50 protein-coding genes, 1 pseudogene and 2 riboswitches (1 of these 53 running past the window's edge) are annotated in these 56,450 nt (G+C 72.9%); of the genes and pseudogenes, 20 read left to right on the top strand and 31 right to left on the bottom strand.

The annotated features are described in order from the left end of the window. Positions 1-163: 163 nt before the first annotated feature. Positions 164-1,111: a 2-hydroxyacid dehydrogenase gene (locus ACIPK4_RS05775; protein ID WP_402309514.1), complete on the bottom strand. Its 948-nt coding sequence runs from the start codon at positions 1,109-1,111 to the stop codon at positions 164-166. Between the two features lie 78 nt (positions 1,112-1,189). Between ACIPK4_RS05775 and ACIPK4_RS05770 the strand changes: the two genes are divergently transcribed. The 3 genes from ACIPK4_RS05770 (at position 1,190) to ACIPK4_RS05760 (ending at position 3,795) form a co-directional block, all read left to right on the top strand. Next, complete coding sequence (locus tag ACIPK4_RS05770; protein ID WP_402309512.1) at positions 1,190-2,197, top strand: aldo/keto reductase; 1,008 nt, start codon at positions 1,190-1,192, stop codon at positions 2,195-2,197. Positions 2,198-2,350: 153 nt separating this feature from the next. Next, entirely contained in the window at positions 2,351-3,577 is a 1,227-nt protein-coding gene (locus ACIPK4_RS05765; RefSeq protein WP_402309510.1) for a PQQ-dependent sugar dehydrogenase, read from the top strand. A gap of 50 nt (positions 3,578-3,627) precedes the next feature. Continuing rightward, a complete protein-coding gene (locus ACIPK4_RS05760) occupies positions 3,628-3,795 on the top strand; it encodes a DUF6191 domain-containing protein (protein WP_402309738.1) in 168 nt (55 codons plus the stop codon). On the opposite strand, the gene ACIPK4_RS05755 is transcribed toward ACIPK4_RS05760, so the two are convergent. The 6 genes from ACIPK4_RS05755 to ACIPK4_RS05730 all read right to left on the bottom strand — a co-directional run bounded on the left by ACIPK4_RS05755 (position 3,761) and on the right by ACIPK4_RS05730 (position 11,402). Next, positions 3,761-6,868, bottom strand: coding sequence for an AAA family ATPase (locus tag ACIPK4_RS05755; protein ID WP_402309508.1), 3,108 nt, complete (start codon positions 6,866-6,868; stop codon positions 3,761-3,763). The two genes, ACIPK4_RS05760 and ACIPK4_RS05755, sit on opposite strands and share 35 nt — an antisense overlap. Positions 6,869-6,900: 32 nt before the next feature. Beyond that, the gene (locus ACIPK4_RS05750; protein ID WP_402309506.1) at positions 6,901-7,068 is read right to left on the bottom strand and encodes a hypothetical protein; all 168 of its coding nucleotides are present in this window, start codon (positions 7,066-7,068) and stop codon (positions 6,901-6,903) included. A gap of 190 nt (positions 7,069-7,258) precedes the next feature. Further along, a complete protein-coding gene (locus tag ACIPK4_RS05745; RefSeq protein ID WP_402309505.1) occupies positions 7,259-7,861 on the bottom strand; it encodes a hypothetical protein in 603 nt (200 codons plus the stop codon). Positions 7,862-7,964: 103 nt separating this feature from the next. Next, the gene (locus ACIPK4_RS05740; RefSeq protein ID WP_054223593.1) at positions 7,965-8,519 is read right to left on the bottom strand and encodes a GNAT family N-acetyltransferase; all 555 of its coding nucleotides are present in this window, start codon (positions 8,517-8,519) and stop codon (positions 7,965-7,967) included. A gap of 39 nt (positions 8,520-8,558) precedes the next feature. Beyond that, positions 8,559-10,808 (bottom strand): MMPL family transporter, encoded by a 2,250-nt coding sequence (locus ACIPK4_RS05735; protein WP_402309504.1) that lies wholly within the window; start codon positions 10,806-10,808, stop codon positions 8,559-8,561. A 204-nt stretch (positions 10,809-11,012) separates the two neighbouring features. Continuing rightward, positions 11,013-11,402, bottom strand: coding sequence for a signal peptidase I (locus tag ACIPK4_RS05730; protein WP_402309502.1), 390 nt, complete (start codon positions 11,400-11,402; stop codon positions 11,013-11,015). Positions 11,403-11,456: 54 nt separating this feature from the next. Here ACIPK4_RS05730 and ACIPK4_RS05725 point away from each other — a divergent pair, with 54 nt between their 5' ends. Continuing rightward, positions 11,457-12,260 (top strand): GNAT family N-acetyltransferase, encoded by an 804-nt coding sequence (locus ACIPK4_RS05725; protein WP_402309500.1) that lies wholly within the window; start codon positions 11,457-11,459, stop codon positions 12,258-12,260. Positions 12,261-12,432: 172 nt separating this feature from the next. Further along, complete coding sequence (locus ACIPK4_RS05720; RefSeq protein WP_402309498.1) at positions 12,433-12,933, top strand: DinB family protein; 501 nt, start codon at positions 12,433-12,435, stop codon at positions 12,931-12,933. A gap of 2 nt (positions 12,934-12,935) precedes the next feature. Here the strand turns inward: ACIPK4_RS05720 and ACIPK4_RS05715 are convergent. After that, a pseudogene (locus ACIPK4_RS05715) lies at positions 12,936-13,335 on the bottom strand (SIP domain-containing protein); the annotation flags it as partial. 68 nt (positions 13,336-13,403) lie between these two features. Here ACIPK4_RS05715 and ACIPK4_RS05710 point away from each other — a divergent pair. From ACIPK4_RS05710 to ACIPK4_RS05700, 3 genes are all read left to right on the top strand, one after another. Then, positions 13,404-15,536: a penicillin acylase family protein gene (locus tag ACIPK4_RS05710; protein WP_402309496.1), complete on the top strand. Its 2,133-nt coding sequence runs from the start codon at positions 13,404-13,406 to the stop codon at positions 15,534-15,536. Next, positions 15,533-16,132: a GNAT family N-acetyltransferase gene (locus tag ACIPK4_RS05705; protein ID WP_402309495.1), complete on the top strand. Its 600-nt coding sequence runs from the start codon at positions 15,533-15,535 to the stop codon at positions 16,130-16,132. The genes ACIPK4_RS05710 and ACIPK4_RS05705 overlap by 4 nt, the downstream gene beginning before the upstream one ends. A gap of 73 nt (positions 16,133-16,205) precedes the next feature. Further along, on the top strand, positions 16,206-18,041 hold the full coding sequence (locus ACIPK4_RS05700) for a protein kinase (RefSeq protein ID WP_402309493.1): 1,836 nt from the start codon (positions 16,206-16,208) through the stop codon (positions 18,039-18,041). Between the two features lie 129 nt (positions 18,042-18,170). Here the strand turns inward: ACIPK4_RS05700 and gatB are convergent, their stop codons facing one another. The 10 genes from gatB to ACIPK4_RS05650 form a co-directional block, all read right to left on the bottom strand. Further along, positions 18,171-19,682: an Asp-tRNA(Asn)/Glu-tRNA(Gln) amidotransferase subunit GatB gene (gene gatB, locus ACIPK4_RS05695; protein WP_385190014.1), complete on the bottom strand. Its 1,512-nt coding sequence runs from the start codon at positions 19,680-19,682 to the stop codon at positions 18,171-18,173. Positions 19,683-19,698: 16 nt separating this feature from the next. Next, positions 19,699-19,878 (bottom strand): hypothetical protein, encoded by a 180-nt coding sequence (locus ACIPK4_RS05690; RefSeq protein ID WP_229345000.1) that lies wholly within the window; start codon positions 19,876-19,878, stop codon positions 19,699-19,701. Between the two features lie 62 nt (positions 19,879-19,940). Next, the gene (gene gatA, locus ACIPK4_RS05685) at positions 19,941-21,437 is read right to left on the bottom strand and encodes an Asp-tRNA(Asn)/Glu-tRNA(Gln) amidotransferase subunit GatA (protein ID WP_402309490.1); all 1,497 of its coding nucleotides are present in this window, start codon (positions 21,435-21,437) and stop codon (positions 19,941-19,943) included. Between the two features lie 5 nt (positions 21,438-21,442). Then, a complete protein-coding gene (gatC, locus tag ACIPK4_RS05680; protein WP_007266718.1) occupies positions 21,443-21,739 on the bottom strand; it encodes an Asp-tRNA(Asn)/Glu-tRNA(Gln) amidotransferase subunit GatC in 297 nt (98 codons plus the stop codon). Between the two features lie 112 nt (positions 21,740-21,851). Beyond that, on the bottom strand, positions 21,852-24,050 hold the full coding sequence (locus tag ACIPK4_RS05675) for a putative bifunctional diguanylate cyclase/phosphodiesterase (protein WP_402309488.1): 2,199 nt from the start codon (positions 24,048-24,050) through the stop codon (positions 21,852-21,854). 356 nt (positions 24,051-24,406) lie between these two features. Next, positions 24,407-26,620 (bottom strand): NAD-dependent DNA ligase LigA, encoded by a 2,214-nt coding sequence (ligA, locus tag ACIPK4_RS05670; RefSeq protein ID WP_402309486.1) that lies wholly within the window; start codon positions 26,618-26,620, stop codon positions 24,407-24,409. A 31-nt stretch (positions 26,621-26,651) separates the two neighbouring features. Further along, entirely contained in the window at positions 26,652-27,635 is a 984-nt protein-coding gene (locus ACIPK4_RS05665; RefSeq protein ID WP_402309484.1) for a methionine synthase, read from the bottom strand. After that, positions 27,632-28,321, bottom strand: a complete 690-nt coding sequence (locus ACIPK4_RS05660; protein ID WP_402309482.1) for an SDR family oxidoreductase — start codon at positions 28,319-28,321, stop codon at positions 27,632-27,634. Before ACIPK4_RS05660 ends, ACIPK4_RS05665 begins: the two co-directional genes overlap by 4 nt. 229 nt (positions 28,322-28,550) lie before the next feature. Next, positions 28,551-28,895 carry a DUF1330 domain-containing protein gene (locus tag ACIPK4_RS05655; RefSeq protein WP_402309481.1) on the bottom strand — a complete coding sequence of 115 codons (345 nt, stop codon included), beginning with the start codon at positions 28,893-28,895 and terminating at the stop codon, positions 28,551-28,553. Between the two features lie 94 nt (positions 28,896-28,989). Next, entirely contained in the window at positions 28,990-29,979 is a 990-nt protein-coding gene (locus ACIPK4_RS05650) for a GlxA family transcriptional regulator (RefSeq protein ID WP_402309480.1), read from the bottom strand. A gap of 114 nt (positions 29,980-30,093) precedes the next feature. On the opposite strand from ACIPK4_RS05650, the gene ACIPK4_RS05645 reads away from it, so the two are divergent. Continuing rightward, positions 30,094-31,017: an NADP-dependent oxidoreductase gene (locus tag ACIPK4_RS05645; RefSeq protein ID WP_402309478.1), complete on the top strand. Its 924-nt coding sequence runs from the start codon at positions 30,094-30,096 to the stop codon at positions 31,015-31,017. An 87-nt stretch (positions 31,018-31,104) separates the two neighbouring features. On the opposite strand, the gene mnmA is transcribed toward ACIPK4_RS05645, so the two are convergent. Beyond that, a complete protein-coding gene (gene mnmA / locus ACIPK4_RS05640) occupies positions 31,105-32,241 on the bottom strand; it encodes a tRNA 2-thiouridine(34) synthase MnmA (protein WP_402309477.1) in 1,137 nt (378 codons plus the stop codon). 69 nt (positions 32,242-32,310) lie between these two features. Between mnmA and ACIPK4_RS05635 the strand changes: the two genes are divergently transcribed. After that, entirely contained in the window at positions 32,311-32,982 is a 672-nt protein-coding gene (locus tag ACIPK4_RS05635) for an N-acetylmuramoyl-L-alanine amidase (RefSeq protein ID WP_402309475.1), read from the top strand. Positions 32,983-33,025: 43 nt separating this feature from the next. Here the strand turns inward: ACIPK4_RS05635 and ACIPK4_RS05630 are convergent, their stop codons facing one another. From ACIPK4_RS05630 to ACIPK4_RS05580, 11 genes are all read right to left on the bottom strand, one after another. Then, positions 33,026-34,189: a cysteine desulfurase family protein gene (locus tag ACIPK4_RS05630; RefSeq protein WP_402309473.1), complete on the bottom strand. Its 1,164-nt coding sequence runs from the start codon at positions 34,187-34,189 to the stop codon at positions 33,026-33,028. A 230-nt stretch (positions 34,190-34,419) separates the two neighbouring features. Further along, complete coding sequence (locus ACIPK4_RS05625; RefSeq protein WP_402309471.1) at positions 34,420-35,271, bottom strand: thioesterase family protein; 852 nt, start codon at positions 35,269-35,271, stop codon at positions 34,420-34,422. A gap of 58 nt (positions 35,272-35,329) precedes the next feature. Continuing rightward, positions 35,330-35,986 (bottom strand): trimeric intracellular cation channel family protein, encoded by a 657-nt coding sequence (locus ACIPK4_RS05620; protein ID WP_402309469.1) that lies wholly within the window; start codon positions 35,984-35,986, stop codon positions 35,330-35,332. 1,073 nt (positions 35,987-37,059) lie between these two features. After that, positions 37,060-38,139 (bottom strand): ABC transporter ATP-binding protein, encoded by a 1,080-nt coding sequence (locus tag ACIPK4_RS05615; protein WP_402309736.1) that lies wholly within the window; start codon positions 38,137-38,139, stop codon positions 37,060-37,062. Positions 38,140-38,180: 41 nt separating this feature from the next. Next, complete coding sequence (locus ACIPK4_RS05610; protein ID WP_402309734.1) at positions 38,181-39,242, bottom strand: ABC transporter ATP-binding protein; 1,062 nt, start codon at positions 39,240-39,242, stop codon at positions 38,181-38,183. A 35-nt stretch (positions 39,243-39,277) separates the two neighbouring features. Next, a complete protein-coding gene (locus ACIPK4_RS05605; protein ID WP_402309468.1) occupies positions 39,278-40,279 on the bottom strand; it encodes an ABC transporter permease in 1,002 nt (333 codons plus the stop codon). A gap of 141 nt (positions 40,280-40,420) precedes the next feature. Further along, the gene (locus tag ACIPK4_RS05600) at positions 40,421-42,187 is read right to left on the bottom strand and encodes an ABC transporter substrate-binding protein (protein ID WP_054224595.1); all 1,767 of its coding nucleotides are present in this window, start codon (positions 42,185-42,187) and stop codon (positions 40,421-40,423) included. A gap of 41 nt (positions 42,188-42,228) precedes the next feature. Further along, entirely contained in the window at positions 42,229-43,221 is a 993-nt protein-coding gene (locus tag ACIPK4_RS05595; RefSeq protein ID WP_054224594.1) for an ABC transporter permease, read from the bottom strand. A gap of 499 nt (positions 43,222-43,720) precedes the next feature. After that, positions 43,721-44,461, bottom strand: coding sequence for an enhanced serine sensitivity protein SseB C-terminal domain-containing protein (locus ACIPK4_RS05590; RefSeq protein WP_054224593.1), 741 nt, complete (start codon positions 44,459-44,461; stop codon positions 43,721-43,723). Positions 44,462-44,524: 63 nt separating this feature from the next. Next, positions 44,525-45,259 (bottom strand): enhanced serine sensitivity protein SseB, encoded by a 735-nt coding sequence (locus ACIPK4_RS05585; protein WP_402309732.1) that lies wholly within the window; start codon positions 45,257-45,259, stop codon positions 44,525-44,527. 74 nt (positions 45,260-45,333) lie between these two features. Further along, positions 45,334-45,996: an AAA family ATPase gene (locus tag ACIPK4_RS05580; protein WP_402309730.1), complete on the bottom strand. Its 663-nt coding sequence runs from the start codon at positions 45,994-45,996 to the stop codon at positions 45,334-45,336. A 205-nt stretch (positions 45,997-46,201) separates the two neighbouring features. Then, a riboswitch (glycine riboswitch) is annotated at positions 46,202-46,305 on the top strand. 184 nt (positions 46,306-46,489) lie between these two features. On the opposite strand from ACIPK4_RS05580, the gene gcvT reads away from it, so the two are divergent. The 9 genes from gcvT to ACIPK4_RS05535 all read left to right on the top strand — a co-directional run bounded on the left by gcvT (position 46,490) and on the right by ACIPK4_RS05535 (position 54,924). Then, entirely contained in the window at positions 46,490-47,605 is a 1,116-nt protein-coding gene (gene gcvT / locus ACIPK4_RS05575; RefSeq protein ID WP_402309466.1) for a glycine cleavage system aminomethyltransferase GcvT, read from the top strand. Positions 47,606-47,695: 90 nt separating this feature from the next. Then, a complete protein-coding gene (gcvH, locus tag ACIPK4_RS05570) occupies positions 47,696-48,079 on the top strand; it encodes a glycine cleavage system protein GcvH (protein ID WP_030236063.1) in 384 nt (127 codons plus the stop codon). Positions 48,080-48,096: 17 nt separating this feature from the next. Next, positions 48,097-49,353, top strand: coding sequence for a serine hydroxymethyltransferase (gene glyA / locus ACIPK4_RS05565; protein WP_376192522.1), 1,257 nt, complete (start codon positions 48,097-48,099; stop codon positions 49,351-49,353). A 367-nt stretch (positions 49,354-49,720) separates the two neighbouring features. Continuing rightward, positions 49,721-51,103: an L-serine ammonia-lyase gene (locus ACIPK4_RS05560; protein WP_054224588.1), complete on the top strand. Its 1,383-nt coding sequence runs from the start codon at positions 49,721-49,723 to the stop codon at positions 51,101-51,103. 273 nt (positions 51,104-51,376) lie between these two features. Next, complete coding sequence (locus tag ACIPK4_RS05555) at positions 51,377-51,790, top strand: SsgA family sporulation/cell division regulator (protein WP_402309464.1); 414 nt, start codon at positions 51,377-51,379, stop codon at positions 51,788-51,790. A 215-nt stretch (positions 51,791-52,005) separates the two neighbouring features. Further along, positions 52,006-52,232, top strand: a riboswitch (cobalamin riboswitch). A 27-nt stretch (positions 52,233-52,259) separates the two neighbouring features. Next, complete coding sequence (locus ACIPK4_RS05550) at positions 52,260-52,955, top strand: energy-coupling factor ABC transporter permease (RefSeq protein ID WP_402309462.1); 696 nt, start codon at positions 52,260-52,262, stop codon at positions 52,953-52,955. Positions 52,956-52,960: 5 nt separating this feature from the next. Beyond that, complete coding sequence (locus ACIPK4_RS05545; RefSeq protein ID WP_402309728.1) at positions 52,961-53,323, top strand: energy-coupling factor ABC transporter substrate-binding protein; 363 nt, start codon at positions 52,961-52,963, stop codon at positions 53,321-53,323. Between the two features lie 3 nt (positions 53,324-53,326). Next, a complete protein-coding gene (cbiQ, locus tag ACIPK4_RS05540; RefSeq protein WP_402309460.1) occupies positions 53,327-54,076 on the top strand; it encodes a cobalt ECF transporter T component CbiQ in 750 nt (249 codons plus the stop codon). Next, positions 54,073-54,924, top strand: a complete 852-nt coding sequence (locus tag ACIPK4_RS05535) for an energy-coupling factor ABC transporter ATP-binding protein (protein ID WP_402309458.1) — start codon at positions 54,073-54,075, stop codon at positions 54,922-54,924. The genes cbiQ and ACIPK4_RS05535 overlap by 4 nt, the downstream gene beginning before the upstream one ends. A 33-nt stretch (positions 54,925-54,957) precedes the next feature. Here ACIPK4_RS05535 and ACIPK4_RS05530 read toward each other — a convergent pair whose 3' ends face one another. Then, positions 54,958-55,689 carry a hypothetical protein gene (locus ACIPK4_RS05530; RefSeq protein ID WP_402309456.1) on the bottom strand — a complete coding sequence of 244 codons (732 nt, stop codon included), beginning with the start codon at positions 55,687-55,689 and terminating at the stop codon, positions 54,958-54,960. Positions 55,690-55,992: 303 nt separating this feature from the next. Here ACIPK4_RS05530 and ACIPK4_RS05525 point away from each other — a divergent pair, with 303 nt between their 5' ends. Beyond that, positions 55,993-56,450, top strand: partial view of a PadR family transcriptional regulator gene (locus ACIPK4_RS05525; protein ID WP_402309454.1) — the 5' portion only. It continues 115 nt past the right edge of the window; 458 of the gene's 573 nt are visible here — the first part of the coding sequence; the start codon lies at positions 55,993-55,995; the stop codon falls past the right edge of the window.

Raw genomic sequence — 56,450 nt, 5'->3', positions numbered from 1 at the left:
TCCGATCACTCACCAGCGCCAGACGAATGCGCTGCAGCCCCTTGTTCCGGACGATACACCACTTTCGTCACTCAGGGACATAGATGGTCTACTCTCCGTTACCGGCTGGGGAGTTGTGGCCACTGTGTGCGTCCGGACGGATGCGGAGCGTGCGCAGTGCGTGTCAGTCGGTGACCAGGACCGTGTTCTCCACGGGCTCCCCGGCGGCGAAACGCTGGAGCTGACGGGCCACCAGACGCTTGGCCCGCGGCTCGAACGCCGTGCTGCTGCCGCCCACGTGAGGCGTGATCAGGACGTTCGGAGCATGCCAGAGGGGGTGGCCGGCGGGCAGCGGTTCCGGGTCGGTGACGTCGAGCGCCGCGCGCAGCCGGCCCGACTCCAGCTCCGCCAGCAGCGCGGCGGTGTCGGCGACGGGGCCGCGCGCCACGTTCACCAGCAGGGCGCCGTCCTTCATCCGTGCGAGGAACGCGGCGTCGGCCAGGCCCCGCGTCGCATCGGTCAGCGGCGTGGAGAGGATCACCACGTCCGCCCCGGGGAGGAGCCGGGGCAGTTCGGCGTGCGCGTGCACGGGCCCGCGCGTGGTGGTGCGCGCCGAGCGTGCGACCCGTGTGACCCGCGCGCACTCGAAGGGCGCGAGCCGGTCCTCGATGGCCGCGCCGATCGATCCGTAGCCGACGATCAGTACGGACTTGTCGGCGAGGGCGTCGTAGAACCCGCCGTGCCACTCCTCGCGGTCCTGGCCGCGCACCATGCCGGGGATGCCGCGCAGCGAGGCGAGGGTGAGGGTGAGCGCCAGTTCGGCGGTGCTCGCCTCGTGGACCCCGCGCGCATTGCACAGCCGGACGCCGGGGCGCAGGAGGCCGAGGCCGCCCAGGACGTGGTCGATGCCCGCGGTCAGCGTCTGCACGACTTCGAGGCCGGGCATGTCCGCCAGCGGGCGCAGGGTGACCTCGGAGGACTTCATGTAGGGCGTGACGTAGAAGACGCAGCCGGCCGGATCGGCCGGGAAGGAGTCCTCGCCGTCCCAGTGGCGGTAGCGGTAGGTGTCGGGGAGGCCCTCGATCTCGTCGGCCGGGAACGGAAGCCAGACGTCCGCTGTCTTTGCAGTCATGATCACGAGGCTATGCCAAGGCCAAAGGATCCTGGTCAAGCCGTTAGTTTGTTTGCCGGAGCGGGAGGGGACGCACGGGTGGAGCGCAGGTCGATCGGGGCGGGGGCGCTGACGGTGGGCGCCGTGGGCCTCGGGTGCATGCCGATGAGCTGGGCGTACGCGCCCTCGCGGCGCCACGGCGGGGAGTCGCTGGCCACGGTGCACACGGCGCTGGACCTCGGGGCGAACCTGCTGGACACCGCCGACCTGTACGGGCCGTTCACGAACGAGCTTCTGCTGGGGCGGGTGCTGCGCGAACGCCGGGCGGAGGCGTTCGTGTCCGCCAAGGTGGGCCTGCGGGCGGGCGAGCAGCATGTGGTGGCGGACGGCAGGCCCGGATACATGCGCCGGGCCTGCGACGCCTCGCTGCGGCGGCTGCGGACGGACGTCATTGACCTCTACCAGCTGCACCGGGTGGATCCGGACGTCCCCGTGGAGGAGACCTGGGGGGCGATGGCGGAGCTGGTGGCCGCCGGAAAGGTGCGGGCGCTGGGGTTCTGCGCGCTGGGAGCGGGTGCCGGACCCGGGGCGGGGCGGGGCGGTGACCGGGCGTACCGGGTGACGCTGGGGCACCTGGAGCGGGTCCAGCAGGTGTTCCCGGTGAGCGCGGTGCAGGCGGAGCTGTCGGTGTGGTCGCCGGAGGCGGCGCGGCAGCTGCTGCCCTGGTGTGCGGCGCGCGGGGTGGGTTTCCTGGCGGCGATGCCGCTGGGCAGCGGGTTCCTGACGGGGACGCTCCGGCCGGGCGAGGGCTTCGAGTGGGAGGACGTGCGGGCCCGGCATCCGCGGTTCACGGCGGAGTCGATGGCGGCGAACCAGGTGCTGGTGGCGGGGCTGCGGCGGGTGGCGCGGCGGCACGGGCCTCAGGTGACGGCGGCGCAGGTGGCGCTGGCGTGGGTGCTGGCGCAGGGGCCGCAGGTGGTGCCGGTGCCGGGGGCCGACCGGGCGCACTGGGCGGCGGAGAACGCGGGCGCGGCGGAGCTCGCGCTGACGGCCGCGGACCTGGCCGAGATCGCGGCGTTGCCGGCGGCGGTGCGAGCCTGGGACTGAGCCCGGGAGCGAACCGTGACCGGACCGCGCGACGCGCCGGGCCCGGCCAGCGAACCACTCGATCGGGTGTACGACCGGTGGAACTTCGGGAACCGCCGCAGCGGTTGGAACGGATGAAAGGCACGATCGCAGGCAGCGGAGGGGAGCAGGACGATGCGCCACGGACAGGCTCACACGGCGTACGAGGGTCCGGGCAGCGGGACCCGTGGAGTGCTGGCGGCGTTCGCCCTGGCCGGATGCGGGGCTCTGCTCGCGGCGGGCTGCGCACCGGCGGGCGCGCCGGGGGCCGGGCCGGGCGCGTCACCACCGCGCGCGGCACCCACCGCATCGGCGGGCGGCCCCTCGGGCTCCCCGTCCGGCTCCCCGGCGGCCGCCCCGCCGCCGGCCAAGGGGTCAGTGACGGTGACGGGCGAGGTCGCCAAGGGCCTGGAATCCCCGTGGGGGGTGGCGCCGCTGCCGGGCGGCGACCTGCTGGTCGCCTCGCGGGACAAGGGGACGATCAGCAGGGTCTCGCCGGCCACCGGCGCCGTGACGCCGATCGGCGAGGTGCCCGGGGTGGCCCCGGGCGGTGAGGGCGGGCTGCTGGGGCTCGCGCTGTCACCCTCGTTCGCCTCGGACAAGATGGTGTACGCGTACTTCACGACGGAGTCCGACAACCGCATCGCCCGGATGCGGTACGACGAGCACCGGGATCCAGGCCAGCAACTGGGCGCGCCGGACACGGTGTTCCGGGGCATTCCCAAAGGCCTGATCCACAACGGCGGGCGGATCGCGTTCGGTCCGGACCGGATGCTCTACGCGGGGACGGGCGAGACGGGTGACACCGGACTCGCGCAGGACAGGAGGTCGCTGGGCGGCAAGATCCTGCGGATGACCCCGGACGGGCAGCCGGTGCACGGCAATCCGGAGGCCGATTCGGTCGTCTACTCCTACGGGCACCGCAATGTTCAGGGCCTGGCCTGGGACAAGGACAAACGGCTGTGGGCGTCGGAGTTCGGCCAGAACACGTGGGACGAGCTGAACCTGATCGAGCCGGGTGCGAACTACGGCTGGCCGGAGGCCGAGGGGAAGGCGGGCAAGCCGGGCCTGCGCGATCCGGTGGCCGTGTGGAAGACCGACGAGGCCTCGCCGAGCGGGATCGCCTGGGCACAGGGCTCGGTGTGGATGGCCGGGCTGAAGGGCGAGCGGCTGTGGCGGATCCCGCTGGCCGGGCCGGCTCCGGTGGCCGAGCCGGAGGCGTTCCTGACGGGTGAGTACGGCCGGCTGCGCACGGTGGTGGCGCTCGGCGGCGACAGATTGCTGCTGGTCACGAGCGAGACGGACGGGCGCGGGTCGCCGGAGGCGGGCGACGACAGGATCCTGACACTGACGGTGCGGTAACCAACACGGCCCTGCTGGGGGCGGAAGGCACGGTGGGCGCGGTGTTCAACATGATCGAGGAGCTCTTCAACCCGGGACGCAAGCACACGGACGAGGAGAGGAAGAGGCTGGAACTGTCCCGGACCGACGTGAACGACGGCGATCCGGGACGCGGACCGATAGACCTGGAGTCCGGCAAGGTGCTCATACGCCCGGCGGAGCAGCCCCCGCAGGAGTGAGCGGCGCGAACAGCCTCAGCCGGTGGGCGAGGGCCGCCGCCTCTCCGCGGCCGGCGACGCCGAGTTTGGCCAGGATGTTCGAGACGTGCACGCTGGCCGTCTTCGGGGAGATGAACAGCTCCTCGGCGATCTGGCGGTTGCTGTTGCCCGCCGCGACCAGGCGCAGTACGTCCCGTTCACGGCTGGTCAGACCCAGGGCCTCGGCGGGGTCGGTTTCCGGTGTCGCCGGGGCCGGGGGTGTCTCGGCCCCGGTGAGCGGGAGCCTGGCGCGCCGGGCGAGCAGGGCCAGGTCCTCGCGGAGCCTGCGGGCGCCGAGCCGGTCCGCGGTGGCGTAGGCCTCCCGCAGCAGCAGGGCGGCGGGCTCACGGTCGCCGCCTGAGGCCAGCAGGGTCTCGGCCAGCCGGTGGCGGGCGCGGGCCAGCAGGTACGGGCGCTCCAGGGGGCGGACGGCCTGCTCGACGGCAGCCCAGTCGGCGGCGGAGTCCCGGTCCTCGGCGCGCAGCAGCTCGGCGCGCAGGAACTCGGCGTGGGCGGTCCACACGGGCACCGGGGCGGCCAGGGCGCGGGCGGCGCCGCGGATCACGTCCAGGGCGGCTGCGCGGCCGGCCTCGGCGGCCGGCAGTCCCCGGGCGTCGGCCTCGGCGGACGCGGAGGCGAGCAGCAGGGGCCAGGCGTAGCGGTGGTGGCCGAGCGGGAAGCCGTAGGCGATCGCCTCGGCGGTCTCCGTGCGGACGTCGGCTATCCGGCCCTCCCCCGCGGCCACGCCGACCGCGAGGCGGAAGAGCGGCAGGCGGTGCTGGGGCTGGCTGTCGTGGGTGCCGAAGTGGGTGTGGGCGGCGGCGAGCCGGCCGGTCGCCTCGGTCAGTTCGCCGCGTGCCAGGGCCAGGTAGGACAGCCGTGCGGAGGCGGAGCCGCGCGGGGCCGCGCTCTGGCCGACCTGCAGGGCGCGCCGGGCGGCTTCGGCGGCCTCCTCCCAGCGGCCGAGGCTGTACAGGCTCTCCGCCATGTTCCCGCTGATCCAGGCCTCGCTGTCCAGCAGCCGTGACTTCTTGAGGAGTTCGACCCCTTGTTCGGCCAGTTCCACGGCTTCGCGGGACCGGCCCATGCCTTCCAGCTGAGAGGTGAGGTTGATATGTGCGCGTCCCGCCTGCATGACGAGTCCCAGTGCGGTGGCCCGCTCCCGGACGGCGAACAGCTCGGCGAGCCCGCGCTCCGGGTCGCCGGAGTCGGTGAGCAGGCAGCCCACCGTGATGCGGGCGTTCAGCTCGATGTCCTCGGCCCCGAGCATGCGGGCGTAGGACACGGCGCGTTCCGCGGCGTCGAGGTTGCCGGGGCCCGGGTTGTGGAGCATGCCCCAGCCCGCGGCCCGGACCAGGACCTGGGCGTGCACCTGGGACGGGGGCAGCCCCTTGACGAGTTCCTGGGCCTTGCCGAGCTCCGCCCAGCCGTCGCCGCGGGCCAGGCTGGCCACGAGCCCGGAGCGCTCGGTCCAGAACCATGCGGCCCGCAGCGGGTCGCCGTCGCCGTCCTCCTCCAGCAGCCGCAGTGCCGTCTTGGTGATCTTCAGGGCGCGTTCGCGTTCGCCGCCGAAGCGGGCGGCGACGGTCGCCTCGGCCAGCAGGTCGAGCCGCTTGAGCGGGGTGGTCGCCGGATCGCAGCCGCACGGCGGGTACACGTCGGTGTAGTCCACGGGGCGCAGCGCCTCGCGGACCTCCTGCGGCGCGCTCTCCCACAGGTCCAGCGCCCGTTCCAGCAGGCGCAGCTGCTCGGAGTAGGCGTGCCGGCGGCGGGCGGCGACGGAGGCGGCGAGGACGGCGGGCAGCGCCTTGGCCGGGTCGTTGGCGTGGTACCAGTAGGCGGCCAGCCGGATGACGCGCTCCGCGGTGCGGATCAGCGAGTCGTCGCCCTCCAGGGCCTGTGCGTAGCGGCGGTTGACGCGGGCGCGTTCGCCGGGCAGCAGGTCGTCGCTGACGGCCTCGCGGACCAGCGAGTGGCGGAAGCGGAAGCCGTCTCCGTCGGGGGTGGCGAGGAGGATGTTGGCCCCGACGGCGGCGCGCAGGGCCTCGATCAGCTCGTCCTCGGTCAGCCCGGCGACGGCGCGCAGCAGCGGGTACTCCACGGTGGATCCGCCCTCGGCGACGATGCGCACGACGCGCTGGGCGGCCTCCGGCAGCACCTCGACGCGGACGAGCAGCAGGTCGCGCAGGGACTCGGGGAGTCCGGTGCGGCAGCTGCTCTCCTTGCAGGCGGCGAGTTCCTCGACGAAGAAGGCGTTGCCGTCGGAGCGGTCGAACACCGAGTCCACGTAGGCCTCGTCGGGCTGCGAGGCGAGGATGCCGGCGAGCTGGCGGCGCACCTCGGCCCGGTTGAAGCGGGGCAGTTCGATGCGCTGGACGGTGCGGAGCCGGTCCAGTTCGGCGAGCAGCGGGCGCAGGGGGTGTCGGCGGTGCACGTCGTCGGCCCGGTAGGTGGCGACGATGACGAGCCGGCCGCCGGCGAGGGTGCGGAAGAGGTAGGAGAGCAGGTGCCGGGTGGAGGTGTCCGCCCAGTGCAGGTCCTCCAGGACGAGGACGACGGTGCGGTCGGCGGCGAGGCGTTCCAGCATCCGGGCCGTGAGTTCGAAGAGCCGGGCGGTGCTCTCCTCGTCGTGCGGGCCGCGGGGGGTGTCGCCGAGTTCGGGCAGGATCCGGGCGAGTTCGTCCTCCTGGCCGCCGGCCGCGGCGGCCAGCTCCCCGGGGAGCCTGCGGTGCAGGGTGCGCAGTGCCGTCGAGAACGGGGCGAAGGGAAGACCCTCCGCCCCGATCTCCACACAGCCTCCGACGGCCACGACCGCACCGCGGCGGGCCGCTTCAACGATGAACTCCTCGGTGAGGCGGGTCTTGCCGACCCCGGCCTCGCCTCCGATGAGCATGGCCTGCGGCTCCCCGCCCGCTGCGCGGGCCAGTGCGTCGGTGAGTACGGCCAGTTCGTCGGCTCGGCCGACGAACACCGGGCTGACAGATCTGGTCTCCACGTCGCCGAGCATCGCACAGGAGTCCTGGCCGGCGGCACTCGTTATCGGTGCGCTTCTCATCACGCGTCAGTCCGCACGCTGCGTGCCGCGGGTCACGCGGCGCGGGTGAACCGGCTCCGATGCCCGCTCACCGGCCCTTCGGGTTCCTGGCTGCGCGAGGAGGCGCGGCGCGCCTTCCTGGCCTCCAGGACGAGGCGGTACTCCTTGGCCTCGCGGATGAGTTCGGCATTGCGGGCGGCGGCGATCTCGTACTCGAACATCTCGACTCCTGGGTTCGCGTTTCTCGGGCACCTCGTTCGGTGTGATCCAAGATTCGCGGCCCAGGGGGTGCCGGCACATCGGGCGCATGCCGCATCCGTGCGGGGCGGGGGTCCTTAGGCCGGGGCCGGGTGCGGCCCGGGCGGGGCCGGGAGTGCCTAGGAGGGGGTCCTAGGCGGTCGGGCGGAGGTCCTAGGCGGCCTTCGGGAGGGGAGCCAGGATGTCGAAGTACATGAGGCCGAAGAGCAGTACGCCCAGGGCGCCGAGTGCGACGGCGGCCCAGGAGACGGCGCGGACCCAGGTCGGGAGCGTGCGGCCGGGGGCACCGAAGGCGGGGCGGGCCAGCACGAAGACGGCGAGGAGCAGGGCGAGGGTCGACAGGACGCCGTTGACGAGGGCGGTGAGGTGCCAGGCGTCGCCGTACAGGGCCTCGATCTTGTCCTCGGTGGTGGCGGCGTTGACCGATTCGATCTGGCCCACGAGGGTCTGGCGCTCCGCGAAGACGCGCGAGACCCAGCTGCCGCTGAGGGCGACGAGCCCGAGACCGGCAGCGACGACGGCGGAGGCCGCGGAGCCGACGCCGTCGGACTGCCTCCCGGTGTCGTCGAGCTCGTCGAGGAGGGCGTCCTCGTCCGGGTCCTCGTCGGAGAGGTCGGACTCGGGGGCCTCGGGGGCCTGGGCGGTCCCGGGGGCGGTGTCCTTGCGGTCGGCCGGGGCCTCGGTGGCGTCGGCGGCCTGGGGCTCGGCGGTTTCCGTCTCGGGAGCGGTCGGGTCGGCGGTCTTCGTGGTGTCCATGCGGGGCACCGTAGGCGGCTTGTCTGAGAGGTTCCTGAGAAGGCGCCGGGGTGGTCGGCGCGGGCCGGCCGCAGGCCCCGCAGGGGGGCCGCGGCGGGTGGTGTCAGGCGGTGGGGGCCGGCGGCCAGTCGCGGGCGAGGACCGCCCAGATCTCGGTGTCCTGGCGGACCCCGTGGTGGGGGTAGCTCTCGCGCAGGACGCCCTCGCGGGTCATGCCCAGGCGCTCCGCGACGGCGAGGCTCCTCTTGTTGGCGGAGGAGGCGTGCCACTCGGCCCGGTGCATGCCGCGCTCGTGGAAGGCCCAGTCGATCAGGACGCGGCAGGCCCGGGTCACCAGGCCCCGGCCGGCGGCCGTGGGCTCCAGCCAGCAGCCGACTTCGCAGTTGCCCGATGCGGCGTCGAAGGTCCGGAAGAGGACCCCGCCGACGAGAGTGCCACCCACGCGGATGCCGTAGATCCGCCCGCCGTCGGCGGCCGTCTTCTGCGCGTACGCGGAGAGGAAGCCGCGGGCCGAGTCGAGGTCGGTGACGACGTCGGCCAGGACGATGTGTTCACCGATGAACTCCCGGCCGCGGTCCATGTGGGCCAGGAACTCCTCGGCGTGCCACACCTCCAGCGGAAACAACCGGGCGTCGTCGGCGAGCTCTATCGAGAACATGCGGTTTCTTCCTTGGGTCTCGTACGGCGGGTGGCCGGATCAGCGGGATGCGGTGGCGGGCTCGGCGCCGTCCTCGCTCGTGGCGGGGTCCGCACCGGGCCGCTGCGCGGGAAGTGTCGCACGCGGACGGCACTCCGGGGGCTCAATGCTGATCTTGGGCAGTCGGCGGTCCAGCCAGGCGGGGAGCCACCAGTTGGCGCGGCCGAGGAGGTGCATCAGCGCCGGGACGAGCAGGGTGCGCAGGACGAACGCGTCGAGTGCGACGGCCGAGGCGAGCGCGATGCCGAACATCGCGATGATCCGGTCGCCGCTGAGGACGAAGGCCAGGAAGACGGAGATCATGATGACCGCGGCCGAGTTGATCACCCGGCTGGTCTCGGCGAGGCCGACGCGGACGGCCCGCCGGTTGTCGCCCGTCTCCAGCCACTCCTCGTACATCCGGCTGACCAGGAACACCTGGTAGTCCATGGAGAGCCCGAACAGGACCGACACCATGATCACCGGCAGGAAGGGCTCGACAGGGCCGGCGCTGCCCAGGCCCAGCAGCTCACTGCCCCAGCCCCACTGGAAGATCGCGACGACGACACCGAAGGAGGAGGCGACGGCCGCGACGTTCATGGCGGCCGCCTTGAGCGGTATGCCGAGGGACCGGAAGGCCAGCAGCAGCAGGACGCAGCCGAGGGTGATCACCACCCCGACGAACAGCGGCAGTTTCCCGACGATGACGTCGGCGAAGTCGTCGTAGCCGGCGGTCACCCCGCCGACGTGGACGGTCATCGGGCCGCCGTGCCCGGCGCCCGGGATCACGTTCTCGCGCAGGGTCATGACGAGCTCGCTCGTGGCCCGGGACTGCGGGGCGGAGTCCGGTATGACGGTCACGACGGCCGTGTCCCCGCTCCGGTTGAACACGGCCGGGCCGGCGGCCGCGACGCCGTCGGTCGTCCGCAGCGCTCCGGCGAGGTGCTCGACGGCGAGCCGGTCCCCGGCGCCCTGAAGGCGGGCCACGACGGTGAGCGGGCCGTTCACACCGGGCCCGAACCCTTCGGCGAGGAGGTCGTAGGCCTGCCGGGTGGTGGAGCTCGCCGGGTTGTTGCCCTGGTCGGAGGTGCCCAGGTGGAGCGAGAAGGTCGGCAGCGCGAGCACCGCCATGACCAGCGCGGCGACGGTGCCGAGCAGTTTGGGGTGCCGTTCCACGAAGGCCGACCAGCGGGCGGCGAACCCGGTGGGCGTCTCGGGCCTCGGCCCCTCGGCGGCGAGCCGGCGCCGCTCGCGGCGCGAGAGGGCTCGCATGCCGATGTACGAGAGGAGGGCCGGGAGCAGGGTGACCGAGGCGGCCACCGTCAGCACCACGGTGAGGGAGGCGGCGATCGCGACGCCGTTGAGGAAGTTCAGGCGCAGCACCAGCATGCCGAGCAGCGCGATGCAGACGGTGGCCCCGGCGAAGACGACGGCCCGGCCCGTGGTGGCGACTGCCCGCTCGGCGGCCTCCTCGACCGGCAGGCCGCGCATCAGGCCCTTGCGGTGCCGCGTCACGATGAACAGCGCGTAGTCGATGCCGACGCCGAGCCCGACGAGGGTGCCGAGCATCGGGGCGAAGTCGGCGACGGGCATCGCGTGCCCGAGGAGGGTGATGCCGAAATAGGCGGTGCCCACACTGACCAGGGCGGTGGCGATGGGCAGCAGGCTCGCGGCGAGCGAGCCGAAGGCGAGGAAGAGGACGAGTGCCGCCACGGCCACGCCGATGACCTCGGCGATGTGGGCCGTGGGCGCCTCGGTCAGGGCGATGGCCCGGCCGCCGAGTTCGACCTGCAGGCCGTCCGCCTCGGTGGTGGGGTTCTTCGCGGCGGCGACGACGGCCTTGGCCTGTGCCTTGGGCACGGAGTCGGCCTGCAGGTCGAACGTCACCACGGCGTACGCGGTGCGCCCGTCGGGGCTGATCTGTGCGGCGCTCTCCGGGCCGGGCCCGTAGGGACCGGCGACCGAACCGACGCCGGGGAGCGCGGCGACGGCGTCGAGGGCCCGCGCCATGCGCTGCTCGACAGCGGGGGCGCGGACGCTCTGATGCTCCGGGGCCCGCCACACGATGGTGTCGGTGTCGCCGCCCTGGCCGTGGAAGCCCTCGCGCAGGAGGGCGTGGGCGCGGCTGGACTCGGTCCCGGGTACCTCGTAGTCGTTGGAGAACGCCGAACCGGCGGTCCCTGCGGCCACGGCCGTGCCGCCGAGTGCGAGCAGCCAGAGGAGTACGGCCACCAGTCGGTGCCGGGTGCACCACCGTGCGATCACTGCCAACGGACGTGCTCCCTGGTGGTTCGGATCTTTACCGGGAGCTGCCCGACGCAAAGAACGCTAGAACTCGTGAAGGCGCGGCCGGGGGCCCGGGGGATCGCCCCGGGGACCGGCCGAGATGGTCTACAGCGCCACGATCGCAGCGTTTCGTGATCGTTGGCCCGTTTCGTGTGCATCGTCACAGGGCGGGGCGGTGCGGGGCCGAGGTCATCCGCCCGAGGGGCCGGCCGGCTCGTCGGCCCGGTAGCCCGGGACGGAAGGCCACCTCACGGTGAGGACCACCGCGTCCTCCTCCGCGTACCAGGAGTGGTCGACGCCACGGCCCCAGACGACGTAGTCCCCCTGTTCGGCGAGGACGACGGTCCGGCCGGGGAACTCCAGCCGGAAGCGGCCGCTGATCAGCACCTGGAGCGCGGTGCGCTCTTCGCCCCGCACCCACCGGGTCCGCTCGTCGCCCTTGGGGTGGACTCCCCACTTGATCTCCACGTCCGTGCTGTGGCGCGGATCGCCGGGGTCCTTGAAGTGGCCGAGGAGCCAGCCGCGGTCGGTCGCCGCGTCCGGACCGGCCTTGCCGGTGTAGATGGAGTCGTCGTTCACGGGCCGAGGCTAATGCAGTTGTGCGGCCGCACGGACGGCTGGTCAGCTGGTCCGATGACGAGAGAACCGGACGAACTGGTGAGGGTACGGGCCGCGTACGACCGGGAGATGCGCCGCGACGCATCACCGGACTGCGCTCAGGCCCGGGTGGAGCGGACCACGGCGGTCGCCCGGCAGACCGTCGACGGGCCCGGGTGGAACGGCGTCCTCTGGTCGGACCTCGACGAGGAGACGGCGGACGCGGAGATTGCCGCGCAGGTCGCGCACTTCGCGGGGCGCGGGGCCGGCGAGTTCGAGTGGAAGCTGTACGGCCACGACCGGCCGGCGGATCTCGGGGACCGGCTGCGCGCGGCGGGCTTCGTACCGGAGGCGGCCGAGACCCTTTTGGTGGGCCGTGCCGACGAGCTCGCCGCGCTGCCGGTGGAGCCCCCGGAGGGGATCACGCTCCGGACGGTCACGGACGAGGCGGGCGTCGACCTGATGATGGACGTCCACGCCAAGGCCTTCGGCGTGCAGCGCCCGGGGATCCGGCACCTGCTGCTCACCCTGCTGAGGGACGAACCGGAGACCCTCGCGGCGGTGGTGGCGATGGCCGGGGACACCCCGGTGAGCGCGGCCCGCATGGAGATGCGTCCGGGCTGCTCCTTCGCGGGCCTGTGGGGCGGCGGCACCCTCCCCCAGTGGCGGGGCCGGGGCGTCTACCGCCTCCTGGTCGCCCACCGGGCCCGTATCGCGGCGGCCCGCGGCATCCCCTACCTCCAGGTCGACGCCTCTCAGGACAGCCGCCCGATCCTGCGGCGTCTGGGCTTCGAGGAGCTGGGCACGACGGTGCCGTACGTATGGAGGGCGCAGCGGTAGCGGGCATCGCGCCCCGAACCGTCCGCCCCGAACCGGCCGCCGGTCCGTGGGGGCGGCTCTTCCCCGGCCCGTTCGCCCCGGCCCGGCCGCTTCGGCCCGTGTCGGCGGCCCTTCGCCGACCCGTGCACCGGAGGCCCTTCCCCGCACCGCCGGGTGCGGGCAGGATCGGGGGATGGAACGAACGGGACCACCCCTGACCGGGGATGAGCGCGAGACGCTGCGGGCATTCCTCGACTACCACCGGGCCACCCTCGCCTGGAAGTGCGAGGGCCTCACCGACGAGGAGCTGCGGCGGCCCTCGATGCCGCCGTCCGGCCTGTCCCTGCTGGGGCTGGTCCGGCACATGGGCGAGGTCGAGCGGCACTGGTTCCGCCGGACCGTGAACGGCGAGGACCTCCCCCACCTCTGGTCCGACACCCATGACTTCCAGGCCGCCTACGACGCCTCCGGGGCCACGCGCGAGGAGGCGTTCACCGCCTGGGAGGCGGAGGTGGCCCACGCGCGCCGCATCGAGGCGGCGGCCGAGTCCCTCGACGTGAGGGTGTACGTGGCCCGCTGGAAGGAGGAGGCCTCGCTGCGCCTCGTCATGCTCCATCTGATCCACGAGTACGCACGCCACAACGGCCACGCCGACTTCCTGCGCGAGGCCATCGACGGGGCCACCGGAGCCTGACGTCAGGCGGCCCGCCAGTAGCCCGGCCGTTCACCCGCCGCTTGGGCAGGGCCGGGTCCTTGCGCAGGTACGTGGTCAGCGTGCGGGTCGCCGCCGTGTCGCAGGCCAGCCGGACGCACGCCGCCGCCGGGTCGGCGACGAGCTCCGGGAGCTGCGCCTTGACCCGTTCCACCGGCGCCGGGCCCGAGCGGGCGATCCACCGGACGTCGTGCCGGGCCGGGTCCAGCCGCAGCGGAAGGCCGGCGTCGGAGGCGTGCCGGGTCTCCGGCCAGATCGTCGCCGGGGTCTGCGGGCAGGCGTCCAGCAGGGAGTTGATCGCCGGGACGGAGGCCACTCCAGGGTGAAGGTGCCCGCGGTCGGGTCGGGGTCGACGAGGGTGTAGGTGCGGGTGTGCGGCTTGCCCGCGGCATGTGCGACCACCCCTCCCCGTGAGCCTATAGTTAGGGCAACCTAACCTAATGCTCTGGGGGATGAGTGTGAGCCTTGTGACCAACACGGACGCGGCCGACGCGGACGCCTTCGAGCTCTTCCGGGACGACTGGGGCATCCCGCACCTCCGGGCCCCCGACGCCCACCGCCTCGCCTACGCCCAGGGCCGCGTCACCGCCCTGGACCGCGCCTGGCAGCTGGAGGTCGAGCGCCACCGCGCCCAGGGTTCCAGCGCCGCCTTCCTCGGCCCGGACTCCGTCGCCTGGGACCGGTTCGCCCGCCAGTCCCGCCTCGCCGACACCGCCCGCCGCTGCCACGAGGCGCTCGACCCCGACACCGCCGCCTGGGTCGGGGCGTACGTGGACGGCGTCAACGACGGGCTCGCCCGGGGCGCGGCCCGCGACGAGCGGTTCGCGCGCACCGGCCACACCCCGACCGCCTGGGAGCCGTGGGTTCCGCTGGGCATCTGGATCGCCACCCACATCCTCTTCGCCGGGTTCGCCACGAAGCTGTGGCGCGAGCGCGTGGCCCGCGCCCTCGGCGACGAGGCCGTCACCCTCTTCGCCACCGACGGCCCCGGCACCGCCGGCAGCAACGGCTGGCTGGTCCCGGGCGACCGGACCGAGACCGGGTCGGCGATCATCGCGGGTGATCCGCACCGGTTCATCGAGGACCCGGGCGTCTACCAGCAGATCCGGCTCTCCTGCCCCGAGTACGACGTCCTCGGCCTGGCCGTCCCCGGCATTCCGGGCCTCGGCCACTTCGGGCACACCGGCAGCGCCGCCTGGGCGATCACCAACGCCATGGCCGACTACCAGGACCTGTACGTCGAGCAACTGCGCCCGGCCGCGAACGCCCGCCCGGACGAGGGCGGGAAAGAGGGCATGGGCGGGGGCGGGGGCATCGAGGCCCTCGGCCCCGACGGCACCTGGGAACCCGTCCACCGGCACACCGAGACCATCACCGTCGCCGGCGCCGACCCGGTCGAGGTCGAGGTGCTGGAGACCGCCCGCGGCCCGGTGATCACGCACGGCGGCACGGCCGGCCAGACGCTCTCGCTCCGCTACCCGCCGCGCGTCCGCCGCGACCTCGGCTTCGCCGTCCTGCCCGCCCTGCTGCGCGCCCGTACCGTCGCGGACCTCGACCGGGCGCTCGACGGCTGGGCCGAGCCCGTCAACGTCGTCCACGCCGCCGACTCCGAGGGCGGCCTGCTGCACCGAGTGGCCGGCGCGGTCCCGCTGCGCCACCGGGCCAACCGGCTGCGCCCGGTGCCCGCCTGGGACCCGCAGTACGCCTGGCGGGGCTGGGCCGAGACCCCCGCCGAGCCCGTGCAGGGCTTCGCCGTCATGGCCAACGCGCGCGGCATCGCCTCGCCGCTCGGCGTGGAGTTCGCGCCCCCGCACCGCGCCGACCGCATCCGCGAACTGCTCTCCGGCTCGGCGCACTGGTCCCCGAAGGCGATGGCCGACGTACACCGGGACACCCGCCTGGCCTCGGCCGCGCCCCTGCTGGCCCTGCTGCCCGGGCTCGACGGCCTGTCCCCGGCCGCGCTGGCGCTGCGCACCCGACTGCTCGCCTGGGACCGGCACATGGCCGCCGAGAGCACCGACGCCACCGTCTTCTCGGCGTTCCGGGCCCGCGTCGTGCGCCGCCTCGCCGCCGATCCCGCCCTCGCCGGGCTGGCGGGGGCGCCGACCGGCCCCGAGGTGTTCCACCCCTGGCTGTACCTGGTCCCCCGCGTCGGCTACGCCCTGGAGGGCCTGCTGACCACCGCCCTGCTGCCGGCCCTCGACCGGGCGGCCCACGTACGCGCCGCCCTGGAGGAGACCGCCGCCGCGGACACCCCCGACACGCCGTGGTCCGAAGTGCACCGCCTCGCGCCCTGGTCGGCGCTGCCCGACCCGGACGCACAGTGGCCCGGCCTCGGCGGCGACCACGACTGCGTGAACGCCACCTCCACGGTGCCCGGTTTCACCGATCTCACCGCCCGCGCTTCGGCGGCCCGCTACGTGTGGGACCTGGCCCGCCGCGAGGACAGCCTCTGGGCGGTCCCGCTCGGCGCGGACGGCGTGACCGGATCACCCCACCACCTCGACCAGCTCCCGTTCTGGGCGCAGTGCGAGCTCGTCCCGGTCGTCACCGACTGGGCCCTTCTCACCAAGGAATCCGTATGACCAGCAGCAGCGCCTCCACCCGGCAGCCCGTCTACGCCCAGCGCGTCGAGGGCCTCGGCACGATCACCCTCACCCCCGTCGACCCGGCCGCCGACGCCGCGCTGATCCACTCCTGGGTCACCGAGGAGCGGGCCCGTTTCTGGGGCATGGGCGAGGCCAGCCGCGAGCTCGTCCAGGAGATCTACGAGGACGTCGACCGCCGCACCACGCACCACGCGTTCCTGGCGCGCCGCGACGGCGAGCCGGTCGCGCTGTTCCAGACGTACGACTGCACCGAGGACCGCGTCGGCGAGTGCTACGAGGTGCAGCCCGGGGACACCGGTGTGCACCTGCTGATCGGCCCGGCGCGCGGTGCGGCCGAGAGCGGCTTCAGCTCGGGCCTGGTCGGGGCGTTCCTCTCGTACGTCCTCTCGGGGGGGACCACGCGCCGGGTGGTGGCGGAGCCCGACGCGCGCAACGAGAAGGCCATCGCCCGCCTGGTGCGCAGCGGGTTCGAGCTCGGCCCGGAGGTCGAGCTTCCGGAGATCGACCTGCCCGAGGTCCACCTGCCGGCGAAGAGGGCCCGCCTCGCCTTCTTCCGCCCCGGGGCAAACTGACCGTTCCGATTGACCGTGTGATTCCGGCCACGCCAGACTGATGCCCACTCAAAGCATCGGCGCTGGGGGGAAATTGACCAGCCAGAATCTGCACATCGGCCCAGACGCGGCAGCCGACCGGTACCGGCTGCTCCGGTCGATCGGGCGCGGCGGGGAGGCCGTTCTCTACCTCGCGGAGATCGAGCTCGCGGGTGGCGGCGAACCGGTGGTCGTCAAGGTGCTCGACTCCAAGACGACCATGACGCCCGATGAGTTCGACCGGATCAGCCGCAAGTGGAACGAGCAGGCCGAGCTCCTGCGCTTCGTGCACCGCCCGGGCGTCGTCGGCGTCCGGGAGCACTTCGAGGGACCGCCGATCCACCGGTCGGGGGAGTCCGGGACGCTGACCGGTCGGGCCCTCGTCCTCGTGATGAACCACGTCGACGGGCTCGACCTGCGCGACTGGCGGGCCGAACGGAACCTCGCCACCGCCGCCGAGCGGCGCGAGGTGATGCGCACGCTGGAGCAGCTGGCCGACGTCCTGGACTGGCTGCACTCCGGGAAGGCCACCCCGTCCGGGCGCCAGGTCATCCACGGTGACCTGTCACCGGGCAATGTGATGGTGGACGGCCATGGGCAGGCGACCCTGGTGGACTTCGGGCTCAGCAAGCTGACCGCCGACCACCAGACGGCGGAGGTGTGGTTCACCCCGGGGTACGCGGCGCCCGAGGTCTTCGACGGCAAGCGCACCCCGGCGGCGGACCGCTACGCCTTCGGGGCCATCGCGTACTTCCTGCTGAGCGGCGAATCGCCGCCCAACTCCCCGGAGCAGCTGGCCCGGGCGATGGCGGCGCTGCCGCAGATCGCGGTACTGGACGCCGAGCGGCGCGAGCGGATCACCGCCGTCTACGCGGGTGATCCGTCGCAGCGGCCCGTGAGCCTGGCCGGCTGGATGAAGGACGTACGGCACGCGGTCGTGTCCACGACCTCCTCCACCTCGCAGCGGGCGGTGCAGGACGCGGTCCCGGCGCCGGTCCCGGTCAGACCCGTGGTGCCTCCGCAGCCCGCGAGCCCGCCACCGGCGGCGCAGGTCCACACGCCGGTGCAGACGCCCCCGTACTCCCCTCCCCCGCCGGCCCCGGACAGCAGGCCGCTGCCGCAGCCACAACCCCAGCCGCAGACCCTGCCGGAGCACGTGCCCGCCGGGTACGGGCCGACGTACCCGCTGCACGAGTCCCCGCCGCCGGGGCCCGCCGCACCGAGGAGGCGCCGGGCCGCGATCGTCCTGGGCTCGGTGGCCACCGTCCTGGTCATCGCGGCGCTCGCGGTACTCGGCGTACGGCTGCTGGCCAAGGACAAGGGCGACGACCGGGCCTCGGGCGGCAAGGGCGGCAGCTCCGCCTCCGACGCGGTCACACCGGACGAGGAGTCCCCGACGCCCACCCCCTCACCGAGCGCGAGCGCGATCGGCAGCGACGACTCCGGTGCGACGCCCGACCCCACCGCGAGCGGCACCCGCCCGGGCGGCATCGCGGCCGACATCAAGGCCGCCGACCTGACCCAGCTGACACCCATCGCGGGCCTGGGCAACTTCAGCGTGGGAGCCGCGAAGATCAACACCAAGCAGTACGGGGCGGCCTTCATCGCCAACCCCGACTGCAACGACGAGGCGATCACCGAGTTCGACCTCAACCGGGAGTGGAAGTACCTGGAGTTCACCGCCGGCATCGACGACGGCTCCACGCACGAGAAGGGCCGGGTCAGCATCTCGCTCGACGGGAAGCCCGCGGCCTTCTCGGAGCTCGTCGAGCTCGGCAAGCCGGCCACGAAGTCGGTGGACGTGACCGGCGCCCTGCGGCTGCGCGTCAAGGTGGACATGGGCTGCGACAACGGCACCGTCGTCATCGCCGCCCCGCAGCTCACCCGCTGAGCCGCACCGGACCGGGACGGCCCGCACGGGACGGACTTACGGCCCCCCGGGACGGCACGGGACGCACGGGACGCACGGCGGCCCCGCACCGGACACCGGTGCGGGGCCGCCGCCGTACGCGGGGTGCTGCTACTCGGAGACGCCCAGGCGCTCCAGGATGAGCTCCTTGACGCGGGCCGCGTCGGCCTGGCCGCGGGTGGTCTTCATGACCGCGCCGACCAGTGCGCCGACGGCCGCGATCTTGCCGCCGCGGATCTTGTCGGCGATGGCCGCGTTGCCCGCGATGGCCTCGTCGACGGCCGCGCCGAGCGCGCCCTCGTCCGAGACGACCTTCAGGCCGCGCTTCTCGACGACCTCGTCCGGGGTGCCCTCGCCGCCGAGGACGCCTTCCAGCACCTGGCGGGCCAGCTTGTCGTTCAGCTCGCCGGCCGCGACCAGGGCCGCGACGCGCGCGACCTGTGCCGGGGTGATCGGCAGCTCGTCGACGACGACGCCCTGCTCGTTGGCGTTGCGGGCCAGCTCGCCCATCCACCACTTGCGCGCGGCGGTCGAGTCGGCGCCCTCCTCGATGGTGGCGACGATGGAGTCCACCGCGCCCGCGTTGAGGATCGACTGCATGTCGTGCTCGCTGACGCCCCACTCCTCACGGAGCCGGTTGCGGCGCACGCGCGGCATCTCGGGCAGGCCCGCGCGCAGTTCCTCGACCCAGTCGCGGGCCGGGGCGACGGGGACCAGGTCGGGCTCCGGGAAGTACCGGTAGTCCTCGGCGTTGTCCTTGATGCGGCCGGCGGTGGTGGAGCCGTCCTCCTCGTGGAAGTGCCGGGTCTCCTGCACGATCGAGCCGCCGGACGACAGCACCGCCGCGTGGCGCTGGATCTCGAAGCGGGCGGCGCGCTCGACGGAGCGCAGCGAGTTGACGTTCTTCGTCTCGCTGCGGGTGCCGAACTCGGACTCGGGGGTCGGGCGCAGCGACAGGTTCACGTCGCAGCGCATCTGGCCCTTGTCCATGCGGGCCTCGGAGACGCCGAGCGCCTTGATGACCTCGCGCAGCTCGGCGACGTACGCCTTGGCGACCTCGGGGGCCCGCACGCCCGCGCCCTCGATCGGCTTGGTGACGATCTCGATGAGCGGGATGCCGGCGCGGTTGTAGTCCAGCAGGGAGTGGGACGCGCCGTGGATACGGCCGGTGGCGCCGCCGACGTGCAGCGACTTGCCGGTGTCCTCCTCCATGTGGGCGCGCTCGATCTCCACGCGGAAGATCTCCCCGTCCTCCAGCTGGACGTCGAGGTAGCCGTTGAAGGCGATCGGCTCGTCGTACTGGGAGGTCTGGAAGTTCTTCGGCATGTCCGGATAGAAGTAGTTCTTCCGGGCGAAGCGGCACCACTCGGCGATCTCGCAGTTCAGCGCGAGACCGATCTTGATGGCCGACTCGACGCCGATCGCGTTGACGACGGGCAGCGAGCCGGGCAGACCGAGGCAGGTGGGGCAGGTCTGCGAGTTGGGCTCGGCGCCCAGCTCGGTCGAGCAGCCGCAGAACATCTTGGTCCTGGTGCCGAGCTCGACGTGGACCTCAAGGCCCATGACGGGGTCGAACGAGGCGAGAGCGTCCTCGTACGACAGCAGTTCGGTGAAGGTGGTCACGGTGAAACTTTCCCTCTCAGCCCAGCAGGACGTCGTCGTCGCCCAGGCGCTTCAGCTCGCGGTACAGGATCGCGAGGCCGGTGACGATGGCGGCGGCGGACACGACGGCGTCGACGAGCTTCAGCGTGTCGTGCTCGGTGCGGGCCTTCTTGACCTGCTTGATCACGCCGAGGGCACCGAAGGCGGTGGTGCCCATCGACAGGTACGTGCCGGTCTTGGACTTCTTGAAGCCCTTGGCCTTGCTCAGTGCACTGGTGCTCACAGGGACGGTGCCTCCTCAAGCAGCGGGTGACCCCAGCGCGCGACGAAGGCGGCCTCGACGGCGGCACCGACCTTGTACAGGCGGTCGTCCTTCATGGCGGGGGCGATGATCTGCAGGCCGACCGGGAGGCCGTCCTCCGGGGCCAGGCCGCAGGGCAGCGACATGGCGGCGTTGCCGGCCAGGTTGGTCGGGATGGTGCACAGGTCCGCGAGGTACATCGCGAGCGGGTCGTCGGTGCGCTCACCGATCGCGAAGGCGGTGGTGGGCGTGGTCGGGGAGACGATCACGTCGACCTGCTCGAAGGACTTCTCGAAGTCCTTGGTGATGAGCGTGCGGACCTTCTGGGCGGAACCGTAGTACGCGTCGTAGTAGCCGGAGCTCAGCGCGTATGTGCCCAGGATGATGCGGCGCTTGACCTCGTCGCCGAAGCCGGCTTCGCGGGTGAGCGCGGTGACGTCCTCGGCGGACCTGGTGCCGTCGTCGCCGACGCGCAGGCCGTAGCGCATGGCGTCGAAGCGGGCCAGGTTCGAGGAGCACTCGGACGGCGCGATCAGGTAGTACGCGGCCATCGCGAGGTCGAAGGAGGGGCAGTCCAGCTCGACGATCTCCGCGCCCAGCTCCTTGAGGAGCTCGACGGACTCGTTGAAGCGCTGGACGACGCCGGCCTGGTAGCCCTCGCCCGCGAACTGCTTGACGACACCGATGCGCATGCCGGCGACGGAGCCGTTGCGGGCCGCCTCGACGACCGGCGGGACCGGGGCGTCGACGGAGGTGGAGTCCATCGGGTCGTGGCCGGCGATGACCTCGTGGAGGAGCGCCGCGTCCAGGACCGTACGGGCGCACGGGCCGCCCTGGTCGAGGGAGGAGGAGAAGGCGACCATGCCGTAGCGGGAGACTCCGCCGTACGTGGGCTTCACGCCGACCGTGCCGGTGACGGCGGCGGGCTGGCGGATGGATCCGCCGGTGTCCGTGCCGATGGCGAGCGGTGCCTGGAAGGCGGCCAGCGCGGCCGCGGAGCCGCCGCCGGAGCCGCCGGGGATGCGGGTGAGGTCCCAGGGGTTGCCGGTGGGCCCGTACGCGCTGTTCTCGGTGGAGGACCCCATGGCGAACTCGTCCATGTTGGTCTTGCCGAGGATGACGACGTCGGCTTCCTTCAGCCTGCGCGTCAGGGTGGCGTCGTAGGGCGGGATCCAGCCTTCGAGGATCTTCGAACCGACGGTGGTCGGGACCCCGACGGTGGTGAAGATGTCCTTGAGGGCGAGCGGGACGCCGGCCAGCGGGCCCAGCTTCTCGCCGCGCTCGCGCTTGGCGTCGACCGCGCGCGCCTGAGCGAGGGCACCCTCGCGGTCGACGTGCAGGAAGGCGTGGACCTTCTCGTCGGTCGCGTCGATGCGGGCCAGGTGGGCCTCGGTGACCTCGACGGCCGTGAGCTCGCCGGAGGCGATCTTCTCGGCGGTCTGCGCGGCCGTGAGCTTGATGATCTGGTCAGTCATGGTTGTTAGTCCTCCCCCAGGATCTGCGGCACCTTGAAACGCTGCTGCTCCTGGGCGGGAGCGCCGGAAAGCGCCTGCTCGGGGGTGAGCGACGGTCGGACCTCGTCCGCGCGCATGACGTTCGTCAGCGGCAGCGGGTGGGAGGTCGGCGGGACGTCTTGGTCGGCGACCTCGGAAACGCGGGCGACCGCGCCGATGATGTCGTCGAGCTGTCCGGCGAAGTGGTCGAGCTCTTCGCTCTTCAGTTCCAGACGTGCCAGCCGAGCGAGGTGGGCGACCTCCTCGCGCGTGATGCCAGGCATGCAGCGATCCTCTGGGGGTGGTGAGTGTGTAGTTTCGTGCCCAATCCTATGGGGCCGGGCCCCGGACCCACGAAACCGTTTCCCCCCGGGGGTCCCCCGGACCCGGCGCCGGCTACTGGGCCGGGGTTTCCGCCGGGGCCGGGGAGGCCGCCAGTTCCGCCGTGATGTCCGCCGGGCGGCGCCAGCCGCGTTCGCCGCGGGCCAGGAGCCAGGCCGTGGCCTCCTGCGGGGGCATGGCGGCCGCGACGAGCCAGCCCTGGACGGCGTCGCAGCCCAGGTCGCGCAGGCGCTCCCAGGTCTCGTCGTCCTCCACGCCCTCGGCGACGACGAGCAGCCCCAGCGAGTGCGCCAGGTCGACGGTGCAGCGGACGATCTCCGCGTCCTGTGCGTCCACGGCGAGCCGCGCCACGAACGAGCGGTCGATCTTCAGCTCGCTGACCGGCAGCCGCCTCAGGTGGACCAGGGAGGAGTAGCCCGTGCCGAAGTCGTCGAGCGACATCTTCACGCCGTGGCCGGTCAGGCCCGCCATGGTGTCGGCGGCCCGCTGCGGGTCCTCCAGCAGGACGTGTTCCGTTATCTCCAGCTGGAGGCCGCTGGCGGGGACGCCGTGCCGGGCCAGCCGGGCCGCGACGGCGCCCGCGAAGCCGGGCGTGTGGACGTCGCGCGGCGAGACGTTCACGGCCACCGGGACCTTCAGGCCCTGTGCCCGCCAGCGCGCCACCTGGGCGAGGGCCGTCTCCAGCACGTACTCGGTGAGGTGGGGCATCAGCCCCGAGGTCTCGGCGATCGCGATGAACTCGTCCGGTGACACCCGGCCGCGCTCCGGATGGACCCAGCGCACCAGGGCTTCGAGCCCGGCGACCTGGCCGTCGAAGCGGACCTTGGGCTGGTAGTGGAGTTCCACTTCGCCGGCGTCGAGGGCGCGGCGCAGGTCTCCCAGGAGGCCGAGGCGGTCGGGCGTGTTGCTGTCGCGCTTGGACTCGTACACCTCCACGCCGGTGCGGTCCCGCTTCGCCTGGTACATCGCGACGTCGGCGCGGCGCAGCAGCCCCTCCGCGTCCAGTGCGTGGTCGGGGAAGACGGCGAGGCCCGCGCTGGCCTCCAGGACGAGGGTGAGGCCGTCCAGGTCCAGGGGCGAGCTCAGCTCGGCCACGAGGTGGCGGGCGACCCGCTGGGCGCTGGTGGTGGAGTCGGCGACGGGCAGCAGTACGGCGAACTCGTCGCCGCCGAGGCGCGCGGCCTCGGCGTCCTCGGGCAGGGCCTGGCGCAGCCGGTCGGCGATCTGGAGCAGCAGCCGGTCGCCTGCGAGGTGGCCGAGCGTGTCGTTGACGGCGCGGAAGCGGTCCAGGTCGATCAGCACAAGAGCTGACCGGGTGCCCAAACGTTCAGCCTCGTCCAGGGCGGACCACGCCCGCTCCAGCAGCCACTGCCGGTTCGGCAGGCCCGTCAGCGGGTCGCGCAGCTGCTCCTCGGCACGCGCCCGGGCGATCCACAGGGTGGAGTCCAGTGCGATCAGCGGTACGGCGAACAGCGGCAGCAGCACCGGCTGCGTCACGGCGACGACACAGATCAGCGGGGCGATGCCGAGCAGGGCTACGGCCACTAAGGCCTGTCGGAGCAGGGCCGTGCGGGCGACGGTGGGCAGTGCCCCGCCGCGCGGGGTCAGCGCGAGCCACAGCAGCACCTTGGTGACCAGCAGGTAGGCGAGGGCCACCAGGGCGATCTCGGGCGCCGCCTCCAGCCCCCAGGTGGTGGGCCGCCACGGGCTCTCCACCGTCGGCGCCTCGCCGAACGCGGAGAGGACGAGGGCGCCCGCACCGATGCCGAGGATGTCGGTGGCGCCGTGCAGCAGCCCCTGCCGCCAGCGGTGCCGGCGCGCGGCCCCGACCAGGGTGACCACCGCGAGCGAGACCAGTCCGGCGGGCACCCACCCGTAGAGGACGAGCACGCCGAGGGTGAGGGCGGCGCCCGATCCGGTGCCGCCCCACCAGCGGTCGCGGCCCAGTGCGACGAGGTGGCCGACGATGATGCCGGTCAGCAGGGCGAGCGCCCAGCCGACCGGGCCTGCGGGGAACAGGGCGTGACGGCCACTCAGCGCGGAGACGATGCCGGCCGCGAGGAGCACGGCGGCCAGGCCCACGACGACGACGGGCAGCACGGTGCGCTGCGCCGCCCGTCCCGATCCCGTGCCGCCGTCGAGCGGGCGGGTGTCAGGCGTCCTGGGTCCCCGGACGCCGAACCGGCCCGTCCGCATGGACGGGATCTCCCCGCCGACATCAGGTGACGGGTCGGCGCTTTCGGTGGGTTTCATGCCCGTCCCTCTCACAGCCGGCAATGCCGATGCCACGCGATGGCCCCGATGTCATGCCATCACGGCCGGAAGCGCATCACGCAGCCGTGCACGACAGGTGCCCCCCTCAACAGTAGGACGCGAGAGGCTCCCAGGGGCAGCGGTCGGCGGCGGTTGCCCGAATGCGACCCGGCCATCCTCATCAGTACGGTATCCGCCGAACGGGTGAGTTGGGACCAGGACCCCCGGGTCGCCCGTCCGATGATCCGACAGGTCTGCGCCCTGCGAACAGCCCTGTACCGGCCTTTTACCCCCGGGTGTTGCGCCCGGCGTGCGCCCGCCCGTACGGCCGCGCACCGCGCATCCGTTCGCCTTCGCTACTCCGCCGCGCCGCCGTCGTCCAGCGGGAGCGCCGCCGCGCGCGCCGCGTCGGGGCCCTGTTCGAGGAGGACCGCGAAACCCGCGTCGTCGAGGATGGCCAGTTTCAGCTGCACGGCCTTGTCGTACTTGGAGCCCGGGTTCTCACCGACCACGACGAAGGAGGTCTTCTTCGAGACGGACCCGGTCACCTTGGCCCCGCGGCTCTGCAAGGCCTCCTTCGCACCGTCCCGGGTGTGGCTCTGCAAAGTGCCGGTGACGACGACGGTCAGGCCCTCCAGCGGGCGCGGCCCCTCCTCCTCGCCTGAACCCTCCTCCTCCAGCCGTACCCCGGCCGCCCGCCACTTGCGCAGGATCTCCTGGTGCCAGTCGACGGCGAACCATTCCTTGACCGCCGCCGCGATGATGGGCCCGACGCCCTCGGTGGCGGCGAGCTCCTCCTCGGTGGCCTGCTCGATCCGCTCGACGGAGCGGAACTCGCGGGCCAGTGTCTGCGCCGCGACGGGGCCCACGTGACGGATCGACAGGCCGTTGATGAAGCGGGCCAGCGGGCGGTCCTTGGCGGCCGCGATGTTCTCCAGCATGGCCAGGGCGTTCTTCTTCGGCTCGCCCTTCTGGTTGGCGAAGACCGTGACGATCTTCTCCTTGCCGGTCTTCGGGTCGTGCTTGGGCAGCCCGCTGTCGCCGTCCAGGACGTACGCCTTGATGGGCAGGAGCTGCTCGATGGTGAGGCTGAACAGGTCGCCCTCGTCGAGCATCGGGGGCTCGGCCGGCTCCAGCGGGTTGGTGAGCGCCGCCGCGGCCACCGCGCCGAAGTTCTCGATGTCCAGGCACTGGCGGCCGGCCAGGTAGAACAGCCGCTCGCGCAACTGGGCGGGGCACGTCTGGGCGTTGGGGCAGCGGAGGTCGATGTCGCCCTCCTTCATCGGCCGCAGCGCGGTCCCGCACTCGGGGCACTCGGCCGGCATGACGAACTCCCGCTCCGTGCCGTCGCGCAGGTCCACCACCGGGCCGAGGATCTCCGGGATGACGTCGCCGGCCTTGCGCAGGACGACGGTGTCCCCGATGAGCACGCCCTTGGCCTTGACGACCTCCTGGTTGTGCAGGGTCGCGAACTCGACCTCCGAGCCGGCCACCGTCACCGGCTCCACCTGCGCGTACGGGGTCACGCGACCGGTACGGCCGACGCCGACCTTGATGTCGATCAGCTTGCTGTTGACCTCTTCGGGGGCGTACTTCCAGGCGATCGCCCAGCGCGGGGCACGGGCCGTGGACCCCAGGCGGCCCTGGAGCGGGATCTCGTCGAGCTTGACGACGACGCCGTCGATCTCGTGCTCCACGGAGTGCCGGTTCTCGCCGAAGTGGGCGATGAAATCGCGGACCTCCTCAAGCGTGGACACCGCCTTGTTGTGCCGGGCCGTGGGCAGGCCCCACTCGCTGAGCAGCTCGTACGCGTGGCTCAGCTTGTCGATGTCGAAGCCCTGGCGGGCGCCGATGCCGTGCACCACCATGTGCAGCGGGCGGGTGGCGGTGACCTTCGGGTCCTTCTGGCGCAGCGAACCGGCCGCCGCGTTGCGGGGGTTGGCGAACGGCTTGTCGCCGGCCTCGACGAGCCGGGCGTTGAGCTCCTCGAACTTCTCCATCGGGAAGAAGACCTCGCCGCGGATCTCGACGAGCTCGGGGATCCGGTCGCCCCTGAGGCGGTCCGGGACGTCCGCGATGGTGCGCACGTTGGGGGTGATGTCCTCGCCGGTGCGGCCGTCGCCCCGGGTGGCCGCCCGCGTGAGGCGGCCCTTCTCGTACGTGAGGTTGACGGCGAGGCCGTCCACCTTGAGCTCGCACAGGTAGTGGAAATCGGGGGTGTTGACGTCCCGGGCCACCCGCTCGGCCCAGGCCGCCAACTCCTCGTCGTCGAAGGCGTTGTCGAGGGAGAGCATGCGCTCGCGGTGCTCGACGGACGCGAAGTCCGTCGCGTACGCCCCGGCCACCTTCTGGGTGGGCGAGTCGGGCGTGCGCAGCTCCGGGTACTGGTCCTCCAGCGCCTCCAGCGAGCGCAGCAGCTTGTCGAACTCGGCGTCGCTGACGACCGGCTGGTCGTTCACGTAGTACCGGAAGCGGTGCTCCTCGACCTGCTCGGCCAGCAGCGCGTGCTGCTCGCGCACCGCCGCCGGTGCGGCCGTGCCGTCGCCGGCCTGCTTCTGTTCGGCTGCCATGCCCTTGTCCTCCCGTGGCCCGACTGTTTCGTCACTCAGGGTTGTCGGCGAGCGACTTCGCCGCCCTGGCGCAGTGCGCCTGCGCCGCGCGGGCGTAGGCGGGCGAGGCGCCCGCCAGACCGCACGCCGGGGTGACCACGACGGACTCGGCGAGAGTCCCCGGAGCCAGCCCCAGCCTGCGCCAAAGCTCCCTGACACCCATGACGCTACCGGCAGGGTCCGACAATGGGGTGTCGGTGCCCGGTACCACTCCGGCGAAGAGTTTCACGCCCCCTTCGACGGCCTCGCCGAGGGCGTCGTCCTCGCGCTCGGTGAGCAACGAGAAATCGAACGACACGCCGGTGGCGCCGGCCCGCCGCAGCAGCCCGAAGGGCACCCCGGGCGCGCAGGAGTGGACGACGACCTCCCCGTCGTGCACGGCGAACAGCTCGCGCAGGGTGGCCTCGACGACCTGCCGGTCCACGGCCCGGTACGTCCGGTACTTGCTTGCGGACCGTACGCGGCCGAGCAGCACGGCGGTCAGGGACGGCTCGTCGAACTGGAGCACGATCTCGGCGCCGGGGATGCGCCGCCGTACGTCGGCCAGGTGGTCGCGCAGGCCTTCGGCGAGCGATCCGGCCAGGTCGCGGCAGGCACCGGCGTCCTGGAGCACGGCCTCGCCGCCGTGCAGCTCCAGGGCGGTGGCCAGCGTCCACGGACCCACCGCCTGGATCTTGAGCTTCCCCTCGTACCCCTGGGTGAACTCCTCCAGGGCGTCGAGGTCCTCGCCGAGCCAGGACCGGGCGCGCCGCGTGTCACGGCCGGGACGGTCGCTGATCCGCCAGCCGCTGGGCTCGACGTGGGCGTACAGGTCGACGAGCAGCCCGAGGGAACGGCCGATCATGTCCGCGCCGGGTCCGCGGGCGGGCAGTTCGGGGAGGTACGGGAACTCCTCGAAGGACCCGGTGGCGGTCTTGGCGGCCTCGCGGGCGTCGCCGCCGGGCAGGGATCCGACACCGGTGGCCGACGCGCTCATCGGCCCGGCCTCACGGTGAGGTCGTGGACCTCGGCGTCGCGCGGCAGGTCGAGGGCCATCACGATCGTGGTCGCCACGGACTCGGGGTCGATCCAGGCGGAGGGGTCGTACTCCTTGCCCTCCTGCGAGTGGACCTTGGCCTGCATGGCGGTCGCGGTGCGCCCCGGGTAGACGGAGGTGACCCGGATGCCGTTCTGCCTCTCCTCGGCGCGCAGCGAGTCGGCGAAGGCCTTCAGACCGTGCTTGGAGGCGGCGTACGCGCTCCAGTCGGCGTGGGCGGTGAGGCCGGCGCCGGAGTTCACGAAGACCACGGTGGCCTTGGAGGCGCGCAGGGTGGGCAGCAGCAGCCGGGTGACCTCGGCGGGGGCGATCAGGTTCACGTTGAGCTGCTGGTGCCAGGTCTTGGGGCGCAGCTCGCCGACCGGGCCGAGGTCGACGATCCCGGCGATGTGCAGGAGCGAGTCGATCCGCTCCGGGACGGGCTGCTTGGAGAAGGCCCACGACAGCCGGTCGGGGTCGGAGAGGTCGCCGACGAGCGCGCGGGAGCCGGGGTAGCGCTCGACGAGCTGCTTGCCGCGGGCGGCGTCGCGGGCGAGCAGGACGAGGTCGTCGCCGCGGGCGTGGAGGCGCGCGGCGACGGCGGCGCCGATGCCCGCGCCGGCACCGGTGATCAGGTGAGTAGCCATACGCTCCATGCTCGCACCCCCGGCGCGCTGCCCCGGCCCCGGTCAGCGGCCCGGTCAGCCCTCCCGGGCCGCGCGGTGGGCCGCCCCGATCACGACGCCCACGGCTGCCGCCCGCCCGGCGGTGACGGCCGGGCGGCTCCGCATGCCCGACCAGGGCCCCCGGGGCCGCCGCCACGACCGGCCGCCCCGCTGTGGGCGCCCGCGAGGGCGTGGACGGCGGGGTGGCTCATCACAGGCCCGCTTCGGCGCGCAGGGCCGCCGCCGTCTTCGAGGCGTCGTAGCCCGGCGGGACGCCGTCGACCAGGATGAGCTCGCCGGGGATGTGGCGGGTGCGCAGCGGGGCGAGGGCCTGGTAGGCCGGGGAGGCGTACCAGGCGCGGGCGCGCTCGATGTCCGGGAAGCCGAGGACCACGACGGTGCCGGGGAAGGGGCCTTCCATGACCTCGGCCTGCGCTCCGTGGACGAGGAAGCGGCCCTCGAAGGGGTCCATCGTGGACTGGATCTCCTCGATGTAGCGCAGGACGTCCTCGTTCACGGCTCCGGGCCGCAGGTGGGCGATGGCGTATGCGGTCATGGTCGCGGCCTCCAGTGGCGTCAAGTGCCGTACGGGATCGGCTGGTTGCCCCGATCCTCTCAAGCCGCGGCGGCGAAGGCCATGACGTCCGGGGTCATGCGTGGGCCGGCACCGGGGCGCCGGGCCGGAAGGTCCGGCGGTAGGCGATCGGCGAGATGCCGAGGGCGGTCCGCATGTGCTGGCGCAGCGAGTTGGCGGAACCGAAGCCGGACCGGTGCGCGACGAGGTCGACCGGCAGGTCGCTCGACTCCAGCAACTGGCGTGCCACTTCGAGCCGTTGGACGGTGAGCCACTGCACCGGCGTCATGCCGACCTCGTCGCGGAAGCGCCGGGTGAAGGTCCGCAGACTCATCCGGGCGTGGGCGGCCAGCTCGGCCAGGGTGACCGGTTCGGCGAGCCGTTCCAGGGCCCAGGCGCGGGTGGCGGTGGTGGTGGCGACGGTGGGCTCGGGGACGGGCCGGTCGATGTACTGGGCCTGCCCGCCGTCGCGCCAGGGCGGCACGACGCACAGCCGCGCGGCGCGGTTGGCGGCGGCGGTGCCGTGGTCGGCGCGGATCAGGTAGAGGCAGAGGTCGATGCCGGCGGCCACTCCGGCCGAGGTGAGGATGTCGCCGTCGTCGACGAAGAGGACGTCCTCGTCGAGCCTGACGCGCGGGAAGGCGCGCTGGAACTCGGGCGCGTGCTCCCAGTGCGTGGTGGCTGCCCGCCCGTCGAGGAGCCCGGCGGCGGCGAGCACCTCGGAGCCGGTGCAGATCGACACGATGCGGGTGCCGGGGCGGATGCGGGCGAGGGCGTCGACGAGGGCCTGCGGCAGGGGCTCGCCGCGCAGCAGGCCGGGCATGGCGTGGGTGGGCGGGACGATCACGGTGTCGGCCGCGGCGAGCGCCTCCGGACCGGCGGTGACGCCGACGGAGAAACCGGCGTCGCTGTTCACGGGCTGCCCGTCGGCGGTGCAGACGGCGACCTCGTACAGGGCGCTGCCGTCCTCGGCGCGGGCGTTGCCGAAGACGCGTGAGGGCATGCCGAGCTCGAACGGGGCGACGCCTTCGAGGGCGAGTACGGCGATTCGATGCAAAGCGGGCATGGCCAGATCCTGTCACATGGTGGCCGTACGGCCAACACCATGCGGGCCCGAGGGCGGCCAAGCTGAGTGCATCGGCCGGGGAAACCGGTACGGAAAGCAATGAAGGAGACAGTTATGCGCGCCGTCGTCGTCAGCCAGTGGGGCGGACCCGAGGTCCTCACCGAGGTCGAGGCGGACCGGCCCGAGCCCGGTCTGAACGAGATCCTGGTACGGGTCCACGCGGCCGGGGTGAACCCGGTGGACTGGAAGACCCGGGCCAGCGGCGGTCTGATCGGCTGGGGCGAGGTCCCGATGGTCGGCTGGGACGTGTCGGGCACCGTCGAGGCGGTCGGGCCGGGCGTGACGCTGTACCGGGCGGGCGACGAGGTGTACGGGATGCCGCACTTCCCGCGGCAGGCCGGCGGCTACGCCGAGTTCGTGGTCGCCCCCACCCGGCACTTCGCCCGCAAGCCCGCCGCACTGGACCACGTGCAGGCGGCCGCACTGCCGCTGGCGGCGCTGACCGCCTGGCAGGCGCTGGTGGACACGGCCGGGGTCTCGGCCGGGCAGCGCGTGCTGGTCCACGCGGCGGCCGGCGGGGTCGGCCACCTGGCGGTGCAGATCGCCAAGGCGCGCGGCGCGTACGTGATCGGCACCGCGAGCGCGGGCAAGCACGGGCTGCTGCGCGAGCTGGGCGCCGACGAGGTGATCGACTACCGCACCACCGACTTCGAGGACGCCGTCAGCGACGTGGACGTCGTGATCGACGCCATCGGCGGGGACTACGGGCAGCGCTCGCTGAAGGTGCTCAAGCCCGGCGGGCACCTGGTGACCCTGCCCGGCCCGGACGGCCTCCCGGCCGACCCGCAGGGCGTGCACACCTCCTGGGTCCTGGTGGAGCCGGACCTGAAGGGGCTGGAGGAGATCGCCGCCCTCGCCGACCAGGGCCTGCTCAAGCCCCTGATCGACACGGTGCTGCCGCTGGAGCGGGCCGGCGAGGCCCACGAGATCGGCGAGCGCGGCCGGACCACCGGCAAGATCGTCCTGACGGTCGTCTAGGACGCGCCTCGCGCGACACCCCGGGCCCCGGCGGGCCGGGCCCGGGAGAAGTCGCAGGATGTTGCCGCACCCGGGGCGGCGGCGGGGTCAGACCGTCGTGGCCGCGGCCCGGGTGGTGGTCGCGATGGTGGCGGAGCCGACCACGCGGGTTCCGTCGTAGAGCACGATGGCCTGACCCGGGGCCACGCCGCGGACCGGCTCCGCGAAGCGGACGCGCAGCTCGCCGTCCACGAGCTCGGCGAAGACCTCGGTCTCGCCGCCGTGGGCGCGCAGCTGCGCGGTGTACGTTCCGGGGGCGGCGGCCGTGGAACCGCACCAGCGGGGGCGGATCGCGGTCAGTGCGCTGACGTCGAGGGCCTCGGCGGGGCCGACGGTGACGGTGTTGTTCACCGGCGAGATGTCGAGGACGTAGCGCGGCTTGCCGTCGGGGGCGGGGTGGCCGATGCGCAGGCCCTTGCGCTGGCCGATGGTGAAGCCGAAGGCGCCGTCGTGGGTGCCGACCTTCTCGCCGGTCGCCCCGTCGACGATGTCACCCTCGGCCTTGCCGAGGCGGTTCGCGAGGAAGCCCTGGGTGTCGCCGTCGGCGATGAAGCAGATGTCGTGGCTGTCGGGCTTCTTCGCGACGGCCAGGCCGCGCTCCTCGGCCTCGGCGCGGATCTCCTCCTTGGTGGTGAGGGTGTCGCCGAGCGGGAAGAGGGCGTGGGCGAGCTGCTTCTCGTCGAGGACGCCGAGGACGTACGACTGGTCCTTGGCCATGTCGGAGGCGCGGTGCAGCTCGCGGGTGCCGTCCTCGTTCAGGACGACGGTGGCGTAGTGGCCGGTGCAGACGGCGTCGAAGCCGAGGGCGAGGGCCTTGTCCAGCAGGGCCGCGAACTTGATCTTCTCGTTGCAGCGCAGGCAGGGGTTGGGGGTGCGCCCGGCCTCGTACTCGGAGATGAAGTCCTCGACGACGTCCTCACGGAAGCGCTCGGCGAGGTCCCAGACGTAGAACGGGATGCCGATGACGTCGGCGGCGCGGCGGGCGTCGCGGGAGTCCTCGATGGTGCAGCAGCCGCGGGCCCCGGTCCGGAAGGACTGCGGGTTCGCGGACAGGGCGAGGTGGACGCCGGTCACGTCGTGCCCCGCTTCGACCGCGCGGGCGGCGGCGACGGCGGAGTCCACACCGCCGGACATGGCGGCCAGGACGCGGAGGGGGCGGGCGGTGCGCGGCAGGTTCTCAGTCATAGCACCGTCCAGGGTACGGGGGAACCGGCCGGGGTCACAGCGCGTTGTCGGGTACGGGGGGTGGATCACATGGGAAGCAGGGCCGAGGGGGCGCCGAAGGCCGCGCCGCGCAGGACGCGCCGGGCGGTGCTGTTCGGGGGGCTCGGGATCCTCACGGTGGCGGCGATCGCCGGGCAGGACGATCTGCGGCGTGCCTGGTGGCTGCTGCCGGGGGTGGACAAACCGCGGCAGGAGGGCGCGGTGGACCATGCGGGCGTGGGCTGGACGGCGGCCTCGCCGGCGAACTGGCGCAGGGCGGACCGGCCCGACGACTACCGGGTGGACCGGATCGTCGTGCACGTCACACAGGGCAGCTTCGCGTCCTCGGTGGACGCGTTCAAGAACCCGTGGCACCAGGCGTCGGCGCACTACATAGTCGGTCAGGACGGCCGCATCGAGCAGATGGTGCGCGAGCTGGACGTCGCCTTCCACTCGGGCAACCGCTCGATGAACGAGCGCAGCGTGGGCATCGAGCACGAGGGCTTCGTGGACCGGCCGCAGGATTTCACGGACGCGCTGTACGCGGCCTCGGCCCGGCTGGCCGCCGATGTCTGCCGCAGGTACGGGATACCCGTGGACCGGACGCACATACTGGGGCACTCCGAGGTCCCGGGCGCCGACCACACGGACCCGGGCCCCCACTGGGACTGGAACCGCTACCTGGGCCTGGTCCGCGCGGAGCTGGCGGCGACGCCCCGCTGATGCGGGGGCGGGGCTAGCTGAGGCCTGCCGTGCGGGAGCGGGGCTAGCTGAGGCCTGCCGTGCGGGCGCGGGCCACGGCCGGTCCGATCGCGGCGGCGACGGCCGCGACGTCCTCCTTGGTGGAGGTGTGGCCGAGGGAGAAGCGCAGGGTGCCGCGGGCCAGTTGCGGGTCGGTGCCGGTGGCCAGCAGGACGTGGCTGGGCTGGGCCACGCCGGCGGTGCAGGCCGAGCCCGTGGAGCATTCGATGCCCTGCGCGTCGAGCAGGAGCAGCAGCGAGTCCCCCTCACAGCCGGGGAAGCTGAAGTGCGCGTTGGCCGGGAGCCGGTCGTCGGGGTCGCCGCCGAGGACGGCGTCGGGCACTTCCCGCAGGACGGCGGCGACCAGTTCGTCGCGCAGCGCGCCGATCCCGGTGGCGAACCGCTCGCGCCGTTCGGCGGCGATCACGGCCGCCACCGCGAAGGCCGCGATGGCGGGTACGTCGAGGGTCCCGGAGCGTACGTGCCGCTCCTGGCCGCCGCCGTGCAGGACGGGTACGGGGCTCTGGTCGCGGCCGAGCAGCAGCGCCCCGATGCCGTAGGGGCCGCCGATCTTGTGGGCACTGACGGTCATCGCGGCGAGGCCGCTGTCACCGAAGCGGACGTCGAGCTGCCCGAAGGCCTGGACGGCGTCGGAGTGCAGGGGGATGCCGAACTCGCCTGCCACGGCGGCGAGTCCGCGGACCGGCATCACGGTGCCGATCTCGTTGTTGGCCCACATGACGGTGGCCAGGGCCACGTCGTCGGGGTTGCGCTCGATGGCTTCGCGGAGGTCCTCGGGGTGCACGCGGCCGTAGCGGTCGACGGGCAGGTACTCGACGCGGGCGCCCTCGTGCTCGCCGAGCCAGTGGACGGCGTCGAGGACGGCGTGGTGCTCGACGGGGCTGGCGAGCACCCGGGTCCGGGCGGGGTCCTGGTCGTGGCGGGCCCAGTAGAGGCCCTTGACGGCGAGGTTGTCGGCCTCCGTGCCGCCCGCGGTGAAGACCACCTCGCTCGGGCGGGCGCCGAGGGCCTCGGCGAGGGCCTCGCGGGCCTCCTCGACGGTACGGCGGGCCCGGCGGCCGGCGGCGTGGAGGGAGGACGCGTTACCCGTGGCGGCGAACTGCGCGGTCATCGCCGCAGCGGCCTCCGGGAGCATCGGGGTGGTGGCGGCGTGGTCGAGGTAGGCCATGATCCCCTGATTCTACGAGCCCGCTCCCGGCCAGCGGACCCCGCGTGCCCCCACCCCTCCCGGCGCGGTGGCGCGGCTCGCCCGCCCGGCGCGCCCCGACCCGCCCGCCGCGCCCGCCGCCGGCCCGGGCGCCGCGGGATCCGTGGCTGCCGGGGCCCCGTGGTTGCGGGGCCCCGGGCGGGGTCGAGGCGGAGCGTCGGCGGGGGCGGAGCGTCAGCGGGGGCGGAGCGTCAGCGGGGGGCGCGGGCCAGCTGGCGGGACTGGGCCACCAGGTGGTTCGCGGAGTCCCAGACCTCGGCGTCCTCCTCCAGGAAGCCGCCGGCCAGGTTCCGGGTGGTGATGGAGATCCGCAGCGGGCCCGGAGCCGGGCGGCGGCGGATGTGGGTGGTGAGCTCGATGGTCGGGCTCCAGCCCATCAGCCCCAGGTCGAAGCAGGTCGGCGGCAGCGCGTCCACCGCGAGCAGCATCGACAGCGGGTCCGCGTCACGGCCGTCGGCCAGCTCGAACCAGGCCCGCATCTCGCCCTTCCCGGACGGCGCGCCGAGTGCCCAGCCCGCCGTCGCCGGGTCCAGCCGCAGCCGGAGCCGGTCCACGATCGCGTTGCTGCCGGGGATCGGGGCCGGGCCGGCCTCCGGGCCGAGGCAGTCCTCGTACGGCGGGATCACCGGCGGGACCGCCGTGGTGCGGACGTCGTCCGGGAGGGAGGCGAGGTCGCCGTACGAGGCGACGACCCGGATCCGCTCGATCTCGGCGCCGCTCTCGTCGTACTGGAAGAGGGAGGCCTGGCCGGTGGAGAGGGTGCGCCCGACCCGGACGACCTCGGTGCGGATCACGGCGGGGCCGGGGACCGACGAGGTCAGGTAGTGCGCGGAGACGGTGAACGGGTCCGGGTGCGGCAGGGCCGCCGACAGGGCCCGGCCGACCAGGGCCAGCAGGTAGCCGCCGTTGACGGCGGTGATGATCGTCCACCCGGCGGAGAGCTCGGTGTCGTACACCCCGGGCTCGCCCGCGCGTGCGGTGACGGTGGTGTCGCGGTCGAACTCGCTGTCGCCGATGGATGCCTGGGCCGCTGCGTATGCCATGAATTCGACACTACAACGCGAAGCTACTAAGCGGTAGCTTTTGTTTGTGACGTGCTGGTTACGGCTCTTCGGCCACCGAGGAGCGGCGGTTCCAGGCCAGCGGGGCCCGCCAGTGGTAGCGCATGGCGAGGAGCCGGAGCAGGAAGGTGGTGACGATCGCGAGCCCGGTGGTCACGGCGTTGAGGCTCTCGAAGGCGATGGACAGGGCCACCATCGCGGCGCCGACGAGGGCGGGGACGGCGTACATCTCGCGGTCGCGCAGCAGCGACGGGACCTCGTTGGCCAGGACGTCGCGCAGGACGCCGCCGCCGACGGCGGTGGCCACGCCGAGGGCGGCGGACGCCGTGAGCCCGAGGCCGTACTCGTACGCCTTGGTCGTGCCGGTCACGCTGAACAGGCCGAGGCCGGCGGCGTCGAGGACGTTGATGGCACGGTTGATCCGCTGCACCTCGGGGTGGAGGAAGTAGACGATGACCGTGGCGATCAGGGGGGTCACGAAGAAGCTGAGCTCGCCGAAGGCTGCGGGCGGGACGGCGCCGATGACGAGGTCGCGGAAGAGGCCGCCGCCCAGGGCGGTGACCAGGGCGAGCACGCAGATGCCGAAGACGTCGAAGTTCTTGCGGACGGCGAGCAGGGCGCCCGCGGTGGCGAAGACGAAGATGCCGGCGAGGTCCAGGGCATGCTGGATCCCGGGCGGGAAGAGATCGTGGAGCACGGCCCCATCGTGCCATTCGCCTGGCCGGCGCCCTGACGGCCCGCCCCGCCCAGCCGGCGGGACGACCCGGGCCGGCCACGCCGCCGACCCCACCCGAACCGCTGCGCCCAGGCGCGGGCGGCGCAGGCCGCGCAGGCGGCCCGGCGGGGGCGGGCCCGGGCAGGCGGTGCAGGCGCGCAAGCCGCGCAGGCCCGGCGGGGGCGGCCCGGCCCGGGAGGCCCGGCGCCGGCGGCCCGGGCGGCGCAGGCCGCGCAGGCGGCGGGGGCGGTCCCCTATGGGGAGCGCCGGCCGGCCCGGAACGGCCCCCGGCGCCGAAGAGCACGGGCAAGCCCGCGGCGCGGAAGGGCCGGGCCCGGCGGCGACGGAAACGCCGGGCCCCGGCTCTACGGGGGCGGCCCGGACGAGCATGGGTGGCACGGGCGGCGCACGCCACGCAGGCGGCCCGGCGCAGGCGGCCCGGCGGGGGCGGCCCGGCGCAGACGGCCTGGTACGGCCGCGCAGGCGGCGGGGGCGGTCACGTATCGGAGGCGCCGTCCGGCCCGGAAGGGGCCCCCGGCACCAGAGAGCACGGGCAAGCCCGCGGCGCGAAACGGGCCGGGCCCGGCGGGGGCGGCACGGGCGCCGCGGGCGGCGCAGGCCGCGCGGGCGGCCCGGCGGGGGCGGGCCGTGGCAGGCGGTGCAGGCGCGCAAGCCGCGCAGGAGGCCCGGCGCAGGCGGCACGGCCCAGGAGGCCCGGCCCAGGAGGCCCGGCCCAGGAGGCCCGGCGCCGGCGGCACGGTACGGGTCGCGTAGGCGGCGCAGGCCGCGGGGGCGGGTCCGTATTGGGGGCGCCGGCCGGCCCGGAACGGGCCCCCGGCACCGGAGGGCACGGGCCAGCCCGCGACGCGGAACGGGCCGGGCGCGGTGGGGGTGGAAACGCCCTGCGGAACGGGCCGGGCACGGCTGGGGGAACGCCGTGCGCGGAACGGGCCGGGGGCGGCGGGGTGGGAACGCCGGGGCCCGGCTCCGCGGGGGCGGGCCGGGGCGGCGGGTCGGGCCCCGGCCCCGTGGGGGTGCGGGCCGGGGCGGCGGGGTCAGCTCGAGACGGTTGCCACCGCTTCCGCGGCACCCGGCAGGGCCGCGTCACCGGGGGCCTGGTCCGGGGCGTTCTCCGGGTGGTGGCAGGCCACCTGGTGACCCGTGGCCAGGGCCAGCATCGGCGGTTCCTGCGTCGTGCAGATCTGCGTGGCCTTCCAGCACCGCGTGTGGAAGCGGCACCCGGTCGGCGGCGAGATCGGGGACGGGACGTCGCCCTTGAGCAGGATGCGGCCGCTCTTCGCGCCGCGCCGGCGCGGGTCCGGCACCGGCACGGCCGACAGCAGCGCCTTCGTGTACGGGTGCATCGGGTTCTCGTACAGCGACTTGCGGTCGGTCAGCTCCACGATCTTGCCGAGGTACATCACCGCGATGCGGTCCGACACGTGCCGGATGACCGACAGGTCGTGCGCGATGATCACGTACGTGAGGCCGAGCTCCTCCTGGAGGTCGTCCAGCAGGTTGACCACCTGGGCCTGGATCGACACGTCCAGCGCCGACACCGGCTCGTCGGCGACGACCAGCTTCGGCTTGAGGGCCAGCGCGCGGGCGATGCCGATGCGCTGGCGCTGGCCGCCCGAGAACTCGTGCGGGTAGCGGTTGTAGTGCTCCGGGTTGAGGCCCACCAGCGAGAGGAGCCGCTGCACTTCCGCCTTCAGCCCGCCCTCCGGCTCGACGCCCTGGAGCTTGAAGGGGGCGCTGACGATGGTGCCGACGGTGTGCCGCGGGTTCAGCGAGCCGTACGGGTCCTGGAAGATCATCTGCACGTCGCGGCGCAGCGGCCGCATCCCGGCGACCCCGAGGTGCGTGATGTCGCGCCCCTCGAACTCCACCGTGCCGCCCGTGGGCTCCAGCAGGCGGGTGATCAGCCGGCCCATCGTCGACTTGCCGCAGCCGGACTCGCCGACCACGCCCAGCGTCTCACCGCGCCGGACATCGAAGTCGATGCCGTCCACGGCCTTGACGGCCCCGACCTGCCTGCGCAGCAGCCCCTTGTTGATGGGGAAGTGCTTGACCAGGCCGGTCACCTTCAGCAGCGGCTGCTCCTCGGCCGCGGAGCCCTCGGCCGCGGAGCCCATGGCAGCGGAGTCCTTGGCCGCGGAGTCCTTCTTCATGTCGGTCACAGCTTCGGCGCAATCTCTTCGGTCCAGATCCGGGTCCGCTCCTCCTGCGACATGTGGCAGGCGGACCAGTGCCGGCTGTCGTCCTCGGTGAGCTCGGGCCGCTGGGTGCGGGTGATGCCGCCCTTGGGGATGTCGGCGTACGGGCAGCGCGGGTTGAAGGCGCAGCCGCTCGGGATGTTGATGAGGCTGGGCGGCGAGCCCTTGACCGGGATCAGGCGCTCGGTCTGATCGCGGTCGATGCGCGGCATGGAGCCGAGCAGGCCCCAGGTGTAGGGGTGGCGGGGTTCGTAGAAGACCTTCTCCGCGGTGCCGCGCTCGACACAGCGGCCGCCGTACATCACGAGGATCTCGTCGGCCATCTCCGCGACGACGCCGAGGTCGTGCGTGATCATGATGACCGCGGAGCCGAACTCCTTCTGCAGGTCGCGGATCAGGTCGAGGATCTGCGCCTGGACGGTGACGTCGAGGGCGGTGGTCGGCTCGTCCGCGATGAGCAGTTCCGGGTTGTTGACGAGCGCCATCGCGATCATCGCGCGCTGGCGCATGCCGCCGGAGAACTCGTGCGGGTACGCGTCCACGCGCCGGTGGGGCTCGGGGATGCCGACCCGGTCGAGCATCTCGACCGCGCGGGTGCGGGCGGTCCTCTTGTCGACGTCGTGGTGGGTGCGGTACGCCTCGACGATCTGCTTGCCGACCGAGTAGTACGGGTGCATCGCGGACAGCGGGTCCTGGAAGACCATGGCCATCTTGCGGCCGCGCAGCCTGCGCACGTGGTCGGCGTCGGCCTGTACGAGGTCCTCGCCGTCGAGCACGACCCGGCCAGAGATGTGCGGGCGGCTGCGGGCGTTGCCGGTGCGGTGCAGGCCCATGATGGCCAGCGAGGTCACCGACTTGCCGGAGCCGGACTCCCCGACGATGCCGAGGGTCTTGCCGCGCTCCAGGTCGAAGGAGAGCCCGTCGACGGACTTCACGAGGCCGTCGTCGGTCGGGAAGTGCACCTTGAGGTCGCGGACGGACAGGAAGGCGCCGTCGGCCGGCGGCCCGGCCTGTTCGGGCACGAACGCGGGCCCGCTGCCGGTGGTGGGGTTCTCGGTCACGTCAGCCTCACGCGCGGGTCGATGACGGCGTACAGCAGGTCCACGATCAGGTTGGCCATCACCACGAAGAGCGCGGCGAGCAGGGTGACGCCCATGATCACGGGAAGGTCGCCCTGGCCGATGGCGGCGACGGCCGCCGTCCCCAGACCCTGGAAGTTGAAGGTCGTCTCGGTGAGCACCGCGCCGCCGAGGAGTCCGCCGAGGTCCAGGCCGAACATCGTGACGATCGGGGTGAGGGTGGAGCGCAGGGCGTGCTTGCGGATGACCACGCTCTCCTTGAGCCCCTTGGCCCGGGCGGTGCGGATGTAGTCCTCGCCGAGCACTTCCAGCATCGTGGCGCGGGTGATGCGGGCGTAGGTGGCGGCGAAGAGGAAGGCCAGGGTGATCCAGGGGAGGATCATGCTGTTGAGCCAGGCCAGCGGGTCCTCGGTCAGGGGTCTGTAGTTGGAGACGTCCAGCCAGCCGAGGCTGTAGACGAAGATCGCGGGGGCCACCATGCCGGTGAAGAAGATCGGCAGGGAGACGCCGGCGAGGGCGCCGACCATGACGGTGCGGTCGATGGCGGTGCGGCGTTTGAGCGCCGAGACCACGCCCGTGGCCACGCCGGCGATCACCCAGATGACCGCCGCGCCGAGGGCGAGCGAGAGGGTGACCGGCATGCGGTCGACCATGGTCTCCCAGACGGGGGCCTCGGTCTTGAAGGAATAGCCGAAGCAGGGGGCGGCGCAGTGGGTGATATCCGTGCCGCCGTCGTAGTCGCGGCCGGCGAAGATGCCCTTGACGAAGGTCAGGTACTGCTCGGAGATGGGCTTGTCGAAGCCCATCTTCACGCGGATGCCCGCCAGGGCGGTCTCGTTGGTCTCGCGGCCGGCGTACATGAGGGCCGGGTCGCTGCCTGTGATCTTGGGGACCGCGAAGAAGATGCCGAAGGTGACCACGGAGACCACCAGCAGCGTGGCGACGACGTTGAACAGCCGCCGTATGAGGTAGACGAGCACTGCAGTCGGCCGCCCGGGGCGGGCGGCTGCCGTCCCTCGTGGGGACGGCAGCCGCCGCCTGCGGCCTTCACCTGCCCTTCGGACTAGCGCATGTGCGGTGAAGGCACTTGCCTGTTGTTACGTGACGACTCGACGACTCGACTACTTGGCGGCGATGCCGACGGTGGCCAGGTCGATCTTGCCCATGGAGTCGTTGAAGTAGACGTTCGTCAGACGCGGGTTGTGGTAGACGAAGGCCTTGTCGAAGTTGATGGGAAGGTAGAGCGCCTTCTCCATGACCTTCTTGTTGATGTCCGTGTAGAACGGAGCAGCAGCTTCCGGAGTCGCGGCGGCAGCAGCCGTCTTGAAGAGCTCGTTGATCTCCGGGTCGTTGATCTCGGTGTAGTTGTTGTTGCCGTTCGGCTGGATGAACTTGCCGTCGACGAGCGGCTGGAGGAAGCCCGAGCCGGAGTTGTAGTCGGCGCCCCAGCCCATCACGATGATGCCGTAGCCCTTCTTCTTCACGTTCTCGGGCGAACCGATCACGGAGGAGGAGAGCTTGCCGTCGTACTGGTCGATGGTGACCTTGATGCCGACCTTGGCGAGCGACGCCTGGAGGGACTCGGCGGTCTTGACCTCAGGGGCGCGGTTGTTGCGGACCGCGATGGTGGTCTCGAACCCGTCCGGCTTGCCACAGGCCTTGAGGGCCTCCTTGGCCTTGGCCTCCTGCGGCTCGCCCTTGGTCAGGTTCCACGGGTCGTAGCTCTTGTCGGAGCCGGGGATGCCGGGCGGCAGCATGTTCGCGCCGAGGTCACCGCTGGTCGGGCCGCCGCGGGCGGTCTGCAGGGACTTCGGGTCGGCCGCGTAGATGACGGCCTTGCGGCACTCGACGTTGTCGAACGGCGCGACCGTGGTCGGGAAGGCGAAGTAGCGGATGTAGCCCGTGAACGGGTTGTCCGCGTTCTTCTTGAGGTTCTCGTCCTTGAGGACCTTGTTCTTGCCGGCCTGCTGCATGCCCGTGCCGTCGATGGCGAGGTCGATGTCGCCCGAGAGCAGACGCGCGTCCATGTCGTCCGGGTTGGTGGTCACCGTGAAGGAGACCTTGTCCGGCAGACCCTTGCGGATCGTGTCGGTCTTCGGGTCCCAGTTCTCGTTGCGGACGAAGGTCGCGCCCTTGCTCGCGGTGAAGCTCTCGACCTTGTACGGGCCGGTGGAGACCGGCTTGTTGGTGTACGTGGCGCCCGTGTCCTTGGCCGCCGGGACCGGCGAGGAGGACGGCATGGCCAGCAGGTAGCTGAAGTCGGAGTTGGCGCTCGCCAGGTTGAAGACGATCGTCTTGTCGTCCGGCGTCTCGACGGACTTCAGGCCCATCTTGTTGGCGTCGGTGTCCTTGTACGGGCCGGGGTACTTCTGGCCCTGGTCGAGCAGGTCGATCAGGTACGTGGGACCGCCCGACAGCACGTCCTGCGCGAAGACGCGCTCGATGCCGTACTTGAAGTCCTTCGAGGTGATCGGCGTGCCGTCCTCGAACTTCACGCCGTCCTTGATCTTGAGGGTGTATGTCTTGCCCTCGTTGCTCAGGACGGGCAGGCCCTCGGCGAGGTCCGGGACGAGCTTGCTGCCGTCCTTGCCCGGCTTGCTGTCGTACGCGAGCAGCTGGCGCACGTAGAGGCGCTGGATGTCCCACACGAAGCCGTAGTAGGCACGCGCCGGGTCGAGGTAGTCCACGTCCTGCGGCGACCAGAGCTTGAGCTCTCCGCCCTTGGCGTCCGACGGGTTCACCATGCCGGTGGTGGCCGCGTTGAACGCGGCGCCGCCGGCGCCCTTGCCCTCGGTCTTCTTGTCGCCGTCACTGCCACCGCACGCGGCGGTCAGGGACAGGGCGGCGATCACGGCGGTGATCGCGAATGCCTGCTTTCTGCGGATCACGTTGGTCCAACCTCCATTGGTGGGTGAATCGATGAAGCGGTTCAGCTGCCCTTGGGGTCGAGTGCGTCACGCAGCCCGTCCCCGAAGAGGTTGAACGCCAGGACGGTGATGAAGATCGTGATACCGGGGACCACCATGTACGCGGGGTCGTCCTGGTAGATGGGGATGGCGTCGGACAGCATCTTTCCCCAGGAGGCGGTGGGCGGTTTGACGCCGGCGCCGAGGAAGCTGAGGGCCGCCTCCGTCAGGATGTTGGTCGGGATGAGCAGCGTCGAGTAGACGAGGATCGGCGCCACCAGGTTGGGCAGCAGCTCCTTGATCAGGATGTAGCCGCGGCCGGCACCGAGGCTGCGCGCCGCCTCGACGTACTCGCGCTCCCGCAGGGAGATCGTCTGGCCTCGCACGATGCGGCCGATGTACGGCCAGCCGAAGAAGCCGATGACGACGATCAGCACGCCCATCCGGACGCCCGAACCCGAGAACCCCCAGAGGGAGTTGGGCACGACGGACACCAGGGCGATGGTGAACAGCAGCTGCGGGAAGGCGAGCAGCAGGTCCATCAGGCGGCTGATGACGCCGTCGACCCAGCCGCCGATGAACCCGGCGAGCGCGCCGAGCAGGCTGCCGATCGTGACCGACACGAAGGCCGACAGGAAGGCGACGACCAGGGAGATGCGTGCGCCGTAGACGATCCGGCTGAACACGTCGCGCCCGTTAGTGGGTTCGACGCCGAGCAGGTAGTCGGAACTCATGCCGCCGAAGGAGCCGAGCGGCGTGCCCAGGTCCGGGTCGATCAAGTCCTCGTGGAACTCGTTGGGCGGGTGGCCCAGCAGGCTCACGATCTGCGGTGCGAAGACCGCCACCAGGATCAGGAAGATCACGACCACGCCGCCGGTCAGCGCGACCTTGTCGCGCTTGAGCCGCATCCAGGCGATGCGGCCGGGCGAGCGGCCTTCGATGGCCTTGGCAGGGACGTCGGCTACGGACACGGGTGCGGGTGCTTCCGCGCTCGTGTCATGCAGTGGTGCCGTCATCGTGGTGGGGACCCCTCTCGGCCGACGGGTTGCCGGCCCATGCCCGCCGCTGTGGCGGCGTTGGTGCGGAGTGGCGCTCGGAGTGCGTGGTGACACGCGGGACGCGTGTTGAGGTGCAGGAACTGCGGGAAGTGCGAGGCAAAGCCACAAGCGAAACGCGATGAGACGAACCGGGTCTCGGAGGACTGACCGGCTCTTGGGTGGGGAGTCTTCATCGGCGCTGCGATCAGCCGCCAGACCCGCAGATGAATGGATGCGCAACCGTGATGTGAGGGCCGGGTTCCCGTTATCCGGACTTCGCTCTCGCCTGAGCGGAGCAACACCGTCCGTTCGGTACGCAATCGGACATGGCGCCCAACTCGCGGTAGGAGCATGCCTTTTGGACCCACAACAGCGGCGAAAACCGGACAAGCCGGAGGCCGTGGGGAACGGTGGTTCCCCACGGCCTCCGGCTCGTGTCGCTGCGCCCGTCTCAGGGACCGGGCAGGCCCCGATCGGGTCAGTACGCGGGGGCCTGGCCCTCGCGGTCGTAGAAGGGGCGGGTCTGGGCGCGCAGCCACATCGCGACGGGGTCGTGCTCGTCGGCGAGCGCCACCGTGCACACGGGGACGCCCTCGGGCACCGCGCCGACCGACTGGCGCATCATCTCCCGTACGGATTCCAGCGCGGGCGCGGAGGCGTCGTACAGGTCGAGCCCGACGGCCAGGTACGGCGAGCCCAGTGAAGGCTGCACCCAGGCGCGGCGCAGCGAGCGGACGGCCGGGGTGCGGTGCGCGTGCTGGGTCAGCAGCCCGTAGAACTGCGGGAGCTCCAGTGCGGGCTCGGACAGCCGCAGCGGGCCGGCCGGCATCCGGTCGAGGCCGGTGGCGATCCGGCGCAGGTCGGCCCAGGGGATGCCGAGGCCGCCGCCCTGGGCGTGCGGGTTGAGCCACAGGCCCCAGCGGTCCGGGTACAGGGCGCGGGCGATGTCCCGGCCGGTGACCACCTCGTAGCCCCGGTTCCAGCCGCTGGCGGCCAGCTCCTGGGGGGAGGTCACGCAGGGCGCGTACCCGAGGCCCTCGACCTCCATGCCGCCGTACTGGGCCTCCGGGGAGCCCGGCTGGCCCTGCCAGAGCAGCATCCACAGGCGGCCCTCGGCGAGGGCGTGCAGAAGCGACTCGTAGCTCTCGTAGCGCCCGGGCGTCACCTGGCGCATCATGTGCTCGAGCTGCCCGGCCGCGGCCGTGCCTGACGCACTCACCCGGTACCCCTCTTCGTTCCTCGTCCGCCCGTCCACCCGTATCCGCACCCAGCTTAAGCGGCCCTAAGCGAGGTAGAAGGGGCGTACGCGCGTAACCATGTAGTCGACCACCGGGTCCTGCACGGCGTCGAGGAGGATCAACTGCACGGGCCAGGCCGGCGCCACGCGGGCCAGGGCCCGGCCGAGGGCCTCCATCGGGGCGCTGCGCATCCCGGGCTCCCATCCCGGCAGCCGGACGCCGATGTAGAGCTCCGGGGCCCCTCCCTCGACGCTGGCGAGGCAGCGGTGGGCGGCGGCGATCACGCCGGTGGCACGGAACTCCTCCGCGGCTGCGGTCAGGAAGTCCACCGGGTCGTCCTGCCAGTCGGGCTCGAAGAGCCGGACGCGGCCGCCGGTGGCGGGGCCGTCGAGCGGGGTGCGGCCGGTGCGGCAGAGCTCCGCCACGGCGGGCGGGGGCAGCGGGACGCCGACGGCGCCCTCGGGGTTCACGGCGATGCCGAGCTGCGGGGGCAGGCCGCGGGCGAACTCGACGGCCGGGGCCACGGCGAAGTCCATGCCGGGGCCGGCGCAGGCGCGGAACTGGGCCTCGGAGCTGTAGACGGGGACGTACGCCGCGCCGTTGATCTCCATGGTGGGCAGGGTGAGGGCGGGCGCGTCCGGGCCGCCGCCGCCGGGCAGGGGCACCCAGAGCAGGCTGCGCCCGAGCACCTCGACGATGCGGGCGCCGGCGTCCGCCTGTCCGAGCGCCGCCCCGAGCACCTGCTCCAGCTCGTTGTCCGGCCAGCCGCCGCCGTGCATGTACGCCTCCGCTGTTCTCACCCCACGCTGTCGGCCCGAGATTAACCGCTGCCCCCCGCGGGCCCGGGCCAGGGTCAGGGGCGGCGGAAGGCGATGCGGGTCACCCGGGCCGCCGAGCCGCGGTCCAGCAGGACCGCCGAGGTGCAACCGGCCGGGAGGCGGCCCGCCTCCGCGTCCCGCAGCAGCCGGGCCACCGCGCCCCGGTGGCGGGCGAAGGCGTACGCCGACACCCCGCGCCCCCGCGCCGCCTGCCCGGCCAGGGCCTCCTCCGGGGTGGTGTCCAGCAGCAGCAGGTGCAGCCCGCGGCCCCGCCGCCGCGCGGCCGCGGCCAGCAGGGCGCGCACCCAGGTCTGCGTTCCGCAGTCGTGGACCACCGCCGAGGCCCCGGAGCGCAGCGTCCGCCACAGGCCCCAGTAGTGGGCGCAGCGGACCAGCGGCCGGTACACCGCGTACGGCAGCACCCTCGGCATCCGCCGCTCCCAGCGCTCGCGCACGTCCTGCGAGTCGATGCCGCCGTCCGCGGCCCGCTTGATGAGCGTGCTCTTGCCGCCGCCGGGCAGGCCGGACACCACGACGATGTCGCCTTCGGCGAAGCCGAGCCACTGGGGTCCGTGCGGGCCCCGGCCGCGCAGGTCGCGTACGAGGGGGCCCTCGGCGCAGGCCCGCCGCGCTGCCGGCACCCCGTCGACGGCCCCGGTCCCGGTCGACGCCAGCACTCCGAATCTCCGCACTGTGATCGCCTCCCCCAATCGGGGCCACGCGGGCCCCATGCCCAAGAGTGTAAAGAGACGGTAATCCGGTGGCCCCGGTTCCGGTCAGGGCCCGCGGCCCCTCCACCGGTCCGGGACGGCCGGTCCGTACGTTCTTCCGGGCCCGCACGCCCGATCGCCCGGACGGCGTGCAATGATGTGCGCCATCTGGACCAACTGCATACCGGCCGCTTGAATCCGCGCGGGAGAGTCCCGGCACGCCGTGAGGCGGTGCCCGGGCGCCGAAGGAGCAAGTTCCTCCCTTGAATCTCTCAGGCCCCGTACCGCGTGGATGAGGCAGATCTGAAAAGCGAGCCGCGCCGCCGTCCCTCACGACGGCACCCGCGTGCGCTCCACCCAAGGTGCAAGTCGAGGTTCCCCGGGTCCGACCGGGAACTCTCGGCGAACCTCTCAGGTTCCGATGACAGATGGGGAGGATCGTCCTCGTCATGTCATGCCCTGGGACCCGGGAGCCACACCCATGAGCACTGCCCCCCGTCTGACCGCCCTCGATGCGCTGCACCGGTCGCTCGGTGCGACCATGACCGATTTCGCGGGCTGGGACATGCCCCTGCGGTACGCCAGTGAGCGCGACGAGCACAACGCCGTACGGACCAAGGCCGGTCTCTTCGACCTCTCCCACATGGGCGAGATCACGCTGACCGGCCCGGAGGCCGTCAAGGCCCTGGACTACGCGCTGGTCGGCAACATCTCGACCGTCGGCGTCGGCCGCGCCCGCTACACGCACATCTGCCAGGAGGACGGCGGGATCCTCGACGACCTGATCGTCTACCGCCTGGGCGAGACCGAGTACATGGTCGTCGCGAACGCCTCCAACGCCCAAGTCGTCCTGGACGCCCTGACCGAGCGCGCCGCGGGCTTCGACACCGAGGTCCGCGACGACCGCGACGCGTACGCGCTGATCGCCGTACAGGGCCCCGAGTCCCCCGGCATCCTCGCCTCCCTCACCGACGCCGACCTGGACGGGCTGAAGTACTACGCCGGCCTGCCGGGCACCGTCGCGGGCGTGCCCGCGCTGATCGCGCGTACGGGCTACACGGGTGAGGACGGCTTCGAGCTGTTCGTCTCCCCCGAGCACGCCGTGGAGCTGTGGCAGGCGCTGACCGAGGCCGGCGCGGGCGTCGGCCTGGTCCCGGCCGGCCTGTCCTGCCGCGACACGCTGCGCCTGGAGGCGGGCATGCCGCTGTACGGGCACGAGCTGACCACCGGCCTCACCCCGTTCGACGCGGGTCTGGGCCGGGTCGTGAAGTTCGAGAAGGAGGGCGACTTCGTCGGGCGCGCCGCCCTGGAGGCCGCCGCCGAGCAGGCCGCCACGAAGGCGCCGCGCAAGCTGGTCGGCCTGATCGCAGAGGGCCGCCGCGTCCCGCGCGCCGGGTTCCCGGTCGTCGCCGGCGGCGAGGTGATCGGCGAGGTCACCTCGGGCGCCCCGTCCCCGACGCTGGGCAAGCCGATCGCGATGGCCTACGTGGACGCGGAGTACGCCGCGCCCGGCACCTCCGGCGTCGGCGTGGACATTCGCGGTACGCATGAGCCGTACGAGGTCGTCGCCCTGCCGTTCTACAAGCGGCAGAAGTAGCGCCCGTACGCCGTACCGGCCGTCTCAGTACGTCTCAGTACGCAAGACCACTGTTCGTTCGCACTCCCCCGCATCCAGGAGAATCAGGTCATGAGCAACCCCCAGCAGCTGCGTTACACCAAGGAGCACGAGTGGCTGTCGGACGCCGTGGACGGCGTCGCGACGGTCGGCATCACGGAGTTCGCGGCCAACGCGCTCGGTGACGTCGTCTACGCCCAGCTCCCCGCGGTCGGCGACACCGTCACCGAGGGCGAGACCTGCGGTGAGCTGGAGTCGACCAAGTCGGTCAGCGACCTGTACTCCCCCGTCTCCGGCGAGGTCGTCGAGGCCAACCAGGACGTCGTGGACGACCCGGCGCTCGTGAACACCGCCCCGTTCGAGGGTGGCTGGCTGTTCAAGGTGCGCCTCTCGGAGGAGCCCAAGGACGTGCTCTCCGCCGACGAGTACGCCGCGCTCACCCACTCCGACAACTGACACCCCAGGGGATCCTGATGTCTGTTCTCAACACCCCCCTCCACGAGCTCGACCCGGACGTCGCCGCCGCCGTCGACGCCGAGCTCGCACGCCAGCAGTCCACCCTGGAAATGATCGCGTCGGAGAACTTCGCTCCGGTCGCCGTCATGGAGGCCCAGGGCTCGGTCCTGACCAACAAGTACGCCGAGGGCTACCCGGGCCGCCGGTACTACGGCGGCTGCGAGCACGTCGACGTCGTCGAGCAGATCGCGATCGACCGCATCAAGGCGCTCTTCGGCGCCGAGGCCGCGAACGTGCAGCCGCACTCGGGTGCGCAGGCGAACGCCGCCGCGATGTTCGCGCTGCTGAAGCCGGGCGACACGATCATGGGCCTGAACCTGGCCCACGGCGGTCACCTGACCCACGGCATGAAGATCAACTTCTCCGGCAAGCTCTACAACGTGGTCCCGTACCACGTCGGTGAGGACGGCCAGGTCGACATGGCCGAGGTCGAGCGCCTCGCCAAGGAGTCCAAGCCGCAGCTGATCGTCGCCGGCTGGTCCGCCTACCCGCGCCAGCTGGACTTCGCCGCCTTCCGCCGCATCGCGGACGAGGTCGGCGCGTACCTGATGGTCGACATGGCGCACTTCGCCGGCCTGGTCGCCGCGGGCCTGCACCCGAACCCGGTCCCGCACGCCCACGTCGTCACCACCACCACGCACAAGACCCTCGGCGGTCCGCGCGGCGGTGTCATCCTGTCGACGCAGGAGCTGGCCAAGAAGATCAACTCCGCGGTCTTCCCGGGCCAGCAGGGCGGCCCGCTGGAGCACGTGATCGCGGCCAAGGCGGTCTCCTTCAAGGTCGCGGCCTCGCCCGAGTTCAAGGAGCGCCAGGAGCGCACCCTGGAAGGCGCGAAGATCCTCGCCGCGCGCCTGGTCCAGGACGACGTCAAGGCCGTGGGCGTGGACGTCCTCACCGGCGGCACCGACGTGCACCTGGTCCTGGTCGACCTGCGCAACTCCGAGCTGGACGGGCAGCAGGCCGAGGACCGCCTCCACGAGGTCGGCATCACGGTCAACCGCAACGCCATCCCGAACGACCCGCGGCCGCCGATGGTCACCTCGGGTCTGCGGATCGGTACGCCGGCCCTGGCGACCCGCGGTTTCGACGCCGAGGCCTTCACCGAGGTGGCAGAGATCATCGCGCAGGCGCTGAAGCCGGCGTACGACAGCGAGTCCCTCAAGGCGCGCGTCTCCGCGCTGGCCGCGAGGTTCCCGCTGTACCCGACGCTCTGACGCCCGGGATTCGACGAGGAGGGCCCGGTTCCGCAATCCGCAGAACCGGGCCCTTCCCATGACCCCGGCCGACCCCCGACGGGCGTCCGGGCCCGCTGCGGCGGGCTGCCGGGGCCGGACCCCGTCCCGGGGCGGCCCGAGGGGCCGGGCGAGGCCCCTCGCCGCCCGCCCGGCCCGGCCGCGGAGCGGGAAACGTGACCTGACGCACGCCCAACCGCAACCTCGCGCACCCGTTCCGACAGCCGGGCCGTTCACTTCTCCGCGTTAAGCTCGTCTGTCGGACAAAATCCGAACAATCACCCCTCCTGCATCGCCCGCCTCGCCTGCCCCCCTCCCACCCCACGAGCAGACAAGGGAGTCCGCCACCGTGGCCATCTCCGTCTTCGACCTCTTCTCCATCGGCATCGGCCCCTCCTCCTCCCACACGGTCGGCCCGATGCGGGCCGCCCGCATGTTCGTCACCCGGCTGAAGAAGGACGGCGTACTCGCCCAGACCTCGGCGGTCCGCGCGGAGCTGTACGGCTCCCTCGGCGCCACCGGCCACGGCCACGGCACGCCGAAGGCGGTGCTCCTGGGCCTGGAGGGCCACTCCCCCCGCACGGTGAACGTGGAGACGGCCGACGACGAGGTGGAGCGCATCCGCCGGACGGGCCGCCTGCGCCTGCTCGGCACGGAGATAGGGGAGGCGCACGAGATCGCCTTCGACGAGCCGAGCCAGCTGATCCTGCACCGGCGCCGGTCCCTGCCGTACCACGCGAACGGCATGACGCTCTTCGCGTACGACGCCGCGGGCGCGCCCCTGCTGGAGAAGACCTACTACTCGGTCGGCGGCGGCTTCGTCGTCGACGAGGACGCGGTCGGCGAGGACCGGATCAAGCTCGACGACACCGTGCTGAAGTACCCCTTCCGCTCGGGCGACGAGATGCTGCGCCTGGCGAAGGAGACCGGCCTGTCGATCTCCTCCCTGATGCTGGAGAACGAGAAGGCCTGGCGCACCGAGGAGGAGATCCGCGAGGGCCTGCTGGAGATCTGGCGCGTCATGCAGGCGTGCGTCTCGCGCGGCATGTCCCGCGAGGGCATCCTCCCGGGCGGTCTGCGGGTCAAGCGCCGGGCGGCGTCCACGGCGCGCCAGCTGCGCACCGAGGGCGACCCGATGATGCACCGCAGCGAGTGGACGACGATCTACGCGATGGCGGTCAACGAGGAGAACGCGGCGGGCGGCCGCGTCGTCACCGCGCCCACCAACGGCGCCGCGGGCGTCCTGCCGGCCGTCCTGCACTACTACATGAACTTCGTGCCGGGCGCGGACGAGGACGGCGTGGTCCGCTTCCTCCTCGCGGCGGGCGCGATCGGCATGCTCTTCAAGGAGAACGCCTCGATCTCCGGCGCCGAGGTCGGCTGCCAGGGCGAGGTCGGCTCGGCCTGCTCGATGGCGGCGGGCGCCCTCGCCGAGGTCCTGGGCGGCACCCCGGAGCAGGTGGAGAACGCGGCCGAGATCGGCATGGAGCACAATCTGGGCCTGACCTGCGACCCGGTCGGCGGCCTGGTCCAGATCCCGTGCATCGAGCGCAACGGCATGGCGGCGGTCAAGGCCGTCACGGCGGCCAAGATGGCGATGCGCGGCGACGGCACGCACAAGGTGTCCCTCGACAAGGTCATCAAGACCATGAAGGAGACGGGCGCCGACATGAAGATCAAGTACAAGGAGACCGCCCGCGGCGGCCTGGCCGTGAACGTCATCGAGTGCTGACCCGGCGCCGCTGACGCCGCAAGGGGTCCCACGCACCGCGTCGGGCCCCTTCCCGCGGCTCGCTCCTGCCCGACCCCGTCCCGTGACGGACCGGTGACCCTGCGGCCCGCCCTCCCCCCGGAGGGCGGGCCGCTCCGCGTTCCTGTGACACAACGGGTCCAGCGGCCCGCGGAGTCGGGACCTTCGGCCCACGGGGGGCGGCCGGACGGTGGGCTAGCTTGCCCGGGGGAGCCGCGGGCAGGCGGGACGAGACACGACAGAGAGGCGCAGCGCATGGACGACCACGGCATCGAGTACCGCGTCCTCCCGCTCCGGCTGGAGGCCTCCCCGGAGCCCATACCGGTGCACGGGGCCTTCACGTACCGCCGCGACCGGCCCTACGAGCTGGTGCTCGACTTCCGGGGCGCCGGGGTCCAGCTGGCGCACTGGGTGTTCTCCCGGGACCTGCTGCTGGACGGGGAGACCCGCGGGACGGGCGAGGGGGACGTCCGGGTGTGGCCGCAGTGGCGGGGCCGCGAGCCGCGCGTCCTGCTCGCCTTCAGCAACGGGGTGCAGAGCTGCGTGGTGTCCGCCCGGGCGCGGGACGTACGCGCACTGTGCCGACGGCTGGTCGACCTGGTGCCGCGGGGCGAGGAACAGCGGCACTACGACCTCGACACCGAGCTGAGCACCCTCCTGCCCCGGTAGGTCCCGCGCGAGGGGGCCTCGGCCGCCGCGCACGCGCCCGAGCGGTTCGTGCTGACGCGCGCCGGTGAGGTGGGGGCGGGCAGGCCCGGTAGTCGGCGGCCACGCCGCCGGCCTGGGCGCCCGCGGGTGGCGCCGCACCGGGCCGCACCCGTTCGGAGCCGGCCGCCGCGGACCGCACCCGTTCGGACCGGGTTGGTACCGGTCCGTCCGTCCGACTAGGGTCAACGGGCCTTGGTGTTCGGGAAACCGGTGCAGAACCGGTGCGGCCCTCGCCACTGTGAACGGGAAGTCCGGCTCCACTCTCCCCCAGACTCCGTCCGGGAGGTGCCCCCCAACGGGAAGCCACTGGGCGGCGCGGAAAGGTTCCGCACCGCCCGGGAAGGCGGAGCCAGGGCGTCAGCACCCGTGAGCCAGGAGACCGGCCGGGGCGCGTTGTCCATCCACGAGGTGCTGGAGAGGTCTCCCAGTCATGCATATAGCCGAGGGGTTCCTGCCCCCCTTGCACGCGGTCGCCTGGGGCGCCGCGTCCGCTCCGTTCGTCGTCCACGGTGTCCGCGCCCTCACCCGTGAGGTGAAGGCCAACCCGGAGAGCACGCTGCTGCTCGGGGCGTCCGGGGCGTTCACGTTCGTCCTGTCGGCGCTGAAGATCCCGTCGGTGACGGGCAGTTGCTCACACCCCACCGGGACCGGGCTCGGCGCGATCCTGTTCCGGCCGCCGATCATGGCGGTGCTCGGCACCATCACCCTGCTCTTCCAGGCCCTGTTGCTCGCGCACGGCGGGCTCACCACCCTGGGCGCGAACGTCTTCTCGATGGCGATCGCCGGCCCCTGGGCCGGGTACGGGGTCTACCTGCTGCTGAAGCGCTTCGACGTCCCGGTGATGGTGACCGTCTTCTTCGGCGCCTTCTTCGCCGACCTGGTCACCTACTGCGTGACCTCCGTTCAGCTGGCGCTGGCGTTCCCGGACCCGGGCAGCGGGTTCCTCGGAGCGCTCGCGAAGTTCGGGGGCATCTTCGCGGTGACGCAGGTGCCGCTCGCGGTCAGCGAGGGTCTGCTGACGGTGCTCGTGATGCGGCTGCTGATGCAGTCCAGCACGTCGGACCTGGTCCGGCTGGGCGTCGCGAAGCCGGTCGGCCGCGGCGAGCGGAAGGCGGCGGCGCTCTGATGGCCATGAACCGGAACACGAAGATCAACGGCCTGTTGCTGCTCCTGGTGGCGGCCCTGGCCGTGCTCCCGCTCGCGCTGGGCCTGGGCGAGGGCAAGGAGGAGCCGTTCGCGGGCGCCGACGCCCAGGCGGAGGCGGCGATCACCGAACTGAAGCCGGACTACGAGCCGTGGTTCTCGCCGCTGTACGAACCCCCCTCCGGGGAGGTGGAGTCGGCGCTGTTCGCCCTCCAGGCGGCACTCGGCGCGGGCGTGCTCGCGTACTACTTCGGCGTCCGCAAGGGCCGCCGGCAGGGCGCGGCCGCGGCGACTGCTGCCGGCGCCGACCCCTCCGCCACCGCCGCCGACCGCGCCGCCGCGGAGTCGTAGGCGGTGCTCCCGATCGACGTGGCGGCGCACGGCAGCCGCTGGCGCCGCCGCCATCCGCTGGAGAAGGCCCTGCTGGGGCTCGGGCTGACGGTCACCGCCGTGTGCCTGCCGCCCTGGCCCGGCGGGCCGCTGGTCGCCGCGGCGACGCTCGCCGTGCTCCTCGGCCCGGCCGGTGTGGCCGGGCGGCAGCTGTGGCGGGCGTTCCGGATCCCGCTGGGCTTCTGCTTCACCGGGGCGCTGCCCCTGCTGGTCTCCGTCGGCGGGCCGGCCGGGTTCGTCTCGCTCGCGCCCGACGGCCCCCGGCAGGCCGCGGAGCTGCTGCTGCGGACCTCGGCGGCTTCGCTCGGCGTGCTGCTGTTCGCGTTCACCACCCCGGTCTCGGACGTCCTGCCGAGGCTCGTCCGGGCCGGGGTGCCTGCGCCGGTGGTGGACGTGGCCCTGGTCATGTACCGGATCGGCTTCCTGCTGCTGGATTCCATGGCGCAGGTACGGCGCGCCCAGGCGGCCCGTCTGGGCCAGGCCGGGCGGGCCGCGGTGTGGCGTTCGCTGGCCGGGCTCGCCGCGACCTCGTTCGTACGGGCCTTCGATCGTGCGGCGCGGCTCCAGGTGGGCCTGGCCGGGCGCGGCTACGACGGCGCCCTGCGGGTCCTCGTGCCCGAGGCGGCCCTGTCGTGGCGGTTCGTGGCGGCGTCGGGGGCGCTGCTGGCGGCCCTGATCACCCTGACTCTCACCCTGAAGGGGCTGTACCTGTGAACCCGTTGGTGGAACTGGCCGGCGCGGGCTACGCGTACGAGGACGGCCCGGCGGTCCTGTCCGGCGTGGACTTCGCCATCGCGCCGGACCGGGCGCTGGTCCTGCTGGGCCGCAACGGCAGCGGCAAGACCACGCTGATGCGGCTGCTGAGCGGTGGCCTGCGGCCGGGCTCGGGGGCGCTGCGCCTCGACGGCGCGGCGGTCTCGTACGACCGGGCGGGGCTGACCCGGCTGCGGACGGCGGTGCAGCTGGTGGTCCAGGACCCGGACGACCAGCTGTTCGCGGCGTCGGTGGAACAGGACGTGTCGTTCGGGCCGATGAACCTCGGGCTGCCCGCCGCGGAGGTGCGGGAGCGGGTGGACGCGGCACTCGCCGCACTGGACATCACGGCGCTGCGGGACCGCCCGACGCACCTGCTCTCGTACGGGCAGCGCAAGCGCGCGGCGATCGCGGGCGCGGTGGCGATGGCTCCGCGGGTGCTGATCCTGGACGAGCCGACGGCGGGTCTGGACCCGGACGGGCAGGAACGCCTGCTGGACGTCCTGGCGGGGCTGCGCTCGGCCGGCACGACGGTGGTGATGGCGACGCACGACGTCGACCTGGCGGTCCGCTGGGCCGACGACGCGGCGGTCCTGACCCCGTCGGGCATCCGCACCGGGCCGGCGCAGGCCCTGCTGTCGGACCCGGAGCTGCTGGCAGCGGCGGGCCTGCGCCAGGCATGGTCCCCGGCGGTGACGGCGTTCCTGCGCTCGCACGGCCTCCTGCCGGCCGCCGCCCCCGGCCCGAAGACCCCGCAAGCCCTCGCCGAATGGGCCCGGGGCCTGCCCCTCGGATCGGGCCCGGCCTGATCCGAGGGGCGGCCCCGGGCGGGGCGGCCGTCGTCAGGCCTTGCCCTTGAGGGCTCCCACCAGCTGGTTCGTCAGCTTGGTCGCACCGGTCAGGCCCTTGTCGGAGCTGCTGCTGACCAGGACGGTCACCACCGAGGTGCCGACCCGAGCGGCCACGAGCGTGGTGCCGCCCTGCCAGGCGGGGCTGGTCTCGGTGATGGCCCACGCGCCGTCACCGATGCCGGTCAGGGGCTTCTCGGTGACCGTCACCGTGCTGTGGGTCGCCTCGTCGGAGTAGCTCGGGCAGGCCTTGGAGATCTGGCCGAGCGCGTCGAGCACGGTCGTCGCGGTGGTGTCGCGGTAGACGTCGATCTCCTGGGCGAACTCCTCGGAGGAGTTCTTGTTGACGTACGCGTCCTGGGCGAACGACACGCCGCTGATCCCGGTGATGTCCGTCCACGACGTGCCGCCGAGCTTGGTGCAGTCGGGCTGGGGCACGTCGGCGGTGGCCGGCAGCCGGTACGTGGTGCCGGTGTCGCGCGCGTCCGCGGGGTCGGCGGTGAAGCCGGGCGCGAAGAACGAGGCGGGCGCGAGCGCGGCCTTGAGCTGCTTCCCGGTCAGCAGGCCCTTGTTAGGGTCGGCCGACGGCGCGGCCGCGGCCGCGGCGGCGGAAGCGGAGGCCGGGCCCGGCGCGGCGCTCTTCGGCGCGGGAGAGGAGCAGGCGGTCAGCGCGAGCGGAAGCGCCGCGACGGCGAGAAGGCTGACGACGGGGGATGTCTGACGCACGGTGTGGCTCGACCTCGATGTTCGGATGCCGTGCGGCCCGGTCGTCCGGGCCGCACGAATAAGCGGAACGTCCCGTTCAGCGACGGGACTCGCGCATCACATCGGGCCGCCACCGGCACGGCAAGGGTCCGGCGAACTCTTTGCCGGGCGATGGGAAATGTTTGGTGAAACCCGCACCCCAATGTCCGGCTTGTGCTATGCGTTCCCCGGAGTCGGAGCCCACCCTCCGTGCCCACCCGCCGTGCCCACCCGCCGGGGCCGCTCCCGGCGGGCCGCCGCCGGCCGGCTCCCTAGGATGGCCGCATGTCGCTGCCGCACGCCATCCTCACCGCCCTGCTGGAGAAGCCCTCGTCGGGGCTGGAGCTGACGCGGCGGTTCGACAAGTCGATCGGGTACTTCTGGTCCGCGACGCACCAGCAGATCTACCGCGAGCTGGGCCGGCTGGAGGAGGCCGGGCTGATCCGGGCACTGCCCAGCGAGGTGCCCGTCCGGGGGCAGAAGAAGCAGTACGAGGTGCTCGCGGCGGGCAGCGCGGAGCTCGCGCGATGGGTCGGCGAGAGCCAGGACCCGAAGGCCATCCGGGATCCGCTGCTGCTGCGGATCCGGGCGGCCGCCGTGGTGGGCCCGCACGGGCTGGCCGGGGAGCTGCGGCGCCATCTGGACCTGCACCGCCGGCAGCTGGCCGTCTACGAGGCCATCGAGGAGAAGGACTTCCCGCCGGGGCGGGAGTCCGACGAGGACCGGCTGCGCCGTCTGGTGCT

This window comes from Streptomyces sp. NPDC086989 (assembly GCF_044745505.1).
Lineage (GTDB): Bacteria > Actinomycetota > Actinomycetes > Streptomycetales > Streptomycetaceae > Streptomyces.
The sequence above is the reverse complement of the archived record's forward strand: the minus strand, read 5'-3'. Positions and strand labels throughout refer to the sequence as shown.

Coding starts and splice junctions, on each gene's coding strand:
- ACIPK4_RS05725 (WP_402309500.1), top strand. CDS start 11,457: ATGACGAGAGAACCGGACGAACTGGTGAGGGTACGGGCCGCGTACGAC.
- ACIPK4_RS05665 (WP_402309484.1), bottom strand. CDS start 27,635: ATGAGCGCGTCGGCCACCGGTGTCGGATCCCTGCCCGGCGGCGACGCC.
- ACIPK4_RS05755 (WP_402309508.1), bottom strand. CDS start 6,868: ATGAGAAGCGCACCGATAACGAGTGCCGCCGGCCAGGACTCCTGTGCG.
- ACIPK4_RS05625 (WP_402309471.1), bottom strand. CDS start 35,271: ATGGCATACGCAGCGGCCCAGGCATCCATCGGCGACAGCGAGTTCGAC.
- ACIPK4_RS05650 (WP_402309480.1), bottom strand. CDS start 29,979: ATGCCCGCTTTGCATCGAATCGCCGTACTCGCCCTCGAAGGCGTCGCC.
- ACIPK4_RS05675 (WP_402309488.1), bottom strand. CDS start 24,050: ATGAAACCCACCGAAAGCGCCGACCCGTCACCTGATGTCGGCGGGGAG.
- ACIPK4_RS05745 (WP_402309505.1), bottom strand. CDS start 7,861: ATGGACACCACGAAGACCGCCGACCCGACCGCTCCCGAGACGGAAACC.
- gatC (WP_007266718.1), bottom strand. CDS start 21,739: ATGCCTGGCATCACGCGCGAGGAGGTCGCCCACCTCGCTCGGCTGGCA.
- ligA (WP_402309486.1), bottom strand. CDS start 26,620: ATGGCAGCCGAACAGAAGCAGGCCGGCGACGGCACGGCCGCACCGGCG.
- ACIPK4_RS05595 (WP_054224594.1), bottom strand. CDS start 43,221: ATGACGGCACCACTGCATGACACGAGCGCGGAAGCACCCGCACCCGTG.
- mnmA (WP_402309477.1), bottom strand. CDS start 32,241: ATGACTGAGAACCTGCCGCGCACCGCCCGCCCCCTCCGCGTCCTGGCC.
- ACIPK4_RS05615 (WP_402309736.1), bottom strand. CDS start 38,139: ATGGGCTCCGCGGCCGAGGGCTCCGCGGCCGAGGAGCAGCCGCTGCTG.
- ACIPK4_RS05550 (WP_402309462.1), top strand. CDS start 52,260: ATGCATATAGCCGAGGGGTTCCTGCCCCCCTTGCACGCGGTCGCCTGG.
- gcvT (WP_402309466.1), top strand. CDS start 46,490: ATGAGCACTGCCCCCCGTCTGACCGCCCTCGATGCGCTGCACCGGTCG.
- ACIPK4_RS05710 (WP_402309496.1), top strand. CDS start 13,404: ATGAGTGTGAGCCTTGTGACCAACACGGACGCGGCCGACGCGGACGCC.
- ACIPK4_RS05765 (WP_402309510.1), top strand. CDS start 2,351: ATGCGCCACGGACAGGCTCACACGGCGTACGAGGGTCCGGGCAGCGGG.
- ACIPK4_RS05555 (WP_402309464.1), top strand. CDS start 51,377: ATGGACGACCACGGCATCGAGTACCGCGTCCTCCCGCTCCGGCTGGAG.
- ACIPK4_RS05660 (WP_402309482.1), bottom strand. CDS start 28,321: ATGGCTACTCACCTGATCACCGGTGCCGGCGCGGGCATCGGCGCCGCC.
- ACIPK4_RS05690 (WP_229345000.1), bottom strand. CDS start 19,878: ATGGGCACCACCGCCTTCGGTGCCCTCGGCGTGATCAAGCAGGTCAAG.
- ACIPK4_RS05630 (WP_402309473.1), bottom strand. CDS start 34,189: ATGGCCTACCTCGACCACGCCGCCACCACCCCGATGCTCCCGGAGGCC.
- ACIPK4_RS05545 (WP_402309728.1), top strand. CDS start 52,961: ATGAACCGGAACACGAAGATCAACGGCCTGTTGCTGCTCCTGGTGGCG.
- ACIPK4_RS05750 (WP_402309506.1), bottom strand. CDS start 7,068: ATGTTCGAGTACGAGATCGCCGCCGCCCGCAATGCCGAACTCATCCGC.
- gcvH (WP_030236063.1), top strand. CDS start 47,696: ATGAGCAACCCCCAGCAGCTGCGTTACACCAAGGAGCACGAGTGGCTG.
- ACIPK4_RS05740 (WP_054223593.1), bottom strand. CDS start 8,519: ATGTTCTCGATAGAGCTCGCCGACGACGCCCGGTTGTTTCCGCTGGAG.
- ACIPK4_RS05635 (WP_402309475.1), top strand. CDS start 32,311: ATGGGAAGCAGGGCCGAGGGGGCGCCGAAGGCCGCGCCGCGCAGGACG.
- ACIPK4_RS05645 (WP_402309478.1), top strand. CDS start 30,094: ATGCGCGCCGTCGTCGTCAGCCAGTGGGGCGGACCCGAGGTCCTCACC.
- glyA (WP_376192522.1), top strand. CDS start 48,097: ATGTCTGTTCTCAACACCCCCCTCCACGAGCTCGACCCGGACGTCGCC.
- ACIPK4_RS05720 (WP_402309498.1), top strand. CDS start 12,433: ATGGAACGAACGGGACCACCCCTGACCGGGGATGAGCGCGAGACGCTG.
- ACIPK4_RS05705 (WP_402309495.1), top strand. CDS start 15,533: ATGACCAGCAGCAGCGCCTCCACCCGGCAGCCCGTCTACGCCCAGCGC.
- ACIPK4_RS05760 (WP_402309738.1), top strand. CDS start 3,628: ATGATCGAGGAGCTCTTCAACCCGGGACGCAAGCACACGGACGAGGAG.
- ACIPK4_RS05585 (WP_402309732.1), bottom strand. CDS start 45,259: ATGCACGGCGGCGGCTGGCCGGACAACGAGCTGGAGCAGGTGCTCGGG.
- ACIPK4_RS05775 (WP_402309514.1), bottom strand. CDS start 1,111: ATGACTGCAAAGACAGCGGACGTCTGGCTTCCGTTCCCGGCCGACGAG.
- gatA (WP_402309490.1), bottom strand. CDS start 21,437: ATGACTGACCAGATCATCAAGCTCACGGCCGCGCAGACCGCCGAGAAG.
- ACIPK4_RS05655 (WP_402309481.1), bottom strand. CDS start 28,895: ATGACCGCATACGCCATCGCCCACCTGCGGCCCGGAGCCGTGAACGAG.